Source organism: Devosia sp. 1635, from assembly GCF_013185955.1.
Classification (GTDB): Bacteria; Pseudomonadota; Alphaproteobacteria; order Rhizobiales; family Devosiaceae; genus Devosia.
The window spans coordinates 617,746-674,679 of record NZ_JABAOM010000001.1 but is presented as its reverse complement, the minus strand read 5'-3'; the positions used below and the strand labels follow the sequence as shown (position 1 = coordinate 674,679).

Below are 56,934 nucleotides of genomic sequence, written 5' to 3'. Positions count from 1 at the left end.
CCGCCGGTTCAACCCCTCGAAGGAACAACAGCTTGGCCATCCATCGCTTCACGCCGACCACTTATTACAATGTTATCGGCACTTTTCCGCCGGCTCTGCGCATTGCCAATGGGGACACGGTGATCACCCGAACGCTGGACGCAGCCGGCGATGACGAGCACGGTGTCAACCGCTCGGGTGGACCCAATCCCATGAATGGGCCGATATTTGTGGAAGGCGCCGAGCCCGGCGACGCGTTGCGGGTGCAGATCATGGCGATGGAGCCCACGCGTGACACGGGCTGGACCCGGCAAGTGCTGGCCGCCAATGTGGTTGACCCCGAATTTGTTCGCGTCCTACCCCCCCGCAACCGAACGGAATGGCGCATCGATCGCGCACAAGGGACCGTGCAGTTGCAAGACCCGGTGCCCGGTCTTGAGCACCTGGTGCTGCCGCTTGCGCCGATGATCGGGTGCTTTGGCGTCGCCCCCACACTTGGGCAGGCAATTTCCACCGCAACCAGCGCCGAGCACGGCGGCAATATGGATTACCGGCGCTTTGGCCCGGGCACCACGGTGTGGTTTCCCGTAGCGGCGCCGGGCGCGCTGTTCTTTCTCGGCGATGGCCACGCCATTCAGGGGGATGGCGAGATCGTCGGCACGGGGGTGGAGACCAGCTTTGAGGTCACCATTACCCTAAGTGTGGAAAAGCGACGGCCGCAGGTCTGGCCAAGGGCGGAAACGGCCGAGGAGATCATCACCATCGGCAATGCGCGCCCGCTCGACCAAGCCCTTCAGCACGCCACCACCGAAATGGCGCAGTGGCTCGGTCAGGATTTTGGTCTCGATCTCGTGACGTCGAGCCATTTGCTGGGTCAAGTCGTTCGATACGACGTCGCCAATGTGTTCGATCCGGCCTACACCGTTGCCTGCCGCCTACCCAAGCGGTTCCTGCCGAGGCGACATGGCGTCTGACGGTTCCGGATAAAGGTAGCCAGGGCCGCTGCAGAAGAGCGGCACTGGCGGGTAGGGAGGGATTCGAACCCCCGGAACGCTTTCACGTTCGCCGGTTTTCAAGACCGGAGCAATCAACCGCTCTGCCACCTACCCGACGCGCCAGCGTTTAGCCGCTGGCGGTTTGGCTGTCCATCCCCCTATGGCAGCAGGATCACCGAGCCGGTGGTTTGCCGATCCTCGAGCGCGCGATGTGCCTCGGCTGCTTGCGCGAGGGGGAAAGTGCGTCCGATATTGACCTTGATCGCCCCCGACCTGATTGCCCCGAACAGGGCCTCGGCGCCCTCGAGCAGATCGGGGCGCTGGGGGAAATAATGCGCGCTGATCGGCCGGGTTACGAACAGCGAGCCCTTGCGTGACAGCACGGTTAGGTCCGGAATGGACACCACGCCCGAGGCATTGCCGAAGCTGACCATCAACCCCCTCGGGCGAAGGCAATCAAGCGACTTGTCGAACGTGGCCTTGCCGACGCCGTCATAAACCACATCGACGCCGCGTCCCTCGGTTAGCTCCCGCACGCGGGCGGCAAAATCCTCGGTCTTGTAATTAATGACCGCTTCGCAGCCGTGCTGCAGGGCGAGGGCGACTTTTTCCTCACTCCCCGCCGTGCCGATGACGCGCACCCCCAGGGACTTGGCCCACTGCGTGGCGATCTGACCCGTGCCGCCTGCGGCAGCGTGCCATAGAATGGTTTCTCCCGATTGGACCGGCCAAGTCTTGAACAGGAGATAAAAGGCAGTAAGCCCCTTGAGCATCACCGCGGCCGCGGTTTGGTCGTCCACGCCATCTGGAATGCGCACGATACGGTCCGCAGCCAACAAGCGCTGCTCGGCATAGGCGCCGACCTGCCCCTGGTAAGCCACCCGGTCACCAACGGCGAGGCCCTGCACGCCTGGGCCAACTTCGGTAACAACGCCGGCGCCTTCATTGCCCGCAACAAACGGGGTCTGCAGCGGATAAAGGCCGGAGCGCTGGTAGGTGTCAATGAAGTTGAGGCCGATCGCGGTTTGGCGGACGGCGACCTGCCCCTCACCTGGGCTGCTCACCGGCCAGTACCTCCACTCCATGACCTCTGGGCCACCGGTATTTCGAACGACGATCGCCTTGCTCATGCTCAGCTCCGAGGCTTGCGGGGCGCAGATTTGGGGCGCGACTGCGCGCGGCTCACGGGCGTTGACTTGCCCGGGGAGCGAGTCGTCGCCGCAGCGGCGCCAGAGTTGCCGCTGATAGCGCCGCTAGGTCCGGTGAATGGAGCCACGGGAGCGGGACTCTTGGCCTTGCGGCTCTTGGCGATGATATTGATCGCCTCAACCAGTACCGAGAAGCCCATGGCCGAATAGATATAGCCCTTGGGAATATGGAAGCCGAACCCGTCGGCGACCAAGGACATGCCGATCAACAGCAGGAAGGCCAGCGCCAGCATCTTGGTGGTGGGGTGATCGGCAACAAACTTGGCAACCGGGCCGGATGCAACAAACATCACGCCCACAGCCACGATCACGGCCGCAATCATCACCTCGACATGGTCCGCCATGCCAACCGCCGTGACGATGGAATCGATGGAAAAAACCACGTCGATTACGATGATCTGCCCAATAATCGCAGCGAAGGCTGCGGTAGCCTTCTGCGCGAGATCGGCCTCATGAGGCTCCTCGATGGCAGCATGCATTTCGTGGGTGGCCTTGTAGACGAGGAACAGGCCACCGGCGATGAGGATCAGGTCCTTCCAGGAAAGCTCAAGTCCGAAAGCGCTGAACGCAGGCTGAGTGAGGCTGATGATCCAGCTGATCACCAGCAGCAGCAAGATGCGGAAGATGAGAGCCAGTGCAAGACCGATCTTGCGCGCCCGGTCCGCCTGCTCCTTGGGCAGGCGTGAAACCAGCACGGAGATGAAGACGATGTTGTCGATCCCCAAGACGATTTCCATCGCCGTCAGGGTACCAAATGCGATCCATACATTAGGATCGGCGAGCAGCTCCAGCATTCAAGACTCCATCTCGGCTGTCAGGCCACCATATCTAGGCTGCTCCGCTCTGCTAGAGAAGTGCAAGTCTGTGTTTTCCCGCTCCTGCTGGTTAGGCAGCAGTTTGCCGGAGCGCTGGCTTCACCGGGCCGGAAAGTGCTAGTTCAGCCTAACGTCGAACCGAGGTTTCTTATGTCCGACCTGCCAAATCCGAGCGCGTCAACGAGTGCCGATGCCGATGCCATCGTCGTTGGTGGCGGGCTTGTTGGCTTAGCGGCGGCTATCGCCGTTGCAAAAACGGGTCTGCAGGTTATTCACCTTGCGCCTCCTGGCCCTGTCGATAATCGCACCTCCGCCTTGATGATGCCGAGCGTCGAATTTCTGCGCTCAGCGGGTTTGATCGACCAACCCGAAGTCTTGGGGCATCGGCTGAGCGAGATTCGGATCATCGATGCAACAGGCCGATTGATCCGGGCACCCGAGACCTTGTTCGAAGCGCGCGAGTCTGGATTGGAGGCCTTTGGCTGGAACTTCGCCAATCAACGCTTGCTGGCCCAGTTCCGGGAGCGGGCCGCGCAATTGCCCAATCTCGAAACGCGCCCGATCGGGGTCGCCGAATTCGCCTATGGGCCTGAGGCACCGGAATTAACCCTGACCGACGGATCGCGCCTGCGGGCGCCGCTGATCGTTGGAGCGGACGGCAAGAAATCGCTGATCCGGTCCGCGGCCGGCTTCCGGGCCCGCGAGAACGGCTTTACGCAGGCGGCGCTGGTCTGCGACCTGGAACTGGCGCGGCCGATTGGCGGCATGTCGATCGAGTTTCATTACCCGCAAGGTCCGTTCACTCTGGTGCCAGCAGGCGACAACCGGGCGAACCTGGTGTGGATCGATGATCGTGAAGTGCTGCGCGAGGCGCAGGCCGGCGGTGCTGAGCGTCTGCTGCCGATCTTCCAGGCGAAGTCGCAGCGTCTGTTTGGGGCCATTAGCCTCGCCACCCCCGCGCATGCGTTTCCGCTGAGCACGCTCAGTGTCGAGCGTGCAGGGGAGCGCGGCGTCGTGCTAGTGGGTGAAGCGGCCCATGCGTTCCCCCCGATCGGAGCGCAGGGGCTCAATCTCGGCTTGCGCGATGTGGCCGATCTGGCGGCGGTGCTGCAAGGCGTTAGCACCAGCAAACAGGGTTGGGCCGAGGCGGTCAGCGAGGCTTATTCGGGGCGGCGGGCCGCAGATCTGGCGCGCACCGGCGGCATGGTCGATGCGCTGTTCCGTTCGTTGCTCGCGGACATGCTGCCAGTCCAGGCCGTGCGCTCTGCCGGGCTATGGGCCCTCAAGCTGCTCCCCGGCTTGCGCCGGCAGGCCTTTTCGCTGGGCATGGGCATCCGCTAAGGCCCAGAGACACAAAAGGCGCGGTTTCCCGCGCCTTTTGCTGCATGTGAATGATGGGCGCTTTACTGCGCCGGAGCGGGCGCCGCTTCAGCTGCGGGGGCAGCACCATCGGCAGGGGCGGCAGCGCCACTGTCGAGCTGCTGGCGCAACTGCTCGGCGCGATCCTGCAGAACCTGCTCCAGGGCGTTTTCGCCGCTGGTTTCCTGGCGGAACTGGTCAAAGGTCAGCGAAGCGTCGCCATCATAGGCGGCGGTGAAGCCGGCGAGGTTGATCTCGATCACCAGATCTTCGTTCTGGCGGTTCTTGGCGGTCAGCTTGAGCGTGCTGCCCTTCTTCAGGGAATTGACATAGGCCTCGTTGATCACGAGCTGGGTCGCGCAAGAGGTGGGGTCACACAGCATGAACGGCACGCGTACCGGCTTGGAGCCGTCGATCTGCCAGGTCAGGCCGAAAGGGAGCAGCACGCCGAGCGGCACGGCTGCGACGGCCAGCAGGCGGCTTTCCTGACCGGGATCATCACGCAGCAGGAAGGAACCCAGGAATTGCCCGTTTGCCAAGACGACCTGACGCATAATGCAGGCCTTCTGGTTGTTGGGCAGCGGATCGCAAACCTTGAGCCAGTTCTGCGTGGGACCGCCCGCTGCTGGAGCGGTTGCAGCTTCGGCGGGAGCTGCCGCATCCGGCGTAGCTGGAGCTTCGGCTGCCGGAGCAGCTGGAGCGGGAGTCTCCTGCGCAAAGGTGGAGAGAGGCGAGAGCAGAAGCGCTGCCGCGGTAATTCCGGCTACGAGAGGTTTCCTGAAGATCATAAACGTTCCTTGGCTTTCTGGCGGAGCCGGTGACGAGGGTGCCACCCAATTCTTGGTAGCCCTTCAAGTGCTGAAATCGGGCAATAACATGACGTTCTTGCCAAAGGATTATGCGGCGCCCCCTACCCTTCGACGGCAGCGAGCTTGGCGAGGCGAGACAGGATGGCCGCAGCACCCTTGAGGCGAGCCTCGGGAGTGGGCCAGTTGCGGGCGAAAACGAGCTTTTGGTCGGGCTTGACGCGAACCTGACTGGCAGGATCGGCAACCATTCGCACCAAAGCGGTTGGATTGGGGAATTCGTTGTTGCGCAAGGTCAACACCGCGCCCTTGGGACCGGCATCAACCTTTTCCACATTGGCCTGTCGGCACAGAGCCTTTACCAGAATGACCTTGAGCAGCGCTTCGACTTCCTCGGGCAAAGGACCAAACCGGTCAATGAGTTCGGCGCCGGCGGCGTCAATCTCACGGATGTCGGTCAGGTCACCCAGGCGCCGATAGAGCTGCATGCGCAGCTGCAGGTCAGGGACATAGTTTTCCGGGATCATCACCGGCATGCCCAGCGAGATCTGTGGGCTCCACTCGTTGGTGTCCTCGTAATCGGCGTCGCCGTTCTTGAGATTGGCGACAGCTTCCTCAAGCATAGCCTGGTAAAGCTCGAAGCCGACTTCGCGTATATGGCCGGATTGCTCGTCGCCGAGGAGATTGCCGGCGCCACGGATGTCGAGATCGTGACTGGCGAGCTGGAAGCCGGCGCCCAAGCTTTCGAGCGACTGGAGCACGCCCAGACGCCGCTCGGCAGTGTCAGTCAGCTTTCGATCGGACGGCACAGTGAAGAGTGCATAAGCGCGCGCCTTGGCCCGGCCGATACGGCCGCGGATCTGGTAGAGTTGGGCGAGGCCGAAATTGTCGGCGCGGTGCACGACCAGCGTATTGGCATTAGGGATATCGAGTCCCGATTCGACGATCGTCGTGGCGACCAGCACGTCGAACTTGCCATCGTAGAAGGTGTTCATGATGTCGTCGAGTTCACCCGGCGCCATCTGGCCATTGGCCACGACGAAGCTGACTTCGGGCACCTGTTGGCGAAGGAAATCAGCAATTTCCGCCTGATCCTTGATGCGCGGCACGACATAGAAGCTCTGGCCGCCGCGGTATTTCTCGCGGAGCAGTGCTTCGCGGATCGACAGGGGATCGAAGGGCGAAATGAAGGTGCGGATCGCGAGGCGATCCACCGGTGGGGTTGCGAGAAGTGACAGGTCGCGCACGCCCGTCAGCGCAAGCTGCAGCGTGCGCGGGATGGGCGTTGCGGTGAGCGTCAGGACGTGGACATTGGCTTTGAGCTCCTTGAGGCGCTCCTTGTGGCCGACGCCAAAGTGCTGCTCTTCATCGATGATGAGGAGGCCCAAATCCTTGAACTTGATGGTCTTGGACAAGAGGGCATGGGTGCCGATGACGATATCGACCTGCCCATCGGCGAGCCCTTCCTTGGTCGCCTTGAGCTCGGCGGCCGATACCATGCGCGAGGCGTGGCGCACCTTCACCGGCAGGCCGGCAAAGCGCTGCGAGAACGTCTTGAAGTGCTGGCGAGCGAGCAAGGTCGTGGGCACAACCACGGCGACCTGCTTGCCCGAGAGGGACACCGCGAAAGCGGCGCGCAGCGCCACTTCTGTCTTGCCAAAGCCCACATCGCCGCAGACCAGGCGGTCCATGACCCGACCGGAGGTAAGATCATCGAAGACTGCCTCAATGGCGGCCATCTGGTCTTCGGTTTCCTCATAGGGGAAGCGCGCCGCGAACTCGTCATAAGCGCCCGGGTTGATCTCGACCACATCGGCATGGGTGAGCTGGCGCTCGGCCGCAATCTTGATGAGCTGTTCCGCCATTTCGCGGATGCGCTTCTTGAGGCGACCCTTCTTGGCCTGCCAGGCCACGCCGCCCAGCTTGTCGAGCGCGGTGTTCGCATCGTCGGCGCCATAGCGCGACAGCAGCTCAATATTCTCGACCGGCAGGTAGAGCTTGGTGTCGCCGGCATATTCCAGCTCCACGCATTCGTGCGGCGCGCCGCCGGCTTCAATGACCTTGAGGCCGAGGAACCGCCCGATGCCGTGATCCACATGCACGACAAGGTCGCCGGCCGCGAGGCTCGCCGCCTCGGTTAGCGCGTCGCTTGCCTTCTTTTTGCGCTGAGGCCGCAGGATGCGCTCGCCCAGAATGTCCTGCTCGGACAGAACGAGCAGGTCCTTGGTTTCGAACCCGGTTTCGAGCGGCAGCACCACAAGCGAGGTCGTGGCGGCGCTAGTGGTTTCGGCGTCGCGCCAGTTCTCGGCGAGGCGAGGGTTCGTCAGTCCATGGTCCTTGAGCACCTGGGACATGCGGTCGCGCGTGCCCGCGCTCCAGCAGGCAATGACCGTGCGACGACCCTGCCGGCGTTCGGCTTGGAGGCGATCCACCACGGCCTGGAAGAGGTTGGTGTCGGTGGCCTGCCGCTCGGCGGCAAAGCTGGGTGCGATATGGCCGCCTGCATCGTCGGCGCCCTTGGTGTTAGGCGACAGAAAGGGCGAGAGCTGGATAACCGAGGCGCCGGCGAGCTCATAGGGATGCTGGTCAACGGCATAAAGCAGCTCGGGCTTGACCGGCTTGTAGGGCGCCCCTGCCCCGGCTACCGGCTTTTGCGTGCGAGCGGATTCACGCGCCTCGTAGTAATCGCGGATCTGGGTGACGCGCTCGCCATAGGCTTCGGCCGCCTGGTCATCAAACACAAAGGGCGCGTCCCCCGTAAAGGCGGAGAGCATTTCCAGGTGCTCGTAGAAAAACGGCAGCCAGTGTTCGGTGCCCGAATAACGCGCGCCGCCGCTGACGCTGGCATAAAGCGTGTCGTCGACCGTGTTGCCGCCAAAGGCGGCGGTGTAATTCTGGCGGAAGCGACGGATTGTGTCTTCGTTCAGCACCAGTTCGCTCATCGGCGTCAGATCAACGCGCTTGAGCGTGCCGGTCGTGCGCTGGGTGTCGGCATCGAAGGTACGGATAGATTCGAGCTGGCTGCCGAAGAAGTCGAAACGCAAGGGTGCTTCGGCACTGGCGGGAAACAAGTCCACGAGGCCGCCGCGGACGGCGTACTCGCCCGACTCCCGCACCGTGGGGACGCGCAGATAGCCGTTGTTGGCGGCCCACGCGATCAGCTTTTCGCTATCGACGATGCGGCCAGTCACGGCCGAAAACGACATGCCGGCAACCACGTCCCGGGGCGGCAGGCGCTGGATCAGGGCGTTCACGGCGGTAAGCACCACCACGCCACGCTCATTGCGGGCCGTGAGTGCAGCCAGCGTGTTCATGCGGGCGGCGATGGTCACATTGTTGGGCGAGACGCGGTCGTAAGGCAGGCAGTCCCAGGCGGGGAGTGTCAGCACGGTGTGACCGGGCAACATGGGCCCCAGAATGTCGGCGATGCGCTGCATGCGGCGGCCATCGCGGGCCACGAAAACCAGGCTCGTGCCGTCCTCAGGCGCAGCCTTGAGGCGCTGCTCGACCAGCTTGGCCAGCACCATGGGCTGCATGCCATCGGGCACATTGGAGATGATACGGCTGGGACGAACCACGGGTTTTTGTTCGTTCATTTGGCCATGCGGCTCCTGTGATCGGCGATAACCCGGCCTAAAAAGTCGAGGTCCACACCTGCCGGCGGGGCTTCCTGGTCGAGCACCCATTTGAGCAAAGGGGGATCTTCCTCATCGAGGAGCGCTTCGAAGCGGTCGAGATCCTCGGCGCTCAGCGTATCGACATGCCGATCGGCAAAGGGGCCGAGCACAAGATCCATCTCGCGGGTGCCGCGATGCCAGGCGCGGTAGCGGATCTTCTTGCGGCGCATGGAAATGTCCTCACCGGCAGTCATTTGAGCGCCATGATCCTGGTTGCGGTTGATTGAGCGGGCTTCTTATCGTCAATAGGGTGGCTTGTCAGCAGGACTCGTTTCTCGCGCTGTTTCAGGAATTCGCCGTTGTCCCGTCCAAGTTCGCTTGATCCACTGTTTCGCTCGCTCCACGCGATCAAGGGCGTCGGCGACAAGCTGGCGGCTTTGTTGTCGCGCTTTTTCGGGGCGCCGGAAGGGCAGGAAGCGATCGCGCTCGATATCCTGATGCATATGCCTTCGGGCGTCGTGGACCGCTCCCGACAGGTAGGTATTGCCGAGGCTTATCTCAACCAGATCGTCACCCTGCGCCTTCACATCGACCGGCACCAGCCCCCGCCGCGAGGCAAGCCGCATGTGCCGCATCGGGTATTTGCCCATGACCAGACCGGGGATGTGCAACTGGTGTTCTTTCGCGCCCAAGGCGGCTGGGTGGAAAAGGCGCTGCCCGTGGGTGAGGAGCGCTTCGTTTCCGGGCAGATCGGGTTTTTCAACGGCGAAAAGCAGATCACCCATCCCGACTATATCGTGGAAGCCGACAAGTTCGACACGCTGCCGCTGGTCGAACCGGTGTACCCCCTCACCAATGGGCTGAGCTCCAAGGCGCTGGCCAAGCTGGTGCGGCAAGTGGTGGAAACGGTGCCGGCGCTGCCCGAGTGGATCGATGATGCCACGATAGCCGAGCGGCGCTGGCCCAGCTTTGGCGAGGCAATGCGCGCGGTGCATCTGCCCGCCAACCCGGCTGAAGCGGAGTTGTGGTCCCCTGCCCGCATGCGGCTGGCTTATGACGAGTATCTCGCGGGCCAGCTGACGCTGCAACTGATCCGCTCGAGCATGGTCGCCGCGCATGGGGTGGCACGCCAGTTCACCGGCGAGATCACCGAGAAGGTCACCGCCGCCCTGCCCTTTTCGCTGACCGAAGGCCAGCAACAGGCAGTAGAGGATATTCGCGCGGACCTAGCCAAGCCTGAGCGCATGTCCCGGCTGCTCCAGGGTGATGTGGGCGCGGGCAAGACGGTGGTGGCGCTGATGGCCATGGCGGCGGCGGCCGAAAGCGGCGCCCAGTCGGCGATGATGGCACCGACCGAGCTTCTGGCGAACCAGCATTTCCGCACCCTCAAGCCGCTCTGCGAGGCGGCGGGGCTGGGATGTGAGCTGCTGACGGGCAAGATGCCGGCTGGAGAGCGGCGGGCCATCCTCGCCCGGATCGCGAGCGGCGAGACGACTATTGTCGTCGGCACGCATGCCCTGTTCCAGTCGGGGGTGGTGTTCCACGATCTGGGACTGACCGTCGTGGACGAGCAGCATCGCTTTGGCGTGCACCAGCGGCTCGCCCTGTCCGACAAGGGTCGGCATACCGATCTGCTGGTGATGACGGCGACGCCGATTCCGCGCACGCTGGTGCTGACCCATTTCGGCGACATGGCGGTGAGCGTGCTGCGGCAAAAGCCCAAGGGGCGACAGCCCATCGATACGGCCGTGCTCTCGATCAAGGATTACGGGCGGGTGGTGGCACGGCTCCAGGCGCGACTGGCCGAAGGGGCACAGGCCTTCTGGGTTTGCCCGCTGGTGGAGGAAAGCGAACATCTCGAGGTCGTGGCGGCCGAAGACCGGTTTGCCGAATTGCGCAAGGTGTTCGGCGATCAGGTGGCGCTGGTGCATGGCCGCATGAGCGCGGCAGCAAAAGACGAGGTGATGAGCCGCTTTGCCGCCAATGAGCTCAAGCTCCTAATCGCGACGACAGTGATCGAGGTGGGCGTGGATGTGCCCAATGCCAGCATCATGATCATCGAGCATGCCGAGCGGTTTGGGTTGGCGCAATTGCACCAGCTGCGCGGGCGCGTGGGGCGGGGCTCGCAACGCTCGGCTTGCCTCTTGCTCTACAAGGAGCCACTGAGCGACACGGCACGCGCGCGGCTCGATACGATCAAGAGCACGGAAGACGGCTTCGAGATCGCCGAGCGGGACCTGGAATTGCGGGGGCAAGGCGATGTGCTGGGCACGCGGCAATCAGGCATGCCGGGTTATCGCCTGGCGGTGCCCGATGTGCACCGCCACCTGCTGGATTTTGCCCATGAGGATGCCAAGGCGGCGCTGGCAGTCAATCCTGGACTTGTCGGGGAGCGCGGCGAGGCATTGCGCACCCTGCTCTACCTGTTCCGCAAGGATCAGGCGATCCAGCTGATCCGGGCGGGCTAGTCTTACTCCACCGTTACCGACTTGGCGAGGTTGCGGGGCTGGTCCACATCGGTGCCCATGAAGACGGCGGTGTGATAGGCCAGCAGTTGCACGGGAATGCAGGCGAGGATCGGCGCAACAAAGCCGTCGACATGCGGAATCTCGATGATATCGGCCACGCCGTGACCGACAGTCTTGGCGCCCTCCGCATCGGTGATCAGAATGATCTTGCCGCCGCGGGCCGCTACTTCCTGCATGTTGCTCAAGGTCTTGTCGACCAGCTCGTCCGATGGGGCGACGACGATCACCGGCATGTCCTCATCAACCAGGGCAATGGGGCCGTGCTTGAGCTCGCCTGCCGCATAACCTTCGGCATGGATGTAGCTGATTTCCTTGAGCTTGAGCGCGCCTTCCATAGCGATAGGGAACATGGGACCGCGCCCGAGATAAAGCACGTCCTTGGCCTTGGAGAGACGCTTGGCAATGTCGCTGATCTGCCCTTCGGCAGCCAGGGCCTGCGAGACGGCGGCAGGCAAGCTGATCAGGGCGCGCACGAGCTCGGCTTCACGCTCGGCGCTGAGCACGCCACGGGCACGGCCGGCGGCGATGGCAAGGCTCGCTAGCGCGGTCAGTTGCGCGGTCAGCGCCTTGGTGGAAGCCACGCCGATTTCGGGGCCGCAGAGGATGGGGAACACCACGCCCGATTCCCGCGCGATGGTGGATTCGAGCGTGTTGACCAGCGAGGCGACATGCTGGCCCTCACGTGCGCAATAGCGCAAGGCCGCTAGGGTGTCCGCGGTCTCCCCCGACTGCGAGATGAAGAGGGAGAGCCCGCCCTGCTCGAGCGGTGGTTCGCGATAGCGGAACTCGGACGCCACATCGATGTCGACCGGCAGGCGGGCAAAGCGCTCGAACCAGTATTTGGCGACGGCTCCCGCGAGATAAGCCGTGCCGCAGGCGCTGATGGTGAGGCGGGTCAGGTCAGCGAAGCTGAACGGCAGGGTTTCGCGCAAGGCGACCGCTTCGGCGCCCATATCCACATAGTGGCTGAGCGTATGGGAGATGGTTTCAGGCTGCTCGTAGATCTCCTTGGCCATGAAGTGGCGGTGATTGCCCTTGTCGACCAGCAGCGCCGAAGTTTGGGAAATCTGCTGCTCGCGCTGCACGATGGCGTCGCGTCCGTCCCGAATGGTGACACCCTCGGGGGTGATCACCGCCCAATCGCCGTCTTCGAGATAGGTCAGGCGCGAGGTGAAGGGCGCCAGCGCCATGGCATCGGAGCCCAGATACATTTCGGTCGTGCCAAAGCCGATGGCAAGCGGCGCCCCATGCCGCGCGGCGATCAGCAGGCCATCGCGATCCTTGAACAGGAAGGCCAGGGCGAAGGCACCGCGCAGTTGCTTGAGCGTGCGGGCTACGGCCAGTTCGGGATCGGCCCCGTTGTCCAGCTCGCGGCTGGTCCACAGCGCCACCGATTCGGTATCGGTCTGGGTCTTGGGCAGGTAGCCGTCCTTGGCGAGATCGGCCAGCAATTCGCGAAAGTTCTCGATAATGCCGTTATGGACTACCGCGACGCGGTCGGTGGCATGGGGATGGGCATTTTGCTCGGTGGGTGCGCCATGGGTGGCCCAGCGAGTGTGGCCGATGCCAATGCGCCCGCCAAGGGGCTCAAAGGCGAGCTTTTGCGCGAGATTGCCGAGCTTGCCTTCCGCCCGCCGCCTGGTGATCGCACCGGCTTCCAGGGTGGCGACGCCGGCGCTGTCATAGCCGCGGTATTCGAGGCGTTTCAGCGCATCCACGAGCCGGGTGGCGACGGGTTCGCTGCCGACAATGCCGACAATGCCGCACATGCTATTTTCCCTTTGCCGCTTTTTTGGCGAGCGCCTGCTCGCGCAGCCGCGGCGCATAGCCGGGCTTGTTTTCCTGACGGGCGCGACCAAAGGCCAGCGCATCGGCCGGGACGTCCTCGGTGATGACGCTGCCCGAGGCAGTGTAGGCGCCATTGCCGATGGTGACGGGAGCCACCAGGGACGCGTTGGAGCCGATAAAGGCATTGTCGCCGATCACCGTCTTGTCCTTGTTCACCCCGTCATAATTGCAGGTGATGGTGCCGGCGCCGATATTGGTGTTCGTACCGATCTCGGCATCCCCGAGATAGCTGAGGTGTCCGGCCTTGGTGCCCGGGCCAATCCGGGATTTCTTGACCTCGACGAAGTTGCCGAGATGAACCTTTTCCCCGATCTCGGCGCCGCCGCGAATGCGAGCAAACGGGCCAATGCTGGCGCCCTCGGCAATCACGGCATCCTCGATGTCACAGAACGCGCGGATTTCCACATTGCTGGCGATCCTGACCCCAGGGCCGAAGACCACGTTGGGGAAGATCGTCACGTCCTGGGCGATCTCGGTATCGTAGGAAAACCAGACGCTGTCGGGATCGCGCAGCGTCACGCCGGCGCGCATGAAATCGTCGCGGCGTACCTGCTGGAACAAGGCTTCGGCATGCGCCAGTTGCCGACGATCATTGACGCCCATCACATCGTTCTCGGGCGCAACGCCGAAGCCGACGCGTTTGCCGGCCTTGTTGGCCAGTTCAACAAGATCGGTCAGGTAGAACTCACCCTGGGCATTGTTGGTCTCGACCTTGTCGATGAGGTCGCGGAACACTTCAGCCCGGAAAGCCAGGATGCAGGCATTGCAGAGGCCGATGCGGCGCTCTTCTTCCGTCGCATCCTTGTGCTCGCGGATCGCGACCAGCTGATCGCCCTCAGTGATGAAACGGCCGTAGCCAGTGGGGTCGGCGGGCTCAAAGCCCAAAACGGCCACGTCGAGCCCGGCATCAAGGCGATCTAGCACGAGGCGGAAGTTTTCTCCGCGCAACAGCGGGTGGTCGCCATACACCACGGCAACATAGCCTTCGGCGCTGTTGAACAATTCGCGCGCCATTGAGGCGGCGTGTGCGGTACCCCGGGGCACGTCTTGCTGGAAATGAGTGACTTCAGGATCGATTTGCGACACCGCATCGCGGATCGACTGGTGTCGCGGCCCGGTGACAAGCGCCATCCGCTGGGATCCGGCCGCACGGGCGGCGCGCACCACATGGCCGACTACGGGCAATCCCCCCACGGGGTGTAGAACCTTCGGGATTGCCGAGCGCATTCGGGTCCCCTCGCCCGCCGCAAGAATGATCGAAAGCAGTTCAGTCATGATCGTCTTCTCCGGACCGCGTTGTTGGGAACACGCGTTGGCAGGAAATTATGGCAGGCAAGCGTTGGCGAAGCGATAACAGCGCCGCAGTGCTAAGCTCCATTAACCGCGCGATTCGGCGGGCGGCAAGAGGGCTAAAGTGGCTAACCCTTCCGGGCATTTTCGGCAATCGGACGTAACACGCTGGGCGATCATAGCCCTGGTGTGCAGCGCCCTGGCCGTATTGGCCGCGAATGTGTCGGCCCTGTTGCCCACCAGCGTGCTCAACGGCCTGCATAAATCGCGGCTTGGTGGCGCCAGTCTCGAGCAGTTGCAGGACCAGGTTGCTGAGCTCAATTCCGAGACCGTGCGGCTGCGCCGCGACAATGGAACGCTGTTGAACCGCTTTGCCCTGCAAGAGCAAGCGGGCCGCCAAACAGTTCAGCGCGTTGGGGCACTTGAGGTCAGCGTGCCCAATCTCCTCGAAGCTCTGCCGGCAGAATTGGGCATCGATCGCGAGGCGGTCACTGCCTCGGTAGGGGAGGATGGAAGCGTTGTTGAGGAAGCCCAAGGCGGCTCCGTGCGCATCCGGCGAACCCCGCTCCCGGCGCTGCCGAGTTCATCGCCCAACCAACCCTTGCCGGAGCCGCTCGGCGTCCAGCAAGCCGCCACGGGCGAGGGGTCGGCGTTCGGCGTGGCTGTAGGGGATGCCATCGCGCCTGCCGAAGCAAACGCCGCCTGGCGCGAACTGCAAGACCAGGTGGGACCGCTGTTGCTCGGCCTTGTTCCGCTGCTGGGCCAGCAAGCGGCGAGCGAACAGGCGCGCATCATTGCGGGTCCGATGGGCGAAGAAGGCGAGGCAGCGGCGCTGTGCGCTCGTCTGCAACAGGTATCCATTGCCTGTTCGCCGGCACCATATCGCGGTACAGGTTTGTGATTGCGGTTGACAGCGGGCAGCCACTGACTATGTTCCGCCGCAACGCCGCAAGGCGTCCCCTTTGGTTTGTGCCGGTAGCTCAGTGGTAGAGCATTCGACTTTTAATCGAATGGTCGAGGGTTCGACCCCCTCCCGGCATACCATCTTTCTTATCCACGTCACTTATAGGCTGAGTTAAGCTCGGTGTGCATAGCCGAAGGGCTAGGCGCAATGTGTTTGGCGCGCGTGGACGTGCTCATTGAACGGAGGCGTGCGTGGCGACGATGTATCTGGTGCAGGCGTTCAAGCAGGTCGGCAAAAAGCTCGTGGCCGAGCCGGTGCAGCAGGTCAAGAGCGAGGACAAGGCCTTGTTGACAGCCGAACGGCTGGCCCCTTCACGCGCTGGGGTCATTGCGTTTTCCCAGGAAGTCGACATCGAAACCGACACCTATGACGAGCCCCGCGTGCTGGTTCGGCTCGGCACCCTGCCCCCGGGGTTGCTTGAAGGCTAAGTGTTTTGGCAGCCTTGATTTGCGGCGCAGGAAACTTGAACGCTCGTTTCCCGTTGTGTCGACAACAAGCAGAAAGGCATGTGCATGAACAGGCGTGTGATCGGGGCGATCATTGTTGTTGTGGTTATCATTGCGGTGGCAACATTGGTGTTTACCGGTGTGAACCGGGCTCCCAGCGGCGGCGCGGGAAATACTGAACTCGAAAATGTCGAAGCCGGCGAATCCGAAGGCCCCTCCAATCCGGGCGGCCAGTAGCGGCAGCCTACCAGAGCCGCGCTTTACCTCGCGGTGAGATTCGGCTGCTAGAGCTGGGCGGGTATTGATCGGCACTTCGATCAGCATCCCTCCATCAGCCGGACTTCTCCGTGTCGCAGGAAAATATCGAACTGATCAAAGTCTGGGTGGCGACGGCGCTTGTTTTCGCCGTCGGCACCTTGGTCATGCTGTATGTCATCCTGCTGCTGAGGCGCTACGGCGGCGACCTGCCACTCATCGGCAACCTGCCCCTCGCGTCTCCTCCTGGAATGGTGCCGCTGCTGGCGGATCCGCGGTTGTTCGTGATCCTGGTCGCGGCCCATGTCAGTGCCAGCGGCGTGGCCCTGTTGCTGGCGAGCCAGACGATCGATCTGGCCCTTTTGATCGCGGCGAAGGCCATGACGGTGCTGATCGTGGCCCTGCTTGGTTGCTGGGCCGGGCAGACGGCCTATGAGCAACTCACGGACGGCGCGGCGATATCCACAGCTGGGCTACTGCCAATGGCGATTGCGCTAGCTGCATTCGCCGCGCTGTCGACAATTCTCAGCATGGCGTCGCTGCGAGCGCTGGGCAATCTGCGGTTTCTGGTGGCAATTGCTGCTATCCTCGCTGCCCCGATGATCCTGAACGCCGTATAGGCTCAGGCGGCCAGCGTCACCACCAGCGCACCGCGGGGCGTGGCTACCACTGTATGCTCATATTGCACGCAGGGGGCCGACGGTTTGCTGACCAGCGTCCATTCGTCGTCTTCGAATTTCTGCTCCGCCCAGCGGCCACCGAGCGACAGGAAAGGCTCGATGGTGAACACCAACCCATTGGTGATGCGGCGGCGTTCGGAGCGGTCTGGCCAGGTGGCGATCTCACCGGGTTCGTCGTGCAGGCTGTCGCCCACGCCGTGGCTGGCGAGATTGCGGATCAGGGTGTAGCCGCCTTTCTTCGCGAACTTGCCGATGGCATTACCGATCTCGTTGAACCCTGCGCCCGGCTTGACAGTGCGGATGCCGGCCCACATGGCCTTCTTGCCGTCGCGGCAGAGGGCATCGAGCCGGGCGTCCCCCTTGCCCAGCACGAAGGACGCGCCGGTATCGGCAAAGACGCCGTTCTTTTCGGCCGAGACGTCGATATTGACGAGGTCGCCCTCGCGCAGCACGCGGTTGCCCGGGATGCCGTGGGCGATTTCCTCGTTGACGGAAATGCAGGTGGCGCCGGGGAACTCATAGGTGATCTCGGGTGCCGAGCGCGCGCCGTGCTCGGTGAGAACGGCGCGGCCGATATCGTCGAGCTCAGCCGTGGTCATGCCCGGCCGCATCGCCGAACTCATAGCGTCGCGGGTGATGGCGCAGATCCGCCCGATCTCCTTGAGGGCTTGCAGCTGCTCTTCGGTGCTGACGGTCATGCCGGTCCGCCCTTGTTGGCGTGGAAATAGGCGAGCAGGCCTCGGGTTGAGCTGTCATGGTCCTCGGCGCCGCTGGTGCCCTCTACCTTGGACAGCAGGGCCTTGGCGAGTTGCTTGCCAAGCTCGACGCCCCACTGGTCATAGGAGTTGACGTTCCAGATCACACCTTGGGTGAAGACCTTGTGCTCGTAAAGAGCGACGAGCGAGCCCAACATTTCGGGGGTGAGCTGGGGATAAAACAAGGTGTTGGACGGCCGGTTGCCCGGGAAAATCTTGTGCGGAGCCAAAGATTTGATCGCTTTTTTGTCGAGGCCCTGTGCCTTGAGTTCAGCCACAACCTCTTCTTCGGTCTTGCCCAGCATCAGCGCTTCGGACTGCGCCAGCACATTGGCCACGAGCTTGGCGTGGTGGGGCGGCATGGACTCGTGTGGGCGGGCAGCAACGAGGAAGTCGGCGGGCACGACATCGGTGCCTTGGTGGATCAGCTGGTAAAAGGCGTGCTGGCCATTGGTGCCCGGCTCACCCCAAACGATGGGGCCGGTGGACCACGCCACGGGCTTGCCGCTCAGGGTCACCGATTTGCCGTTGGATTCCATGTCCTGCTGCTGCAGATAGGCGGCAAAGCGTGACAGGCGCTGGTCGTAAGGCAAGACGGCGTGAGTGGAGAAGCCCCAGACATTGCGGTACCAGACGCCCAGCAAGCCCATGATAACAGGCAGGTTTTTCTCGAGTGGGGCGGAGAGGAAGTGCTGGTCCATGGCGTCGGCACCGCTCAGGAACGCGGAGAAATGGTCGTAACCGACGGCAAGGGCGATCGGTAGGCCGATGGCCGACCAGACGGAATAACGACCGCCGACCCAGTCCCAGAAACCAAAGATGCGATCCTCTTGGATGCCGAAGGCGGCGCAGGCGGGGATGTTGGTGGAAACGGCGGCGAAGTGGCTGGGGACGGCTTCCTCGCCCAGCGATTCGGCCAGCCATTTGCGGGCGGAGCCTGCATTGGTCATGGTCTCGTCGGTGGTAAAGGTCTTGGAGGCAACGATAAAAAGCGTTGTCCCCGGGTTGAGGCGCTTGAGCGTGTCGTGAATATGGGCGCCATCGACATTGGAGACGTAGTGCGCGCGCAAGTCGGGACGGGTATAGGGCTCGAGCGCGAGGGTCACCATGGCGGGGCCGAGGTCGGAGCCGCCGATACCGATATTGACGACATCGGTGAATTGCTCGCCGGTATGGCTGCGGATCTCGCCGGAGCGGATGGCGTCGGTGTAGGTCTTGATGGCCGCAAGCACTGCGCGCACGTCCGGCATGACGTCCTTGCCATCGACAGGAACAGGCCTATCCCCTTGATATCGCAGGGCCATGTGCATGACCGCGCGGTTCTCAGTGAGGTTGATATGCTCGCCCTCGCACATCTGGGTGCGGCGCTCTTCGAGGCCGGCGGCGCGGGCGAGGTCGAAGAGCGCGGCCATGGCTTCTTCGTCGATGCGGTTCTTGCTGTAGTCGAGCAGCAGGTCGCCCGCACGGGCGGAAAAGCGCTCAAAGCGGTTGGGATCCTCGGCGAATTGCAGCCGCATGGGCTGGGTTTCAAGCCGCTTGCGATGCTTGCCGAGATCGGTGAAGCTGGCCTTGCGCCCTGATTTCGCCATGAAGATGAACCCTTTCTGAACGTCAAATAACCGGCAGATCGCCCGCAGCCCAAGCAGCGCGAGTTTCGGCGGCAAAATCGGCGAACCGACCCGCCTCGATTGCCACGCGAGCACCACTGACCAGTTCTTGATAGTAGGCCAGATTGATCTGCGAAAGGATCATGGCCCCCAAAATTTCCTCCGTCCGCACCAGATGGTGAAGATAGGCTCTGCTCCAGCGGCGGCAATTGCGGTTGGGAGACTGCTCGTCGATGGGACGAGGGTCATCCTTGTGGCGCGCGTTCTTGAGGTTGATGACGCCAAAGCGCGTGTAGACATGGCCGTGGCGGCCGGCGCGGGTGGGGTGGACGCAATCGAACATGTCGATGCCCCGGCCGATGGCACCCAGAATGTCGTCGGGCTTGCCGACGCCCATGAGGTAGCGCGGGCGGTCCGTGGGCAGTTCGGGGGTGATTTCGTCGAGGACGCGGAACATCACTTCCTGCGGCTCGCCCACGGCAAGGCCGCCCACGGCGTAGCCATCAAAGCCGATGCTGCGCAGCCCCGCGGCGGAGCGGGCGCGCAGTTCGGTGGAGTCGCCGCCCTGAACGATGCCGAAGAGGGCGCGATTGGCCTGGTTGTTGAAGGCGGTCTTGGAGCGGTCGGCCCAGCGCAGGGACAGCTCCATGGCGCGTTCCATCTCCTTGTACTCGGCGGGCAGCGCAATGCACTCGTCGAGCTGCATGATGATGTCGCTATCGAGCAGCGTCTGGATCTCGATCGAGCGCTCGGGGGTGAGCTGGTGGGCGGAGCCATCGATATGGGATTTGAAGGTGACGCCCTGTTCAGTCAGCTTGCGCAGCTGGGCCAGCGACATGACCTGGAAGCCACCGCTATCGGTAAGGATGGGGCGCTGCCAATCCATGAAGTCGTGCAAACCACCCAGCGCGGCCACGCGCTCGGCGCCGGGGCGCAGCATCAGGTGATAGGTGTTGCCCAGCAAAATATCGGCGCCGGTTTCCCGAACCTGATCGGGATACATGGCTTTGACGGTGCCGACGGTGCCCACGGGCATGAAGGCGGGTGTCTGGATGTCGCCGCGCGGGGTATCGATGCGGCCCCGGCGGGCGGCGCCGTCGGTGGCAGCAAGGGTGAAGGTGACCTGTTTCATGGCGCTGGGTTGTAGTGGGTTGAACTGCGAGTGGGAAGAGCCCGTCGTCGTGCCACGCCCTCGTGGTTCGAGGGTCGCTGCGCTCCCGCCTCACCATGAGGGCTACGGAAGCTGAAGACCACGGGGTTCGAAATTCCCGATTGACCTTAGGGTGAGGCGCTAACTCTAGTCGAGCCTGCAGCAGGAGGGGCGTGGAACTCGGGCGAGCACTATTGCGCACGAAACAGCAGCGATGAGTCGCCGTAGGAATAAAAGCGATAGCCGGTGTCGATGGCGTGGCGATAGGCGGCCTGCATGGTGTCGAGCCCGCTAAAGGCGCTGACCAGCATGAAGAGGGTCGATTTGGGCAAGTGGAAGTTGGTCATCAACAGATCGACGCAGCGGAACTGAAAGCCCGGGGTGATGAAGATGTCGGTATCGCCCACAAAGGGGGCGAGCGTGCCGGTGGGGCGGGCGGCAGATTCGAGGAGGCGCAGGCTCGTTGTGCCCACGGCAACCACGCGGCCGCCGGCGCGCTTGGCGGCAAGGATGCGCTCGACGGTTCGGGCATCGATCTCGCCCCATTCGGCATGCATCACATGGTCTTCGGTGTCTTCCGCCTTCATGGGCAGGAAGGTGCCGGCGCCGACATGAAGGGTCACGCGCTCGATGGTGACGCCCTTGGCCTCTAGCCGGTCGAGCAGGTCCTGGGTGAAATGGAGCCCTGCGGTGGGGGCGGCCACAGCGCCATCCTCGGCGGCATAAACGGTCTGGTAGTCGGTCTTGTCGCGCTCCTCGAGCGCGCGCTTGGCCCCGATATAGGGGGGCAGCGGCATGGCGCCATGGGACTTGATCGCTTCATCGAGCTGAGCGCCACTGAGGGCGAAGCGGAGGATGATTTCGCCGCCATCGCCCTTGCCCGCAACGGTGGCGCGGAGCGGCTCGGTTTGGCCATTGCCCAGCTCGAGCTGGTCACCGAGGGCAAGGCGCTTGGCGGGGCGGGCAAAGGCGCGCCAGGTGCTGGCATCGTCGCGCTTGTGGAGGTTGAAGGAGACGCTGGCGCGGTTCTCGCCCCGGATGCGGGTGCCGCGCAGTTCGGCCGGCAGGACGCGAGTGTCGTTGACGACGAGGACATCGCCGGGGTGGAGGAGGTTAAGCAGATCGGGGATGTGGCGGTCGGAAAGGCCGTGCTGCGGGTCCACGACCAGCAGGCGCGCGGAGTCGCGGGGTTCGGCTGGGTGGAGGGCGATGGAGCTTTCGGGGAGCTCGAATTCAAAATCGGAAACGCGCATGCGGGGGGGATTAGCATGGGGGTGGGCGTTTGTGGAGGGCGCGGTTTGTCCGGGCCCGACACGAACTCGGTTCGGGGAACGGCCGCCCCCCACCCTCCCCTCAGGGGGGAGGGAGGGCGGAGCACTTAGGTCGTGGCGGTTGTGCAGCTATCGGCATCGGAAGGATCAGTGAAAGTGCACATCGACCCCCTCCCCGGCCCTCCCCTCAAGGGGGAGGGAGGGCTGAGCTCGGCGGGTGGTGGTTGGGGTGATCGACTGGACAGTAACCGATCATGGGGCGGAGCGTCCCCTCCCCCTTGAGGGGAGGGCTAGGGTGGGGGTCGTGGGTGGGCGGGTGTGGAGTGGAGTGGAGTGGAGTGGAGTGGAGTGGAGAAACGTCCTGTTTATCGGTGGGGCAAACCAGGACACCGAGCTTGCGGCACGGCCTGAACCCCCACCCTTGATCCCTCCCCTCAAGGGGGAGGGAGACGATGGCACTTGGGTCGGTGGTTGTGCAGGCGTTAGGCGGAGCGGTTCAATAAGTGCAACAGCACGGCGACCCCCTCCCCGGCCCCCCCCTCAAGGGGGAGGGAGGGCACGAGCACCGAGGGTGGTACTTGGGGCTGGAAGCGAGGCTGCAGACACAAAACGGGCGCCCTGGTGGGGCGCCCGTGGAAGTTGGTCAAGAAAAATGCTTAGGCGGCGATGTCGGCGGCGACTTTGACGGAGTTCATCTTGTCGGGGTTCTGGACGGGTTCGCCGCGCTTGATCTGGTCGACGTTTTCCATGCCGGAAATGACCTGGCCCCAAACGGTGTATTGCTTGTTGAGGAAGGACGCGTCGTCAAAGCAGATGAAGAACTGCGAATTGGCGCTGTCGGGGCTCTGGGCGCGGGCCATGGAAACCGTGCCGCGGACGTGGGGCTCGTTGTTGAATTCCTGCTTGAGGTCCGGGTACTTGGAGCCGCCGGTGCCAGTGCCGCGCGGGCAGCCGGTCTGGGCCATGAAGCCGTCGATCACGCGATGGAAGACGATGCCGTCGTAAAAGCCTTCACGCACGAGCTTCTTGATGTGGGCGACGTGGTTGGGGGCGAGGTCCGGGCGCATCTGGATAACGACTTCGCCCTTGGTGGTGTCAATGACGAGGGTGTTTTCGGGATCGGCGTAATCGGCCATGGTTTTCGCTTTCGTTGATTGATGGGGCGGGATGTAAGGGCATTGGGCGGCGGGTGCAACCGCCTGACGGTTCACGCGGCGCTGCCGTGGTGATGGGTCTCAGGATGGATCCCGGCTCGAGGCCGGGATGACATCGCGTGCGTGGAGGCCCCGAAGGGTCAAGCCCGGTTCGAGTTACTTATATTCGATCTTGGCTTCGACGATCTTGTCGGGGTTCTCGACCTGGCCATTGGCCGACTTCGGGCCTTTTTCGAGGGCGTCCACGGCTTCCATGCCGGAAACGACCTTGCCGAAGACGGTGTATTGCCCGTCAAGGAACGAGGCGTCGCCGGTGGTGATGAAGAACTGGGAATTGAAGGAATTGGGATTCTGCGAGCGGGCAGCACCCACGACGCCGCGGCCAAAGCTTTCGTTGTTGAACTCGGCTTCGACGTCGGGCAGGTCCGAGCCGCCCATGCCGGTGCCGGTTGGATCGCCGGTCTGGGCCATGAAGCCCTCGATCACGCGGTGAAAGACGAGGCCGTTGTAAAAGCCTTCATTGGTCAGGGTGACCACGCGCTCGACATGCTTGGGCGCAATCTCGGGCAGCAGTTCGATATCGACCACGCCATCTTCGAGCGTCAGCAGCAGGTGCGGCGTGCCGGTGGGTGCCTGCGCGAAGGCCGGAGCGGAGCCGAAGGCGAGAGTGGCAAGCGCCAGGGCGCTGAACAGGCGGCGAGTCGGGCGAAAAGCATTGGTCATCTGGATTGCAGAGCCTTGAGCACAATGGGAGGAACAAAGGCGGCGATATCGCCACCCATTTCGGCAATTTGCCGCACCAATGTGGCCGAGATGTGCCGCACGGGCGGGCTGGAGGGCAGGAAGACGGTCTGCAGATCGGGCGCCATCTGGGCGTTCATGCCCACCATCTGCATCTCGTAATTGTAATCGGTGGTGTCGCGCAGGCCGCGGATGATGAGCTTGGCGCCGTGTTCGCGGGCGGCATTGACCATGAGGCCGGAGAAATCAACGACACGAAACTCGGTATCGGTGCGCTTGCCGATGGGCGCGAGCACCTGGTTGAGCAAGGCCAGTCGGTCGGCATGGGCAAAGAGCGGCGACTTCTTGCCCGGATTGATGCCAACGGCGACAACCAGGGTATCGACGAGCTTGCAGGCGCGCTCGATCACATCGAGATGGCCATTGGTCACCGGGTCAAACGATCCGGGATAAAACCCTACCAGCCTGCTCATGTGCCCCTCCGCGCAGTTTTGGGGTTTGTGTCACGGGCGGGGGCGGAGTGCAAGAATGACGAGGCCGGCAAAGGCGAGCAGAAGCAGCACGCAGGCGCCGGCAATAAACGCAGCGGCGTTGCCCCAAAGGGTGGCGATGAAGCTGCCGACAAATGGCCCGGACAGCATGATGGCGGTGGTAACGGCCTCACCCGCGGCCGACACGCGGGCGATGCGGTCGGGCGGAGTTTCAGTCTGGATGATCGTGCGATAGGGCACGAGCATGAAAGCCGTGGAGCCGCCCATAACCGCCATCAGCGCGAGGTAAGCCAGGAGCGGCAGGCCCAGTTCGAGCGCGGCGCCAAGGCCGAGCGCACCGACCGCCAGCCCAGCTATGAGCGCACCGCTGATCATGCTGGCGAGCGGATTCTCTGGAGGCATCCGACCGGACAGCACGGCCCCCAACAACCCGCCGAGGCCGGAACAAGCCAGCGAGAAACCCAGGGCGGATGGTCCATAGCCGAGATCATCGAGCAGCAGGGCAATAAAGGTGTCGTAGAGAAAGAAGGCGAAGAACGCGATGGCGGAGAACACCAAGGCGGTCAGCAAGAGGCGGCTGCGGCCGAACTCGCTGACTCCGGCGAGGAGCGCCACCGAGAAGCGTTCCGGGGTGGCGGTGGGCTGGCGCGAGGCGAGTTGCAGCGGGAGCACGAGAAGCGCGGCTAGAAGGGAGAAGCCGGCATTGACGGCAAAGACGCCCTGGGGCGAGAGCGCAGTCAGCAAGAGCCCGCCCAAGGCCGGGCCGAGGATCTTGGAGCCCTGGTTGATGGCGTGATGGAGGGCATTGGCATGCGACAGGAGGTCGGCCGGGGTGGAGGCCTGAACAGCGGATTGGCGGGCGGGATTGAAGGCGGAGTCAATGCAGCCGCGGGCGAAGACCAAAAGGAGCACAACTGCCGTGTTCGGGGCGATCAGGAGGGCCGAGGTGGCGAGGGCGCGAGCGAGATTGCTCCAGAACAAGACGCGCCGGAGCGGCAGGCGATCCACATAGATGGCCAGCACCGGGCCGGCGGTGAGATAGGGGAGCGCCAGGCAAAGCGCAAAAAGGGCGAGTGCGAGTGGGCCTTGCTGCCAGGTAAAAACGAGGAGCGCCACCACTGCGGCGTAATCGAGCCAGTCGGCGAAGTCGGCAGGCAGGCTCGCGAGCGCCAGCCAGCGGGGGGCAGGCAGCGCCAGGAGTGTTCGATACCCCGGCGCTGCCCGCATGTTTGGTTATTCGCCCGAGGGGGCGATGGCGTCGCTGCCGTCGACTTCGCCGGGGTCGTCGCCTTCGGGCTCGCTGATGCGTTCGACCGAGACGACCTTTTCACCCGCGCCGGTCGAGAAGATGCGCACGCCCTTGGAGGCGCGGCTCGAGAAGCGGATGCCGTCGACCGGGACGCGGATCAGTTGACCGCGATCGGACACGAGCATGAGCTGATCGCTTTCCTCCACTGGGAAGGACGCAACGAGATGGCCGATCTCGTCGAGCTTGCTTTGGTCGGTAGCGCGGATGCCCTTGCCGCCGCGGTTGGACAGGCGGAAATCGTAGGAAGACGAGATCTTGCCGAAGCCCTTTTCGTTGACGGTGAGGACGAACTGCTGGGCGGCGTCCATTTCGGCGTAGCGCTCGACGGACAGTGCGGTGACGCCCACATCCTCTTCGCTGTCCTCGGTGCCGGTGAGCTCGACCTCGGCCTCTTCACCGGTCGCGGCACGGCGATTGGCGCCGTATTGCTTGATGAAGGTGTTGCGCTCGGCCGGATTGGCGTCGAAGTGCCGCAGGATCGACATGGAGATGACGGTATCCCCCTCGCCCAGCTGCACGCCGCGCACGCCGGTGGAATCGCGGCCCTTGAACACGCGCACATCATTGATGCCGAAGCGGATGGCCCGGCCCAGTGCGGTAGTGAGCATGATGTCGTCGGTGGCGCTGGCCGTTTCGACGGAAACGATGCGATCGCCCTCGTCGAGCTTCATGGCGATCTTGCCGTTGCGGTTGACCGAGGTGAAATCGGCCAGCGAGTTGCGGCGCACCGTGCCGCGCGAGGTCGCGAACATGATGTCGAGATCGGACCAGGTGGCCTCGTCCTCGGGCAGCGGCAGGATGGAGGTGACGCGTTCGCCCTGCTCGAGCGGCAGGATGTTGATCAGTGCCTTGCCGCGGGCATTGGCGGCTGCGAGCGGCAGGCGCCAGACCTTGAGCTTATAGGCGATGCCGCGCGAGGTGAAGAACAGCACCGGAGTGTGGGTGCTGGCGACAAAGAGGCGCGAGACGAAATCCTCGTCGCGGGTCTGCATACCCGAGCGGCCCTTGCCACCGCGGCGCTGGGCCCGGTAGGTCGAAAGCGGCACGCGCTTGATGTAGCCGCCATGGGAAACGGTGACGACCATGTCTTCGCGCGCGATCAGGTCCTCGTCGTCGAAATCGGCGAGGCTGTCGGCGATTTCGGTGCGGCGGGGGGTGCCAAACTGGTCGCGGATGGCAACCAGTTCGTCGCGGATGATGTCGATCACGCGCTCGCGCGAGCGCAGGATATCGAGGTAATCGCTGATCTCGGCGCCAAGGCCGTTGAGTTCTTCGCCGATTTCGTCGCGGCCAAGGGCGGTGAGGCGGGCGAGGCGCAGCTCGAGGATGGCGCGGGCCTGTTCCTCGGAGAGGTTGAAGGTGCCGTCCTCGTTGATGCGGTGGCGCGGATCATCGATCAGCGCGATGAGCGGCGCCACATCGGCGGCCGGCCAGCGGCGGGTCATCAGCTGTTCGCGCGCGGTCGCGGGATCGGGCGCCGTGCGGATCAGGGCGATGACTTCGTCGATATTGGCGACGGCGACGGCCAGACCAACCAGGATATGGGCGCGGTCACGGGCCTTGTTGAGGAGGAACCGGGCGCGGCGTGTCACGACTTCATGGCGGAAGGCGATAAAGGCCTCAAGGATTTCCTTGAGGGTCATCAGCTGCGGCTTGCCACCATTGAGGGCGACGAAGTTGCAGCCGAACGAGGATTGCAGCTGGGTGTAGCGGTAGAGCTGGTTGAGCACGACGTCGGGCAGCGCGTCGCGCTTGATCTCGACCACGACGCGCATGCCTTCGCGGCTGGATTCGTCGCGCATGTCGGAGATGCCTTCGATGCGCTTGTCGCGCACGAGTTCGGCGATCTTTTCCACCAGCGTCGCCTTGTTCACCTGATAGGGCAACTCGGTGATGATGATGGCTTCGCGTTCCTTGCGCACTTCCTCGATGGCAACGCGCCCGCGCACCAGAACCGAGCCGCGGCCCGTTTCATAGGCGGCGCGAATGCCGGCACGGCCAAGGATGATGCCGCCGGTCGGGAAATCGGGGCCGGGCAGCACTTCGAGCAGGTCGTCGACCGTGGCTTCGCCATTGTCGAGCAGGATCAGCGCGGCATTGATGGTTTCGGCCAGGTTGTGCGTCGGGATATTGGTGGCCATGCCCACCGCAATACCGCCGCCGCCATTGACCAGCATATTGGGGAAGCGGGCGGGCAGCACGGAAGGCTCGCGCTCGGAGCCGTCATAGTTGTCGCGGAAATCGACGGTGTCCTTGTCGAGATCGTCGAGCATGCTGTTGGTGATGCGCTGCATGCGCACTTCGGTGTATCGCATGGCGGCGGGCATATCGCCGTCGACCGAGCCGAAATTTCCCTGCCCTTCCACCAGCAGCTGGCCCATGGAGAAATCCTGGGCCATGCGCACCAGCGCCATGTAAACCGACTGATCGCCGTGCGGGTGGTATTTACCGATAACGTCGCCGACCACGCGGGCCGACTTGCGATAGGGCTTGTTCCACTCGTAGCCATTCTCGCTCATCGAGAACAGGATGCGCCGGTGCACGGGCTTGAGGCCGTCGCGCACGTCGGGCAAGGCCCGACTCACGATCACGCTCATGGCGTAATCGAGATAGGATTTGCGCATCTCGTCGGTAATGGAGATGAGGGCGATATCGTCGGAGGGCGGGGGCGCGCCGGTTCCGGTGTCGGGCGTATCGGTCACGGTATCGATTCGGGTTGATTCAGCTGAGTAGTAAATAGGTGATTTCGCGCGAAATTACCAATCGCTGCGGTGGGACCCCTTGTCGCCGGGCCTTGATAAGGTGGGGGGCGGTATAAGGCAGGTGCCTTCTTACAAGTCTGCTGCGCGCTCATTAAGTCTGGGAGAAGGGCCAAGTGCCGGGCGGCACCTGCCTCACGCCCGAACAAGGAGCACGATGATGAGCCGTTTTGCCGACAAAACAGTGCTGGTAACCGGGGCCGGTGGCCAGCTGGGCCGGCTGGTGGTGGAGGAATTGCTGGCCAAGGGGGCGCGGCGGATCATTGCGGGCTCGCGCGAGCCGGGCAAGCTGGCAGAATTCGAGGGACGCGAGGTCGAATTGCGGCAAATCGACTTCGATGACCCCGATCTGGCCGCCAAGCTGGACGGCGTCGAGCGCATGCTGATGATCAGTACGGTCGCGGCCAACCGGGCCGAGCAGCAGCGCGCAGCCGTGCAAGCGGCCCGCAGCGCTGGCGTGCAGCACATCATCTATACCTCAGCCCCCAATCCCCGGCCGAACGCCAGCGCCGGGGGCATTGCCGATCATTACTGGACCGAGCAGGCGGTGGCGGCATCGGGGCTCGAGTTCACTGTGCTGCGCAATCACATTTATGCCGAGGCGGTGCTGATGGGCGCCGGGGGTGCGCTGCAATCGGGGCAGATGTTCGATGCCACGGCGGGCAAGGGCCGCGCTTATGTGAGCCGGGCCGACTGCGCCCGCACCGCGGCGGGCGCGTTGCTCGAGGCGCAAGGGCAGAACATTTTCGATGTGACCGGCCCTGCCCCGGTGACCCAGGAAGAAGTTGCGCGTCTGCTCAGCGAGCTGTCCGGCAAGAGCATTGCCCGGATCGGGGTGACGCCCGAGCAGTTGCTCGAAGGCATGCTGGCAGCGGGCCTGCCGCCCTTCATGGCCAATCTGCTGGTGGCGTTTGACCGCGATGCTGCCGAGGGTCACCACGCCATTGTTGCCGACACGGTGGAGCGGTTTACCGGCCGCGCGCCGCAAAACCTGCACGCGGTGCTGGCCCTGCATCGCGAGAGCCTGGCAAGTTAAGCCAGCGCTTTTCCAAGCACACACCAACAACATTGCGCCCAGCACTACAGTGGCTGCTGGACGCAACTGCCGCAAAGCCGTAGAAATCGCGCCAATTCGTCGCCTTATACGTGGAGACCGGGTGTCTTGGCCTTTTCTGCTTTGCTCCAGCGCACCCTGGCCCGGGTGACGCATGACCGCTCCATCGGCTTTGGGCTTGAACATATCGGTTTGACCACACTGCGCTATCCGCTGGCGGTGGCGCTTGCCGTGCTGGCGATTACGGCCCTGGCGTTCAGCCAAATTCCGCGCGCCAATGTGGATGGGGACCTGCTGCGGGTGTTTGCCGATTCGGGCGAGCATTACGACGCCTATCAGCGGCTGTCGGAGAATTTCGGCACCTTTGAAAACGACATCTATGTGCTGGTGACCTCGCCTCGCCTGACCGATCCGGAAGTGCTCGAGCGGGTGCGCGAGTTGGCCTTCGACATGGAGCTGAGCGAATACGCAGTGGGCACGATGTCGCCCTTTACGCTGCGCAAGCCTGATGGCGGCGGTGGCTCGGTGCCGGCGGTGCCTGAAGGGATGACTGAACCGGCGGAGGTTGCGGCGGCGCTGAGCGAGCTGCAGCAGAACGACCCGATGATGCGCAACCTGATCACACCCGATTTGTCGGGCGTGGTGCTGATCATGTTCCCCAACCGCGATGCGGTGCAGGAAAACGGGGAAAAGGCGATGATCGCCTCCCTGCGCGAAACCATCGCCCTTTACCAGGACGCAGACATCCAGGTGGAGCTGACCGGCCCCCCGGTCTGGACCACCGAAATGCTGAACGCGGCGGTTAGCGACCAGCTCAAGTTCACCGTCTGGGGCTTTGGGCTGGGATCGCTGATCGCGCTCCTCGCGTTGCGCTCGCTGCCGGGAGCCATTCTCGTCACCGCCACGCCGTTTGTGGCAGTGATGTGGACGATGGGAATCATCCTGCTGTTTTTCGGCTCGTTCTCGTTCCTCACCATCCTGGTGACGACGCTGGTGCTGGTGATCTCGTTCGCCGAATCCATGTTCTTCGTTTTCAACTGGCTAGCCTTTTGGCGCGACGACGGGATGGAGCCCAACAAGGCGGTGGATGCCACGGTCAAGCTGGTGGGGCCGGCCGCGGCGTTGACCATGCTGACGACACTGGTGAGCTTTGCGTCGTTGTCGCTGACCCCAGGCCAGGGCGTGCGCGAGTTTTCCATCGCGGGGGCGATCGGCTCGTTCCTGCTGTTTGTGTGCCTGATGACCTTCATGCCGCTGATGCTCAAGCTCTCGCTGCGGCTCGGTTTCAAGGCACCCAAGCGATCGAGCCTCGTGCTGACGGCTCCCCTGCCCCTGAGCTGGTTTCTGGCGCGGCGCTATGGGCGACTCGTTTCAATCGTCGCCATCGCGGTCACGCTCGTCCTGTTCGTCCCCTACTTCCTGATCAAGCCGCATTTTGCCTTCGAGGATTTCACCGCGCGCGAATCCAGCGCGATCACGGCGGCGCAGCAGATCGACCAGGGCGTGGGCGGGGTGGCGCCGCTTTATGTGCGGGTGCCGCTGCAGCAGAACGATCCCAATGTTGCGCCCGAGGATTTCGAGACCATCCGGCGCGTGCACGAGATCATGGAAGCCCACCTAGGGGAGAACAAGGTCATCTCCGCCGCCAGCCTGACCAATTACACCGAAGCGGGCTTTACACGCGAAGAGGTGTTTGAGGCGGTGGGTCCGTTCATGAAGCGGCGCTTCATCAATGACGACGGCTCCCAGGCGCTGGTGACCGGGTTTATGCCGACGATCCTTGATTCGGATTCCCTCAAGGACCTCGTCACCGATGTGACGGCGGAACTGAGGGCGGCGGGGATCGAGGGCGCTGAAATCGGCGGGTTCCGGGTGATGACGACCTTTGCCACCGACCAGATCGTGAGCGGGCTGCAGCTCGACCTGACGCTGTCGGTGCTGGTCAATCTGGGGCTGATCGGCTTTGCCTTCCAGAGCTTCCGGGTGGCGCTGGCTTCGGCCATTCCCAACCTCTTTCCCGTACTGGGAACGGAGGCCTGGCTGTATTTCTCGGGCGCCGGGCTGCAACTGACCACGGTGATTGCGCTGACCATCGCCTTTGGCATCGCGGTGGACGACACCGTGCATTTCCTGTCGCATTATCTGCATGCGCGACGAGAGGAAGGCATGGAGCACCTGGCGGCGGTCAAGCACACGCTGGACCGGATCGGCGGCGCGATCGTCGCGACGACGATCATCCTCTGCGCCGGGGTGGTGATCGTGACCTTTTCGGAGCTGCCGCAGGTAGCGCTGTTCGGCAAGCTGTTCGTATCGACGCTGGCCTTTGCCGTGATCGGGGATCTGTTCATCCTGCCGGCCTTGCTGGCCGCGGGCGGCAAGTTCTTTCACCCGCTGGGCAAGATCAAGGTGCGCATGGCCGATCATGAATCGACGCCCGATGATCCGAGCGGAGAAGCGGCTTCGCGCGGCGCGGCGCCGTCCTCGATCGTTTCGTAGCTGGCTCGCTGGCGTGGGATCTGGGTTGTTCACATTGTCGCGAATTTTGCCGCGCGGCAGCAGGGTTTTGCTAAGCTCGGGCGCTGTGGCCGGGGGGCAGTTTTCCATTCGGAGGGTTAGGATGAACTATTTCGGGCCTGTGGCGCGTGCCCTGGCATTCGCGGGTCTTGCCTTGTCTGGCGTTGTTGGTGCGGCGCCGGCCTTTGCTGCGCCGGCCGATGTGGCCCTGCTCCAATCCTATATCGGGGATTGGCGCGGCCGCGGCACGCTGACCGGGGATCGCTCGGAAACCGTGGTGTGCCGGCTCAAGGTCAGCACGGGCAATAGCGACAAGGTCAATTATAGCGGGCGCTGCACGCTGGCCGGCAAGGTGCTCTCGATCAATGGCACGCTCGCCTATGTGGACGCGCAGCGGCGGTTCGAGGCGGCGATGACCTCCAACGCCGCTTTTTCGGGCATTGCCGTGGGGCAAAAGCGCGGCAAGGGACTGCTGTTCAACCTGCGCGAACGCGACCAGGACGAAGAAGGCAAGGAATACGATATCTCGGCCGATATTGCGCTCGACCAGGACGAGATCACGGTGGGCTTCAACGTGGTTTATGTTGAAACTGGCGAAAGCATCCGCGCCAATGTGCCGTTCAGCAAATAGTCTTTGAGCCCAAAGGATGACTGCAAGGGGCGGCCGGGTGGTCGCCCTTTTCGTATGTGCTCCGGCGTCATTGGGCGGTGTAGCCACCATCCAGCGCGTAAACCCCGCCAGTGGCAAAGGCGCTGCGCGGGGACAGCAGGAAGAGGATGAACTCGGCGACTTCCTCGGGCTCGGCCAGCCGCCCCATCGGGTGGCTTTGGCGGAACAGGGTCAGCGCATCTTCGCCGGCGGCGAGCACTTTGGGCGTGGCCACATAGCCGGGTGCGAGGGCGTTGACGCGAATGCCGGTGTTGGCGAGCTCCAGAGCAGCGCTGCGAGTAAGACCCACGACGCCGTGCTTGGCTGCAGTATAGGCAGCCATGCCGGGAATGCCGACCACGCCATTAGCCGAGGACATGTTGACAATGGCCCCAGTGCCAGCCGCCGCAAGCGCCGGGACCTGGTATTTGAGGCAATGGAACATGCCGGTGAGATCGGTGGCGATGACTTCGGCCCAAACCGCCGGATCGTAATCGGCAATGGGGGTTGGCGCGGGTCCGGTGATGCCGACACAGTTGACGCAAAGCTCGAGGCGGCCGAACGCCGCTACGGCCTGCGCCACCATGCGCTCGACGGCAGCGGGGTCCCGCACGTCGCAGGGCGCGGCAACGATGCCCGGCAGTTCGCGCTGCAGGCGCTGCGCCTGTTCGAGCGTGTGCACGCCACCAAACACCCGCGCTCCCGCCCGGTGCAGGGCGCGAGCCGTCGCTTCCCCGATGCCCGAGCCGGCCCCGGTGACCAGGGCGGTTTTATCCGCAAATTCACTCATCTCCGTGCCTCCTGGTTGATTGCTGCTGGCGGTTTAAGGGCCGCGCGGGACAAGTCTTGTCAGGAGGGCGCGAATTGGCGCCGCCAGCGTGCGCGCGCGGCCAAGTGGTGGCAGATTGGTGACCGGCTGAGAGGAGGATGCGGATGACGGTGCCAAACGAATACCGGCGGGCTTCGGCTGAGTTCGATGCGTTGCTGGCGGCAATTGCCGAGCAAGCGGGTCTGACGACGCGGCATCAGGCCTATACTATGCTGCAGGGGGTGTTGCTGGCGTTCCGGCGACGGTTGACGCTCGAGGAAGGGATCGTGTTCGTGCAGATCCTGCCGCCAATGCTGCGGGCCTTGTTTGTGATGGACTGGGACCCGCAAGCGGAACCGGTGGCGGTGCTGGACCGCGCGGCATGGCGCCGGGAGGTACGGGAGTTGCGGCCCAACCACAATATCTCGCCCCCGAGCGCCATCGAGGATGTGGCGACGGTGCTGTGGCGCAGCATGGATCAATCGAGCTTTGCCGAGTGCCTCGACAAGTTGCCCCCATTCGCCCGGGAGTTCTGGGCGCCGGCCGGCAGCCGAGACCTCAGTTCTGCATCTGGATCTGCTGGCCCTTGATCAGCGGATAGGCGGCAAGCGCGGAGCCGTCGAGGTCCTCCTTGCGCATGTCGACCCCGGTGACCTGGCTGTTCTCGTAGGTCGTGTAGTAATAGATGCCCTTGTCGGTGTTGCAGCACGACGAGTAGATGGTGATCTCGTATTTGCCGTTGCCGACGTCCACGCAGCCGCGCTGCTGGGCCACCGACTCCAAGATCTTGAAGAACTGGCTGATCGATTCCGACTCGGAGTCCCCGGAAATCGCGTTCAGCTTGGTGAAGGCGGCCTTGACGAAGCGGGAGGACGAGGACAGATCGCCGGGCAATCCGATCGCGCCCATGCCGCGGCTGTAGACGTCGAAGCTGAGCTGGTCCGAGAAATGCGGCTCGGGCGGATTGCGCGACAGGTGCATGAAGTTGTTGAGGTTGAAGGACTGGATGTCAAAGGTCGGGTTATTGGTGAGCACGCCGATAGGGTTGTCGTAGACCTTCAAGCCGTCGCGCACCGACTCCACAGTGATGGACTTGTTGCGGTCCGAGATGATCCAGTGCAGCGGCGAGAGCGGGAAGGCCTCGCTGAACGAAATGTCCACGAGGTTGAACGCGCGCAGCTCGGCCTTGACCTGGTCCACCGTTTCGAACTTGCCCAGGATCCAGGGGATGAACTCGAAGGGCGTGATATTGGTCTGGCCGGGGGCTTCGGGCTTGTAATCGGCATTACCGGGGAAATTGAGCCCCGCCATGCTGAGCCCCTTCTCGTTGGTCGCGTCGTAGTACAGCGGATAGCCATCCGAGATGGTCGCCATGCCGATGATGGCGTGGTGCGTGTCGAGCCTGGGCATTCTGCGGAACTCGAAGGGGAAGTTGCGCGGCGTAACTGTGACGGTCTCGTTATAGGAGAACTCCAGATCGAGATTGCGGCCGAAATAATGGTCTTTGGTGGTGTAGTTGGCGCCGGTGCACATCTGCCGATCTCCCGTTCTGCCGACCGCGACGGGCCTGCAGGGCCTGTAAATAGATCAATGGCTTACTGGTGTTTCTCAAACTCGGCCTGGAATGCCGTGCGGGCATTGTGCAGGCCATCGACGAATTGCTGCCAGGAAGCGTCGGTCGCGGCGCCCAGCCGGTCGAGTTGTTCGCGACTTTCCTGCAGCCGGGCTTCCAGCGCTGCCTTGCGCGCGTCGAGCCCGGTCTTGGCGCCTGCAGCCGCATTGGCGACCGAGTGGTCGAGGTCCTCGATTTCCTGCCTGAAGGCGGCTTCCTGCGCCTCGGCCCGCGCGATGAATACGGCGCGGCGAAGTTCGTGATCAGCCTTGGCGGCGTCATAATAGGCGGCCAGATCGGTCTCGAAGTCGTCCCAATGGGTGGCGAGCGCGCTGCCCAGCCGCTCGGTTTCCTCGCGGGTCCTGGCGTCCGTGGTGGCCAGCGCCTCCTCGAGGGAGCGCTGATACTCCTCCCGCACGGCGCGCAGCTTGTCGAGTTCCGCTTCGGCCTTGGTGCGCGCGTCGCCCGCGAGTTGTTCGGTGTTTTGCTCCAGAACGGTGATGGCGGCATCCATCTCCTGCAAATGGGCTTGCGCCCAGCGGATGGCGCGGCGCGCTCCACCAGGCTCCTCAGGCGCGGCTTGCGTGGTGGCGGGGGTGGCATTGTCCTGCCCCACCACCAGCGGGGACAGGGTTAGCGAGCCCGCAAGGACGGTCACGAGCAGAGCTGCAGATGCCTTGGACGTCAACATGGTGGTTCCTTCCGGTCAGGGCTCTTGCGTGCAAACGGAGATCGGCAGCTCGGTGCCACCGCGCCAAAGTCTGGGCGACTCTTGGATGGTGCGGGCATGCACGCCTCATTTCACCGTGAAACTAGCCCGTCGCGGGTGCCGCAAATTGAGCAAAGTCAATAAAGGGGCTTTTTCCCGGGGCCGGGGCCGCCGCTGTCGCTTCATGCCTTTGAAGCCGGAAAGGCTTTACGGCAAAAAAAAAGGGCCGCCGAAGCGACCCACTTTCCTGGTTTTTATGGAGGCGTCGGGCCTCAGAACGGGATGTCGTCGTCCATGCCGCCGGACTCAAAGGCCGGGGCGCTCGGGGATGGACGGCGGCCGCCGCCACCGCCCCCATTGTCGGACTGGCGGGCGCCGCGGAAGCCGCCGGGCTCGCCGCCCCCTGCCCCTTCACCCTCGCCGCGGCCGTCGAGCAGCGTAAGGTTAGAGTTGAAGCCCTGCAGCACAATCTCGGTGGAGTATTTGTCCTGGCCGCTTTGGTCCTGCCATTTGCGGGTTTGAAGCTGGCCTTCGATGTAAACCTTGGAGCCCTTTTTGAGGTAACTTTCGGCTACACGCGCCAGACCTTCCGAAAAGATCACCACCCGGTGCCATTCGGTCTTTTCGCGCCGCTCGCCGGTGTTCTTGTCTTTCCAGTTTTCCGAGGTGGCGATGGACAGATTGACCACCTTGCCGCCGCTGGGAAGATTGCGCACTTCGGGGTCGTTGCCCAGATTGCCTACCAGAATGACCTTGTTGACGCTGCCTGCCATGACATGCTCCGTTTCGCTTTGCTTGGCCTGCGGCCCGCTTGGGTTCTACTTAACGCCCAAAACCGCGGCCGCTCAGCCTTTTTTGGCGTTTTGAACCGGTTTGTGCCGGCTGCGCCTGACCGCTGGACCCCAGTAGATGGGGATTGCCCTTTAACTTCGTTCATCTTATGTTCTCAGTGCGGGGCGAGTCAAGGATGGCGGAAGGGGCCGCCCGAGAGGTACGCGATGGGGATGCTACTGACACGCTGTGTCAGCAGACCTGCGGGATGGAGTGGCTCCAAAGTGGTGAGCGCTTGACCCCGGGGCTTTGTTGGGCGCGTTGACAGCGGGTGCAAGGCCGCCATGCCGGCCCTTTGCCTTGCCTGCCCGGTGGCGCGCCCCTATTTGTGAGTTCCCGCCGACCGTCCGGCCGTTATATGCCGACACCTGTCTGGCGCAGCCTTTATGAACATGGATCGTGATGCCCAATCCCAGCCTTAATCGTGAAATCGTGGTGCGCGGCGCGCGCGAACACAATCTCAAGGGCATCGATGTCCGGCTGCCGCGCGACAGCCTGATCGTGATGACGGGCCTGTCCGGCTCTGGCAAATCGTCGCTGGCCTTTGACACCATCTATGCCGAAGGGCAGCGGCGCTATGTAGAGTCGCTGTCCGCTTATGCGCGGCAGTTTCTCGAAATGATGCAAAAGCCCGATGTGGAGCATATCGAGGGGCTGTCCCCCGCAATTTCCATCGAACAGAAAACCACCTCGCGCAATCCGCGCTCGACGGTGGGCACGGTCACGGAAATCTACGATTACCTGCGCCTGCTGTTTGCTCGCGTAGGCATTCCTTATTCGCCCGCCACGGGGCTGCCGATCGAGTCCCAGACCGTGTCGCAAATGGTGGACCGGGTGCTGGAGCTGCCCGAGGGCACGCGGCTTTATCTGCTGGCGCCGATTGCGCGTGGGCGCAAGGGCGAGTTCAAGAAGGAACTGGCGGAGCTGGGGCGCAAGGGCTTCCAGCGCGTCAAGATCGACGGCGAATATTTCGAGCTCGAGGATGCCCCTACCCTCGACAAGAAGTTCAAGCACGATATCGAGGCGGTGATCGACCGGGTGGTCGTGGGCCCCGACCTCAGCGGGCGCTTGGCGGAAAGCTTTGAAACGGCGCTCAAGCTCGCCGACGGCATCGCGTTGGTGGAACTGGCCGACGAAACCGACGAGAACGGCAAGCCGCGCCAGATCACCTTTTCGGAAAAGTTTGCCTGCCCGGTTTCCGGTTTCACCATTGCCGAGATCGAGCCGCGGCTGTTTTCGTTCAACAACCCGTTCGGCGCCTGCCCGGTTTGCGACGGGCTGGGGACCGAGCAGAAGATCGATCCGGGCCAGGTCGTGCCCGATTCAAGCCTCAGCCTGCGCGACGGGGCGGTGCTGCCCTGGGCCAAGACCTCGGCGCCCTATTACCTGCAAACGCTGAGCGCGGTGGTCAAGCATTTCGGCGCCTCGACCGGGACCGCCTGGGCCGACCTGCCCGACGAGGTGCGGCAGGCGGTGCTCTATGGCACCGGACGTACGGCAATCGAGTTCGTTTATGACGACGGCTTGCGGCAATACAAGACCACCAAGCCCTTTGAAGGGGTGATCGGCAACCTCGAGCGACGCTACAAGGAAACCGAAAGCGCGGGGATGCGCGAGGAGATCGAAAAATACATGTCGCAGGCGCCATGCGTGGCCTGCAACGGGTATCGGCTCAAGCCCGAAACGCTGGCGGTCAAGATTGCGGGGCTCCATATCGGGCAGGTCACCGAAATGTCGATCCGCGCCTCGGACGAGTGGTTTGCCGGGCTGATGGCGCAGCTGACGCCGAGCCAGAAGCAGATCGGCGAGCGCATTCTCAAGGAAATCCGGGACCGGCTGACCTTCCTGATCGATGTGGGGCTCGATTACCTCAGCATGTCGCGCAATTCGGGGACGCTGTCGGGCGGGGAATCGCAGCGCATTCGCCTCGCGAGCCAGATCGGCTCGGGGCTGACGGGCGTGCTGTATGTGCTCGACGAGCCCTCGATCGGGCTGCACCAGCGCGACAATGCGCGCCTGCTCGATACGCTGCGGCGGCTGCGCGACCTCGGCAATACCGTGATCGTGGTGGAGCATGACGAGGATGCAATCCTGACGGCCGACTATGTGGTCGATATCGGGCCGGGTGCCGGGGTGCATGGCGGCCATATCGTGGCCGAAGGCACGCCCGACCAGATCCTGGCGCATGAGGACAGCCTCACCGGCAAATATCTGTCGGGCCGCATGGGCATTGCCATTCCGGCCGAGCGCCGCGAGGGCAAGACCGGCAAGTATCTGTCGGTGCGCGGCGCCACGGGCAACAACCTCAAGGATGTGGATGTGGATGTGCCGCTCGGCATGTTCGTGGCCATTACCGGGGTGTCGGGCGGCGGCAAGTCGACCCTGATGATCGACACCATGTATACCGCTATCGCGCGGCGCCTCAACGGGGCACGGGTGATGCCGGCGCCGCACAAATCCCTAACCGGGCTCGAGCATCTCGACAAGGTCATCGACATCGACCAGTCCCCCATCGGGCGCACGCCGCGCTCCAATCCGGCGACCTATACCGGCGCGTTCACGCCGTTACGCGAATGGTTTGCCGGCCTGCCGGAAGCCAAGACGCGCGGCTATGGGCCGGGGCGGTTCTCGTTCAACGTCAAGGGCGGGCGCTGCGAGAAGTGCGAGGGCGACGGGGTGCTCAAGATCGAGATGCACTTCCTGCCCGATGTTTATGTCACTTGCGATGTGTGCAAGGGCAAGCGCTACAACCGCGAAACGCTTGAGGTGCAGTTCAAGGGCAAGTCCATTTCGGATGTGCTCGACATGACCATCGACGAGGCGGTGGAGTTCTTTTCCGCGGTGCCGACAATCCGCGACAAGTTCACGACGCTGCAGCGGGTGGGGCTGGGCTATGTGAAGGTCGGGCAACCGGCAACGACGCTGTCAGGGGGCGAGGCGCAGCGCGTCAAGCTCTCCAAGGAGCTGTCCAAGCGGGCAACCGGGCGAACGCTGTATATGCTGGACGAGCCGACGACGGGGCTGCATTTCCATGATGTCGCCAAGCTGCTCGATGTGCTGCATGAGCTGGTGGATACCGGCAATACGGTGGTGGTCATCGAGCACAATCTCGAAGTTATCAAGACGGCCGACTGGGTGATCGACTTAGGCCCCGAAGGGGGCGATGGCGGCGGCGAGATCGTGGCGCAAGGCACGCCCGAAGAGGTGGCGGCGAGCCCGCCTTCGCATACCGGTACATTCCTCAAGCAGGTGATGGAGCGGCGGCCGGCCACGGCGCGGCGGGCGGCGGAGTAGCCAGCTATGCGGGGGGCGCATGTCGCGCCTGCCCGATGAGCAGTGGAAGGTGGCAGCGAAGCTCGGCATGCTTGGGTTTGTCGCGATTTGGAACAGGAGCACGGGCCATGTTCGTGCGTGCCGTCTGGTGCATCAAGCGCCCCGTCGAGATCAAGCAGGACCGCCGGGAAATCAACCTCCCCTGCCGGCGAGAGCCTGATCCGCTGGGGCTTTGCGGGCCGGAGTTCAACAAAATGACGCGCGGGCTGTTCGACCGCTGAACACGCCAAGCGCAGAAATAAGCACCGGCCGTGGGATCTCCATCCCGCGGCCTTATTTCTGACCGGAGCTTTAACCGGAAATGAACGGCGGTGGTTAAAGCCGCGCTTGGCGTGCATGGCTCGTTTGACCAATCACCCACTGCAAGTGTCGTGCGCAATGGCCTAGATATATCGGCGTAGACGCAAGGAGAAATCGAATGGACATCCGCAAGACTTTCAAGAAGTGGGCCGCTTACCAGCAGACCGTCCGTGAGCTTACCGCTCTCGACAATCGTCAGCTGAACGATCTGGGTATTTCGCGTACCGATATCACCCGTGTTGCCCGCGATCATGCCAGCACGCTTTAAGCATTACTGCCCAAGCCTCAGGTTTGACATAGACCGAACACCCGCTTCTCTGTGAGATGCGGGTGTATTGCTGTTCAGGCGAGCCTGCTCGCTTGACAATCAGCTGCAAAGATTCGCCCAGCAATAGGGCAAAGCAGGATTGCCGTTCACCGCGATGAACGCCTTCTGAACAAGTGCTCAAGCGCATTTGAGCAGACGGCAGCCCGGCTGCGAGACGCGGCAGTTGCGCTGACGCAGCGGCCTTGTTATGGGCGCTCATGTCCTCATCAGAACCTATCCATATCATTGGCGGCGGTCTGGCCGGCTCCGAAGCTGCCTGGCAGGCGGCACAGGCCGGCGCGCGCGTCATCGTCCACGAAATGCGCCCGGTGCGCCCCACCGATGCCCACCAGACCGAGAGCCTGGCGGAGCTCGTGTGTTCCAACAGCTTCCGCTCGGACGACCATGAGCAGAATGCCGTGGGGCTGTTGCATGAAGAGATGCGGCGCTGCGGCTCGCTGATCATGCAGGCGGCCGACCAGCACAAGCTGCCGGCCGGCGGTGCGCTGGCGGTGGACCGGCACGGCTTTTCGGCCGAGGTGACCAAGGCGATCGAGAGCCACCCCAATATTTCCATCGAGCGCGAGGAAGTCGCCGGCTTGCCGCCAGCGGACTGGCGCAATGTGATCGTGGCGACCGGCCCCCTCACCTCCCCGGCGCTGGCGGAAGCGGTGCTGGAGTTGACGGGTGAGGATGCGCTGGCGTTTTTCGACGCCATTGCGCCCATCGTGCACTACGACAGCATCAACCAGGACATTGTCTGGGCGCAGTCGCGCTATGACAAGGCGGGCCCGGGCGGCACCGGGGCGGACTACCTTAACTGCCCGATGGACCAGGAGCAGTATAACCGGTTCGTCGATGCGCTGATCGAAGCGCCGCTGCATGAGTTCAAGGACTGGGAGAAGGTGCCCTATTTCGATGGCTGCCTGCCCATCGAAGTGATGGCCGAGCGGGGGCGCGAAACGCTGCGGCATGGGCCGATGAAGCCGGTCGGTTTGACCAATCCGCGCAACCCCACGGTCAAGCCCTATGCGATCGTGCAGCTGCGGCAGGACAATGCGCTGGGCACGCTGTGGAACATGGTCGGGTTCCAGACCAAGATGCGCTATGGCATCCAGGCCGAGATCTTCCGCATGATCCCGGGGCTCGAGAACGCGCAGTTCGCGCGTCTCGGCGGCCTGCACCGCAACACTTTCCTTAATTCCCCCAAGGTGCTGGGCGCCGATCTCAAGCTCAAGGCTGATCCGCGGCTGCGCTTTGCCGGCCAGGTGACGGGCGTTGAAGGCTATGTGGAAAGCGCCGCGATCGGGCTGGTGGCCGGCCGCATGGCGGCGGCCGAAGCGCGTGGCGACACCCTGCCCCCGCCCCCGATCACCACGGCACTGGGCGCGCTGCTCGGCCATATCACGGGCGGGCACCTTGAAGCCGAGGGCTATAGCGGGGCGCGCAGCTTCCAGCCGATGAACGTCAATTTCGGGCTGTTCCCGGAAGTGACGGTGACCAAGCCCGAGGGCGCGGGGCGCTGGCGCGGCAATGACAAGGTGATCGCCAAGCGGCGCATGATCACGGCGCGGGCGCTGGACGATCTCAAGAGCTGGGCATGACGGGCGGCGCGCTCGAAGCTTATCTGCATGAGCATATCCCGCTGTCGCGGGGAATGGGCGTGCAGGTGGTCTCGAGCAGCGCCGAAGCCGTGACTTTGGGCGCGCCACTCGCGCCCAATATCAATCACCGCGATACGGTGTTTGGCGGCAGCGCTTCGGCGCTGGCGACGCTTGCGGCCTGGTCGCTGGTGCATGTGAGGGTGACTGCGCAGGGGTTGCCGAGCCGGCTGGTGATCCAGCGTAACAGCATGGAATATTTGCGCCCCATTGCCGGAGAGTTCACGGCAACGGCAACGCTGGATGGCGACTGGGCGGCGTTTACCCGCATGCTGGCGCGCAAGGGAGTGGCGCGGATCGCGGTGCGCTCACAGCTGGATTATGCCGGTGAGATGGTCGGGGCTTCCGCGGCGAGTTTGTGGCGTTTGGCGGGGAGCGGGAGTAGCCGCGCGTCGTGCTTAGGCACCGCCATCTCGGGATGGGCCGCGGCTCAAGGCCGGGGTGACAGCTAGTGGGTGGGGCGGCCTCGGAAGTCCGCCCGGCCGCAGGGGCGCTTAGCGGTTGCGGAATGTCCACCAGGAGAGGCGGGCGATTTTCTGCCAGTCGGGCAAGTCAGGGAGAATGGCGAAGAGGCCCTCCCCCGAGCTGTTGATGCGCTCGAGCTGGGCGCGCAGCGTGGTGAGCGGGGCGAAGGCGGGGCGCAGATTGCCGGGCAACGCGGCGATGGCGGCCTCGGCCTTGGCGAGGTGGTCGGCGGCGAGTTCGGCGATCTGGCCAAGGGCGGCGGCGAGGCCTTCGCTTTCGGTGCCGGTGAAGATCTCGCTTTCGCGCACACCGTTGGCGGCAAATATGGTCCAGGGCAGCATGATGCGCCCTTGCCGGGCGAGGACGCCAAAGGCGCGGCGGTGGCCGATCAGGGCGTGGGCGACGCCGAGATGGCCGGCGGCATCGCCAGGCTCGACCAGTTGGCCGTTGTTGAGGATCATCGCCGCGAGCTGATAGAGCGTGGAAGCGGTTTCGCCGGCATAACCCTCGAAGCTTTCGAGGTCCGGCATCGGATCGTCGTAGAGATCGAAGCGCCGCGCGCCGAGGAGGCGCTGCAGGGTGCCGGCGGGGATGGCGTAGCGCTCCACGGTTTGGAGCAGCGCATCGGCAACGGGGTTTTGCCGGAGCTCGCCATGACCCTCGCCGCCCAGGGCGTCGTTCCACCATTGCAGACGAATTTCGCCGGGCGCGGGATTGGAGACGCGCTCACGAATGGCGGCGACTTCGGCGCTGAAGGCATAAAGCGCGGTGACGGGGTCGCGGTGCTCGCCCAGCACCAGGGTCGAGAGATAGCGGTCGCGATCGAGTTCGCGCAGGCTCGTGGCGGCATGCCTGAAGCTTTGATTGCTGCCAGTCGCCTGGGCCTGTGCCATCACCGGACCCGGTCGACGGCCAGCAGCGCGGCGCCAACGGCGCGTTGCTCGGCGAGGAGCACATTATAGGTGCGCACCGCGCCCCCGGTGGCGATGGCCTCCACGATGATGCCACGCTCGCGCAGGGCTTCGCGGATGCCGCGGGGCAGCCCGAAAATGTCAAAGCCCAACCCGATCAGCAGAACATCGATGGCGTCGGCCGCGGCAAAAACCGGAGCGAGGCTTTCGAGCGTGATGTCACCGGGCTCGGTGACGTCCCAGGCGTGCATGCCCGTGGGCAGGCAGAGGAGCGAGCCGCGATGGGACAGGTCGGCAAAGCGGAAGCCGCCCTTGCCATAGGCATCAATGCCGACCTGCTGCGGGTAAAAGCCGCTGCCGCGCCCTTCCTCCGACATGGCCTCAGACAGCCGGCTCGTCGACGGGCTTCTTTTCGGCCAGATCGGTGCGCTCAGCCCGGGACTTGAGGCCGAAATTGATCAGGATTGGGCCGGCAACGATGATCGAAGAATACATGCCCACCAGCGAACCGAAGGTCATGGCGATGGTGAAGGAGCGGATCACTTCGCCGCCAAACAGCACCAGTGGAATGAGCGCCAGGAACACGGTGAACTGGGTGAGCGAGGTGCGCACGATGGTCTGGTTGATCGACAGATCAATCAGTTCAGGCATGGGCATGCTCTTGTACTTGCGCATGTTCTCGCGGACCCGGTCCGAGATCACCACGGTTTCGTTGAGCGACAGACCCACCAGGGTCAACACCGCCGCGATGGAGGTCAGATTGAACTCCAATCCGGTAATGGAGAACAGACCGATGGTCATGATGATGTCGTGCGTGGTGGTCGTGACCGCGGCCATGGCGAACTGCCATTCGAAGCGGAACCAGAGATAGAACAGGATGGCCACGAGCGCGATGATCACGGCGATCGTGCCCTTCCAGGCCAATTCGCTCGAGACGGTGCCGCTCACCGCTTCGGTGCGGCGCACTTCGTAGTTCTCGGTGGCGAGGGCGTCGACGACCTTCTGAACGGCGACCTGATCGGCATCCTGGCCGCCTTCCTGGGCCTGGACGCGCACCAGCACGTCCTCGGGCGTGCCAAAGCCCTGCACCTGCACTTCGCCGAGGCCCAGGCCCTCAAGCAGCTCGCGCACCTGCCCAACATCGGCGGGGCCGCCGACATGCTGGATTTCGATCGCGGTGCCGCCCACGAAGTCGATGCCGAGATTGAAGCCCTTGAAATAGGCCGAGCCCAGCGACAGCACCGAAGCGACCAGCGAGAAGGCGATCACATAGCGCGAGATCTTCATGAACGGGATCTTGGTGCCGTCCGGAATGAAGCGGAAGTGCTGGATCTTGAGGGTCTTGGGGCGACGCCAGTTGTACCACAGCCGCACGAAGTACAGCGTGACCGTGTAGGAGGTAAAGAGCGAGGTCACGATGCCGAGCGCGAGGGTAACCGCAAAGCCCTGCACGGGACCCGAGCCGAGGAAATAGAGCACCACGGCGGCAACGAGCTGGGTCAGGTGCGAGTCAACGATGGTGCCCCAGGCGCGCTCGAAGCCGGCATTGATGGCCTGCAGCGGGGTTTTACCCGCTTTCATTTCTTCGCGCATGCGCTCGTAGATAAGCACGTTGGCGTCCACGGCCATGCCGATGGTCAGCACGATGCCGGCGATGCCGGGCAGCGTCAGCGTGGCGCCGAGCATGGACAGGGCACCAAAGATCAGGACGATGTTGAGGATCAGCGAGATGTTGGCGAATACCCCGAACAGCCCATAGGCGATCACCATGAAAGTGATGACGAGGACGGCGGCGACAATACCGGCGGTCAGGCCCGAGCGGATGGAGTCGGCGCCAAGGCTGGCGTCAACGGTGCGCTCTTCGACCACATCGAGCGAGGCGGGCAAGGCGCCGGCGCGCAGCAGCACGGCAAGATCGCTGGCGCTCTGGGTGGTGAAGCTGCCCGAAATCTGGCCGGTGCCGCCGGTGATCGGCTGCTGGATCACGGGCGCGGTGATGACCTGCTCATCGAGCACGATGGCAAAGCGCTGGCCGACATTGGCCGAAGTGATCTGGCCAAAGGTCAGGGCGCCATTGGTATCGAAGCGGAAGGAAACGACCGGAATGCCGCGCTGCTGGTCGTAGCTGGGCTGGGCATCAACGAGCGACTCGCCGCCAAGGGCCACGTCTTCAAAGATCAGCTCGGCGCCGCCATCCTGGCTGGGCAGGATCATGGTGCCGGCGGGCAGGCCCTGGGCTTCCGCCTGGGCAGCAGTCAGGCCGGGATAGACCATGTGGAAGGTCAGGCGCGCGGTCTGGGATATGAGGTTCTTGAGGCGCTCGCTATCGCCGAAGCCGGGAACCTGGACAAGAACGCGATTGGTGCCCTGGCGCTGGATGGAGGGCTCGGTGGTGCCAAGCTCGTCGATGCGGTTGCGAATGACTTCGATGGACTGGGACACGAGCGAAGAGGTGCGCTCGGCGATGCCTTCGCGGGTTAGCGAAACGGTGAGCTTGCCGTCGGGGCTTTCGCCAAAGGCGAGTTCGTTGACGCCGCCGGCCGCGAACATGGAATTGCTGACGGTGTTCTGCAGGCCCTGGAGGGCGTTGCGCGCCGCTTCGAGCTGGCTGGGGTCGGTCAGCTCGATGACGAGGCTGTTGTTGGCGGCATCGGTGGTGATGAGATTGCCGATGCCGTTCTGATTGGCCAGGACGTTGCGCACATCACGGCGCAGGCTTTGCAGCCGTTCGGACACGATGCCTTGTTCGTTGACCTGGAGCAGCAGGTGCGAGCCGCCCTGCAGATCGAGCCCCAGCACCACGGTCTGCTTCGGCAGCCAGCCGGGCCAGTTCTCCCTCACATTGTCCGGCAAGAAGCTCGGCACGGCAAAGAGAATGCCCATCAGGGCAACAATGACGATGATAGCGGTACGAACGGGCGAGAACTGCATCAGGTGTCCTAGAGACGAAAAAACCGGGGCAGAGCCCCGGCATGATCCTGCTTAGACGACAGGCTTGTTGTCGTTGACGGGCTCGGCTTTGGTGCGAACATCGGCAACCATGCCGCGCACCAGCTTGACCTTGACGCCCTGGGCGATCTCGACTTCGAGGTCTTCGCCGTCAACGGCCTTGGTGACCTTGCCGATGATGCCGCCAGTGGTCACAACGGTATCGCCACGACGGATCGCCGAGAGCATTTCGCGCTGCGCCTTGAGGCGCTTCTGCTGGGGGCGGAAGATCAGCAGCCAGAAAATCACCACGAGCAGCAGAATGGGCATCATCTGGATGATGATGTCCTGAATTCCACCACCGGCGACGGGGGCGCCTGCCGCCTGGGCAAAAGCGGGCGTAACAAACATCGGCGAGCTCCTTTAGGTTTTCTTTTTTGGCTTTGCTGGAGAACGGGCGCCTAGCCGATTGGCATGTAGGGCGCGACTGGACGCAAATCTAGGCTGCAGCACTTGCGCCCGGATCAAAATCGCGCGGAGTATACCCGCGGCCCCCTTCCATTGCAAAGGCAATCCGGGAGTCACACATTGCCGCGGCAACAACAAAGGAAGCCCCGTTGACCAGCCAAGACTATCTCGCCGAGATCGCCCAGTCCCTCGCCCGGATCGCCCAAGCCTTACAGCCAAAGGATGCAGGCGTCGACCAGGCGGCGGTGTTGGCGAGCGCTTCGGCATTCCACTGGGACGGTGCTGCCGGGCAGTTGATGCCGGTGCCGCGGGTAAGCCGGGTGCCGCTGGCCATGCTCAAGGGAATCGATGCGGTGCAGGATATCCTGTTGCGCAATACCGAGCAGTTTGCGCGCGGGCATGGGGCCAATAATGCGCTGCTCTGGGGCGCGCGGGGCATGGGCAAGAGCTCGCTGGTCAAGGCCATTCACGCCGACATTGTCGAGCGAACCGATGGGGGCTTCCTGCGGGTGGTGCTGATCGAGATTGCGCGCGAGGATTTGGAATCGTTGCCGGTGCTGATGCGGCGGATCGCTAATGCCGAGGGGCGGTTCATCGTCTTTTGCGATGACCTCAGCTTTGACAGCGGGGAAACCTCCTACAAGTCGCTCAAGACCATTCTGGATGGCGGGCTTGAGGGGCGGCCGGACAATGTGCTGTTCTATGCCACCTCGAACCGGCGGCACCTGATGCCACGCGACATGATCGAGAACGAGCGCGCCACCGCGATCACGCCGGGAGAAGCGGTGGAAGAGAAGGTGTCGCTGTCGGATCGATTCGGACTGTGGCTGGGGTTCCACAATTGCGACCAGCCCACGTTCCTCCTCATGGTCAAAACCTATGCCGAGCATTACGGGCTCGACATCGACGAGGAAACGTTGCGGGCGCGGGCGATCGAATGGTCGGCGACGCGCGGGGCGCGGTCAGGCCGCGTGGCGATCCAGCTGGTGCGGACGCTGGCTGGAGAAATGGGCAAGGCGGTATAAACCGCCCTGCCCTTCAAGCAGTCTCCGAAGATGTCAGGCGATGCCTAGCTGGCGAGCAGCGGCATCGGATCGACCGGGGTTGCGCCCTTGCGCAGCTCGAAGTGGAGCTGGGGCTTGGACACCGAGCCCGACATGCCGGCGGCACCGATGGTGTCGCCGCGATTGACCACGGCACCCTTGGCAACGCTCATCGACTTGAGGTGCGCATAGGCCGAGACATAGCCATTGGGGTGGCGGATCAGGATCAGATTGCCATAACCCTCGACGCCCGAGCCGACATAAATGACGGTGCCATTTTCGGCGGCGGCGACAGCGCTGCCTTCGGAGGCCTCGATATTGATGCCCGTGCCCTTGGACGAGGCAAAATCGGTGAGGACGCGACCGGTGACGGGCCAGCGGAACTTGTCATTGCCCGACATGGCCGGCTCGGCGGCGGGCGCCGGAGCCGTGGCCGTCTTGGTGGGCGCTGCCGGTGCCGCCGCGGGCTGGCTCGGAGCGGCGGGTGCCGCAGCCGTTGGAGTCGGCGTCGTGGGCAGAGTGGCGATGGTGGTGGCGATGGTGGTGGCGGCAGGCGCGGCAGTCGGTGCAGCGCTGGCCAGCTGGGTCACCGGAGCGGCTGGCTTGGCCAGATCCGAGCGGCCCGGAATGATCACGGCCTGGCCCACAACGATCTTGTCGGGCGAGGACAGTCCATTGGCCTGCACCAGGGCCTGGGTGGTCACGTCATAGCGACGGGCGATGGTGTAGAGCGACTCGCCGCTGGCAATGGTGTGGGTGTAGGCGCCATTGGCACTGGCGGCGGGAGCCGTTGGGGCCGGAGTGGCAGCCATCTGAGGCCGCTGGGCTGCAAGGTTGGACGGCGGAGCGCCCATGGCAACGGCGGGAGGAAGGGGAGCGACGGGGGCAAGGCTGGTCTGGGCTTGCATGGCGGGTTGTGTTCCCATTGAAGACTGTGAACTCAGTACTGGAAGGTCTTGGGACTGCACGGACGGCATCGAGCCCGTCGGCGCAACCGGCGCCATTGCGGTCATCGGTTGTGGGTAGCCTGAGGGAGGCGAATTCCAGCCGCCGCCACCGCCGCTAACATTAGCGGGGGGCACGAACGAGCCTTCGGCAACCCGGGTGGACGCGCCCAAGCTCGATGGCATGGGCTGGTTGAGCGAAGCCGGCGAGGACTGGCCCACAGAACTGGTGACCGTCGAGTCACCAAAGCTGCGACTACCCAGGCTCGAACAGCCAGAAAGCGCAACCGCACCGACCACAAGGCCTCCGATCGCGACGGCATTCTTTAAGGCCCGGCGGGATACGCGTGTACTCATTATTCTCATCCGTACGCGGCTACTCAACACGAGTTTGAATCTAGGCCGGTAAGGTAAAGACGAGTTTAAAGCCGTCGCGATTTGCATAAAATCCGCACGGGTTTTGTGTTCGGTAAGGTTAAGGCGCGGAAAGGCCGCTCAGCCTTGGGCCAGCGTCAGCGTTCCGGCGATGCGCAACAATTCGGCGGTGTCGGTTTGCTGCAGGCCCAGTGGGGTTACGGTGACCGCATGGCCTTGGCGCAGCTGCTCGAAATCGGCGGCTGGATCCAAGGGCATGGGGGTTTCGGGAATGGCGACGAAGAACTTGCCGGGATTGTCGCTGGCGTAATAGCGGAAGGGCGAGCGCGAAAAGCGCTGATGGCGCACCACGGCGAGGCCGCTGACCGCATCGGGGGCGCAGGTGGGAAAGTTGACGTTGTAATAGATATCGCGCGGCGGGGACGCAGCGAGAATTGCCCGGGCGGCAGCGGCGCCATAGCGGCGGGCATTGGACCAATCGATGGCGTGGCCCTGCTCGTAATTGATGGCCTGGCTCATGGCGATGCCGACTGCCCCCTGCAGCGCGCCTTCGCGCGCCCCGCCGGCGGTGCCCGAACAATTGATGATGTCCCCCAGGTTCTGGCCGGCATTGACGCCGGAAAGAACGAGGTCGGCGGGGTGATCGCCCAGGAGGTGGGTCATGCCGGCCACGACACAATCGGCAGGCGAGCCACCGACCACGGCAAAGCGGCGGGGCCCGCGCTCGTCGATGCTGAGTTCGCGCCCGAGCGTGAAGCGGTGCCCTGCCCCGCTCTGGTTGCCGTCGGGCGCGACGATCCAGACATCGTCGCTCAGTTCGCGGGCGATGGCGGTCATCACTTCGATGCCCGGCGCATCCACACCGTCGTCATTGGTGATGAGGATGCGCAAGGCCATTATGAGCGTCCGATCGTGGTGAGGCCGCCCATATAGGGCTGGAGCACAGCGGGAATGGCAATGGTGCCATCTTCCTGCTGATAGTTTTCCATGACGGCAATAAGACAGCGGCCCACGGCCGTGCCCGACCCATTGAGGGTATGAACGAAGCGCGGCGCCTGCTTTTCGCCGGCGGGACGATAACGGGCATCCATGCGGCGGGCCTGGAAATCACCGCAGACCGAAACCGAGGAGATTTCGCGATAGGTGTTCTGGCCGGGCAACCAGACTTCAAGGTCATAGGTGCGCTTGGCGCCAAAGCCGATATCGCCGGTGCACAGGTTCATGACGCGGTAATGCAGGCCGAGGCGCTGCAACACGGTTTCGGCACAGCCCAGCATGCGCTCGTGCTCGTCGACCGAGGTTTCGGGCGTGGTGATCGAAACGAGTTCGACCTTGTTGAACTGGTGCTGGCGCAGCATGCCACGGGTGTCGCGACCCGCCGAGCCCGCTTCGGAGCGGAAGCACGGGGTGAGCGCGGTGAAGCGCAGGGGCAGTTCTTCCTCGCTGAGGATCGCTTCGCGCACGAGATTGGTGAGCGGCACTTCGGCGGTGGGGATGAGGGCCAGGCGGCTGTCGCCATGCGGGGTGAAGAACAGGTCTTCCTCGAATTTGGGCAGCTGGTTGGTGCCAAACAGCGCCTCGTCCTTGACCAGCAAGGGCGGCTGCACTTCGAGGTAGCCATGCTCGGTGGTGTGCAGATCGAGCATGAACTGACCGAGGGCGCGTTCCAGGCGGGCGAGCTGGCCCTTGAGGACAACAAAGCGGCTGCCCGAGAGCTTGGCGGCGGTTTCAAAGTCCATAGCGCCCATGGCTTCGCCGAGCTCAAAATGCTCCTTGGGGGCAAAGCTCAGGCTCGGCTTTGGCGCACGCACCTGCGCAGCGGTTTCGGCGGTGCCGTTGCGGCCGAAATATTCGACATTGCCGGTTTCGTCGGTCCCATCGGGCACATCCTCGAAGACGAGGTTGGGCAGCACCGACAGTGCGTTGCGAAGCTCAAGCTCAACGGCGCGCTCTTCGGCTTCGCCCTGAGGGATGAACTCCTTGAGGCCGGCGACCTCGGCCATCAGCGCGGCGGCCTTGGCTTCGTCCTTTTGTGCCTTGGCCTGGCCGATCTGCTTGGACAGGGTGTTGCGCTTTTCCTGCGCGTCATTGAGGCGGGTGATGATGTCGCGGCGGCGATCATCAATGGCCAAGAGATCGGCCGCGCGCACAGGCACGCCCTTGCGGCGCGACATGCCGGCATCAAAGGCTTCGGGATTGGCGCGGATCCATTTGATATCGAACATGGCTAGAGGGGTTGCACCCCACCTCTTCAAGGGTTTTCGGGACGCGGAGGCCAGCCGCCAGCAGATGCGGCAGGCAGGCCCCAAGCGGGTCGGTCAGTTGCCGGCGATCAGGACGACAGTCCGCTTGCCCGAGCCGCTTCGGCCGCAGCGCGGCGCCGCTCGATCATGCGCACTGACATGATCGAAAGCTCGTAGAGCAGGTACATGGGCACGGCAAGACCGATCTGGGAAATCGGATCTGGCGGGGTGATGAAGGCAGCAAAGATCAGGATGCCGACAATGGCGTAGCGGCGGCCCTTCTTGAGCATGTCGACATGGACCAGATCGATCTGAGCCAGGAGCGTCAACACCACGGGCAACTGGAAGCAAACGCCGAAAGCCAGGATCAGCGTCATGGCTAGCCCAAGATATTCCGACACGCTGGTGAGCATGCGGATCTCATCGGTCTGCATGCCGGCAAAGAAGTGCAGCGCCATGGGCAGCACAACGAAATACACCATGCAGGCGCCCAGAATGAAGAAGATGGGCGTGGCAATGAGATAAGGGATAAAGGCGCGGCGCTCATGCTTGTAGAGGCCGGGCGCCACGAACATGTAGATCTGGCTGGCGATAAACGGGAAGCCCAGGAAAATGGCACCGAACAGCGCGAGGTTCAGCTGGGTGAAGAAGAATTCCTGGGGCGCGGTATAGATCAGCTCCAGATCGCCGGGATCGGAATAGATCGAGCGATAGGGCCCAAGCAGAACGTCGAAGATGTTGCCGGCAAACACGAAGCACAGCATCATCAGGGCGACCACGGCGATCGCCGAATAGATCAGGCGCTTGCGCAGCTCGACCAGATGCTCGAGCAGCGGGGCTTCGCTGCCCGCCAGCTCGTCTTCAGGCTCGGGTGTCGTGCCTTCGATCTTGAGCTTCTCGTCGGCCATCAGCTGTTCTCAAGCGGCGTTGGAGCTGCCGGGCTATCGGCAGGCTCGCCGGGAAGCGCGGGCACTTGTTCGGTTTCGCTCGGTTTCTTGGAGCGCTTGCGCGGCTGGCGGGGCGTAGGGGCCGCCGGCGAATCGGCAGGCTCGGTGGGCAGAGCATCGGGCACTTCGCCCTCAGATGCCGACTTCTTGGTGCGCGGCTTGCGCGTCTTGGGCGTGGCCGGAGCATTGAGGGGCGCGAGTTCGGTGGTGGTGACCGGCGCGGTAGGGGCTGGGGTGGCTTGCACGGGCGCCTCAACAATCTGAGCGGGAGGGAGCGGAGCGGGCGCCGAAGCAGTCGCCTCGGCGGCGGGCGTTTGGATGCCAGCGGCAGCGCGTATCTCGTCGACCACGCTTTCGGCCGCCGGATCGGCAGGCTTGATGATCCCGCTGGGCTTTGGCCCGGTCGGGGTCATGGCGTTGAACTCACGCCGGATTTCTTCGCTGGTCTTTTTAAGCGGCGCGGTGATGGAGTTGCGCAAATTCCGCACCTCGTCGAGCCCCGTCGTCTTGTTGATCTCGCGCTGGAACTCGTTGCCCATGCGACGGATCTGGCCGACGATCTTGCCGACGCGCTGCATCACTACGGGCAGGTCCTTGGGGCCAATGACGATCAACGCCACGACCCCGATGACCAGCATCTCTGTCCAGCCCAAGCCGAGCATATAAGTATCCTTGCCTACGAACGCGTCGTCTAAACGGACCCGATACCGGGACCTTAGAGCTCGCGGGTCTTTTCGGCTTCGCGGGCTTCGATATCAGCGGTGGTGGTGACCCGGTTGACCGGCTTGTCATCGTCGTCGCGCATGCCTTTCTGGAAGGCTTTGATGCCGCTGGCGACTTCACCCATCATGCCGGAAATCTTGCCACGGCCAAACAACAGGATGACCACAACGGCCACAACGAGGATGCCCCAAATTCCTGGCGCGTGCATATCAATCTCCCTTGAACTACGTCCATCGCGATAGCCTGACAGATATAGCGAGAAATAGGTTTAATCGCGGGCAAACACAAGAACGTGTTGCTGATTGCACACCCCGCAACGCCGCAGGCGACTATTGCTCAGCAGAATCGAGGTCTTGCAGCGGATCTTCATCCTCGTGCAACGGGCCATCAAAGGGCAGGCGCAGCGAAGTTGGCGGGCGCGAAACCAGCAGCCCTGCCCCCTTGAGGTCTTCGATGCCAGGTAGATCGGCGAGGCTTTCCAGCCCGAAATGGTCGAGAAAGGCTGGTGTGGTGCCATAGGTCACGGGGCGACCGGGAACCCGGCGGCGGCCGCGCAGGCGAATCCAGCCGGTTTCGAGCAGGATGTCCATGGTGCCCTTGCCAACGGCGACGCCGCGGATTTTCTCGATCTCGGCGCGGGTGGCGGGCTGGTGATAGGCAATGATCGCAAGGGTTTCGAGCGCGGCGCGCGACAGGGTGCGGCTCTCCTCCTGCACGGCGCGGAGCAGGAAGGACAGATCGGGCGCGGTGCGAAAGGCGTAGGCGTCACCGCGGCGGACGAGATTGACGCCGCGGCCGGCATAATGGCGGGCAAGCTGATCGATTGCGGCCTCGACATTGGCGCCTTGGGGCAGATGCGCGCCCAGCTGGGCCGCCGTCAGCGGCTCGGCCGAGGCGAAGAGCAGCGCTTCAAGGATGCGCAGCGCCTGATCGGGAGCGAGGGGATCGTGGTTGGTCAAGCGCCCTCCCCGCTCCGGCGGCGGAGCATCAGCGGGCCAAAGGTTTCCTTTTGGCGCAGCTCGATCTCGCCCTGGCGCACCAGTTCCAAGCTCGAGGCAAAGCTCGAGGCGCGGGCGGTGACCCGCTCGGCGGGATCATCGATATAGGCGGAAAGGCAGGCGTCGAGGCTGACCCAATCGCCGGTTTCTCCCACAAGGATGCGCAGCCGGTCGCGCGCATCCTGGAGCGACCAGACGACGCGGATGCGGGGCGAATAAGCCGGCGGATGGACGCGCTCGCGCTGGGTGGCATAGGCCTTGAGCAGATCAAGCAAGCTCGTGTCCCAGCGGGTGTGGCGGGCGATCTCGACGGGCTCTGGATCGCCGCGGGGATGCACCGCAATGCCGAGGCGCGGCCGATCGCGCAGGCGAGTGGCGGCCTGGCGCATGGCTTCGAGGCGACGCAGCCGCCATTGCAGCCGGGCAGCCATTTCGGCGCCACTGGGCGCCTCGTCGGCGGGCGCGGCGGGCAACATCAAGCGGCTCTTGAGATAGGCGAGCCAAGCGGCCATCACGAGGTAATCGGCGGCGAGTTCGATGCGCTGTTCGCGCTGCTCTTCCACAAAGGCGAGATATTGGTCGGCCAGTTGCAGCACGGAAATGGCCGCAAGGTCGACCTTCTGGCGGCGGGCCAGATCCAGCAGCAGATCGAGGGGACCCTCGTAGCCGTCCAGATCGACATGCAGCACCGGCCCGTGGTCGGGCTTGGGGTCGAGCCAATCGGTGGCGATGCTGCTGGTCATAAAAGGTTCTGCGGGTGGCTGGGCGCGCAAGCTGGCGCCTCAGCCGATCAAGGTCAAGCGGAGCCGGCCCGCAGCAAGGCGATACGCACGACTAAAGCGTGAAGCAATCGCCGCCGGCCGATTTCAGGCTGGAGCAGAGCTGGTTGGCGTCGGCGGTGGAGTTGGCCGGGACGCGAACGCGATAGAAGATGCCCCGTTCGCCCAGATCGACGCGCTGCACTTCCAGATTGGCCCCCTTGAACAGCGGGCCGTACTGGTTGGCGATCTGCAAGGCGCTTTGGCGGGCGGCTTCCTCGGTGCGCTGCGACGAGAGCTGCACATAAGCCGGCGCGTTGCTGAGGGGCGTTGCAGCGCTGGCCTCGATCACGGTTTGCGCAGCCGGGGGCTGAGCGGCAGCCTGCGGCGCCGGTGCGGGGTCAACCAGCGCATTGACCGGCGAAGTTGCGGCCGGTGGCGGCGCGAGGTTGGTGCCGCCCGCCGCAGCAGCTGGCGCTGCAGCGGTTGGCCGGGCGGTGAAAGCGGGACGATTGAGCGGCACTGGCGCAGTCTTGCCCGGGATGGGCGCACCGCTGACGTCAACAGCGGGAACCGTGGAGCCAGGCACAACGGGGGTGACCGGTGGCCCCGCGGGGACTTGCGCCTCGGGAGGGGCGGCAGGCGTTGCCGGAGCAGCGCCGCCCGGAGGAGGAGCGAGGCCGGGCGCGGGATCGGCGCCAAGGCTGCCCAGCAGGCTCGGCTCGGCGGGATTGGCGCCCGGAACTTCCGGGACATTGGGGCGGTCCACCGGCAGCATGGCGCTGCCTGCGACACTGTTGTCACCGCTGACAATGGTGCCGTCCGGACGAACCGTAACGGTACGGACCTTGCGATTGACCACGCCTTCAGGCTCGGGCGCAGCTGCCGGGGGCGGCACCTGGGTGACTTCGTTGACATCGGCCTGGTCGCGCGACACCAGCTGTTCTTCGGCGCCGGGCACGACGCCATCGATCTCGTTGAAGATCACCGACTGCTGGGGGGCTGCGGATTCATCGACCGGAGGGGGCTCTTCCTTGACGGGGGTGGCGTCAGCGGTGAGCAGCGGCGCAGGACCGCTGTCGCCGTTATTGCCGAGCACCCAGTAAAGGCCGCCACCGGCCAGCAGGAGCAGAACCAGCGCGACGCCGGGACCAACAAGGGCGCGGCTCCAGCCAAAGGAGCGCGGGGCCCTGTCCGCGCGGTCGGGCTTGACGCGGCGCACGCGCGGCGGCTTGGGCGCACGTTCGGGCTTGGGTGCCCGCTCGGCCTTGACGCGGCGGCCACGGGGCGCGGGTTCAACCGGTTCGGGATCATCCACCCAACCCACTTCCGCACCCGTGGCGGCGGCAGCGGCGAGGATGGCCTCGTCGGCGCCAGAGACGACGCGCTTGCCCGTGGGCTGAGGCGGCAAAGTGGGGGTCGCAAGGCTGCGCTGCGGTGTCGCGGGCGCGGGCCGAGGGGGCGGAGTTTCCATATCCACGCGGGCAGCGCGCCCGATCAGATCTTCGATGTCCCTGATAGGATCACCCGAGGAGCCGGACTGGGGCGTACCCCGCACCGGCGCTGCGGCAGCGGATGGCAGTTCGCGCTCAGGTGGTGGCGGGCTCACGGGTGCCGGCGCGGGCTCCGGAGTGCGCGACATATTCACCGGCGGCGCGGCCCATTGCGAAGCGGATGGCGGCGGGGCCGAAGGCGTTGGCCGCGTCGCACCCATGGAGGGCTCGATGCGGGCGCCCGATTGTGGCTGGCCCGGCTCGCGGCCGGTCTCGGGCTCGACGCGGGACTGGGTGCCCGGCATCACCACGTCGGGCGCTTGCCCGGGCGAAGGTTCGTCGCGGGTTTCCCCAAACAGTTCGGCGGCGATCAGATCGCCAATGGAATCGTGCTCGGGCGTCGGCACGGGATCAGCAGCGGGAGAAGTGGAGGCAGCGACCGGCGCCGACGCTGCTGGCTGAGCCGGTGCCGTGGGGGTGCCAAAGCCGAAGTCAAAATCAAAGGGGTCGTGGCGCGGGGCCGGCTCGGCTGCGGCGGGCTGCGCGGGAGCAGTCGGCTCCACCGGCTCAGGGGGCGTGGGTGCTGCGGCCTGCGGCCGAGGCTCAAGGCGGAACTGATCGGGCGCGGGCTCGGTGCGCGGTTCTGGGGCCGGGGTGAAGCGGCCGAAATCATAGCGCGACGGCGATGCCGGAGCGGCTGGCGCCGCCGGCACAGGCTGGCTCGGCTCAGGCGCATGGGCGCCCGGTACGCGCACGCCAGCAGCGGACGCAGCCGGTGCGGGCGCAGGCGGAGCGGGTGGAGGGCTGGGCTGGGTCGGCGTGGCATCTTCGGC

Annotated in this window: 50 protein-coding genes and 2 tRNA genes (1 of these 52 only partly in view); 18 read left to right on the top strand and 34 right to left on the bottom strand. The window is 64.1% G+C overall.

Translation table 11 applies throughout. The annotated features are described in order from the left end of the window. Positions 1-32: 32 nt before the first annotated feature. Positions 33-953 carry an acetamidase/formamidase family protein gene (locus tag HRU92_RS03340; protein WP_172122997.1) on the top strand — a complete coding sequence of 307 codons (921 nt, stop codon included), beginning with the start codon at positions 33-35 and terminating at the stop codon, positions 951-953. 45 nt (positions 954-998) lie between these two features. Here HRU92_RS03340 and HRU92_RS03335 read toward each other — a convergent pair. The 3 genes from HRU92_RS03335 to HRU92_RS03325 form a co-directional block, all read right to left on the bottom strand. Then, positions 999-1,088 (bottom strand) — tRNA-Ser (locus HRU92_RS03335). 44 nt (positions 1,089-1,132) lie between these two features. Beyond that, on the bottom strand, positions 1,133-2,104 hold the full coding sequence (locus HRU92_RS03330) for a quinone oxidoreductase (RefSeq protein ID WP_173087574.1): 972 nt from the start codon (positions 2,102-2,104) through the stop codon (positions 1,133-1,135). 2 nt (positions 2,105-2,106) lie between these two features. After that, positions 2,107-2,976: a TerC family protein gene (locus HRU92_RS03325; RefSeq protein WP_172122995.1), complete on the bottom strand. Its 870-nt coding sequence runs from the start codon at positions 2,974-2,976 to the stop codon at positions 2,107-2,109. 171 nt (positions 2,977-3,147) lie between these two features. Here HRU92_RS03325 and HRU92_RS03320 point away from each other — a divergent pair, with 171 nt between their 5' ends. After that, positions 3,148-4,338 (top strand): FAD-dependent monooxygenase, encoded by a 1,191-nt coding sequence (locus HRU92_RS03320; protein WP_173087572.1) that lies wholly within the window; start codon positions 3,148-3,150, stop codon positions 4,336-4,338. A 62-nt stretch (positions 4,339-4,400) separates the two neighbouring features. Here HRU92_RS03320 and HRU92_RS03315 read toward each other — a convergent pair whose 3' ends face one another. From HRU92_RS03315 to HRU92_RS03305, 3 genes are all read right to left on the bottom strand, one after another. Beyond that, positions 4,401-5,144, bottom strand: coding sequence for an invasion associated locus B family protein (locus HRU92_RS03315; RefSeq protein ID WP_172122993.1), 744 nt, complete (start codon positions 5,142-5,144; stop codon positions 4,401-4,403). 122 nt (positions 5,145-5,266) lie between these two features. Next, positions 5,267-8,758, bottom strand: a complete 3,492-nt coding sequence (gene mfd, locus HRU92_RS03310) for a transcription-repair coupling factor (protein ID WP_172122992.1) — start codon at positions 8,756-8,758, stop codon at positions 5,267-5,269. Continuing rightward, the gene (locus HRU92_RS03305) at positions 8,755-9,033 is read right to left on the bottom strand and encodes a succinate dehydrogenase assembly factor 2 (protein ID WP_172122991.1); all 279 of its coding nucleotides are present in this window, start codon (positions 9,031-9,033) and stop codon (positions 8,755-8,757) included. Before HRU92_RS03305 ends, mfd begins: the two co-directional genes overlap by 4 nt. A 105-nt stretch (positions 9,034-9,138) precedes the next feature. Here HRU92_RS03305 and recG point away from each other — a divergent pair, with 105 nt between their 5' ends. Continuing rightward, a complete protein-coding gene (recG, locus tag HRU92_RS03300; protein ID WP_173087570.1) occupies positions 9,139-11,247 on the top strand; it encodes an ATP-dependent DNA helicase RecG in 2,109 nt (702 codons plus the stop codon). 2 nt (positions 11,248-11,249) lie between these two features. Here recG and glmS read toward each other — a convergent pair whose 3' ends face one another. Both glmS and glmU read right to left on the bottom strand, forming a co-directional pair. Further along, on the bottom strand, positions 11,250-13,076 hold the full coding sequence (gene glmS / locus HRU92_RS03295) for a glutamine--fructose-6-phosphate transaminase (isomerizing) (RefSeq protein ID WP_172122989.1): 1,827 nt from the start codon (positions 13,074-13,076) through the stop codon (positions 11,250-11,252). 1 nt (position 13,077) lies between these two features. Beyond that, the gene (glmU, locus tag HRU92_RS03290) at positions 13,078-14,430 is read right to left on the bottom strand and encodes a bifunctional UDP-N-acetylglucosamine diphosphorylase/glucosamine-1-phosphate N-acetyltransferase GlmU (RefSeq protein ID WP_172122988.1); all 1,353 of its coding nucleotides are present in this window, start codon (positions 14,428-14,430) and stop codon (positions 13,078-13,080) included. A 139-nt stretch (positions 14,431-14,569) separates the two neighbouring features. On the opposite strand from glmU, the gene HRU92_RS03285 reads away from it, so the two are divergent. The 5 genes from HRU92_RS03285 (at position 14,570) to HRU92_RS03265 (ending at position 16,730) form a co-directional block, all read left to right on the top strand. Further along, on the top strand, positions 14,570-15,346 hold the full coding sequence (locus HRU92_RS03285; RefSeq protein WP_172122987.1) for a hypothetical protein: 777 nt from the start codon (positions 14,570-14,572) through the stop codon (positions 15,344-15,346). Between the two features lie 68 nt (positions 15,347-15,414). Beyond that, positions 15,415-15,489, top strand: a tRNA-Lys gene (locus HRU92_RS03280). A 120-nt stretch (positions 15,490-15,609) separates the two neighbouring features. Next, a complete protein-coding gene (locus HRU92_RS03275; protein ID WP_172124907.1) occupies positions 15,610-15,837 on the top strand; it encodes a hypothetical protein in 228 nt (75 codons plus the stop codon). An 84-nt stretch (positions 15,838-15,921) separates the two neighbouring features. Then, positions 15,922-16,092 carry a hypothetical protein gene (locus HRU92_RS03270; protein ID WP_172122986.1) on the top strand — a complete coding sequence of 57 codons (171 nt, stop codon included), beginning with the start codon at positions 15,922-15,924 and terminating at the stop codon, positions 16,090-16,092. A 110-nt stretch (positions 16,093-16,202) separates the two neighbouring features. After that, the gene (locus HRU92_RS03265; protein ID WP_172122985.1) at positions 16,203-16,730 is read left to right on the top strand and encodes a hypothetical protein; all 528 of its coding nucleotides are present in this window, start codon (positions 16,203-16,205) and stop codon (positions 16,728-16,730) included. A gap of 2 nt (positions 16,731-16,732) precedes the next feature. Here HRU92_RS03265 and map read toward each other — a convergent pair whose 3' ends face one another. From map to gyrA, 9 genes are all read right to left on the bottom strand, one after another. After that, a complete protein-coding gene (gene map, locus HRU92_RS03260) occupies positions 16,733-17,488 on the bottom strand; it encodes a type I methionyl aminopeptidase (RefSeq protein WP_172122984.1) in 756 nt (251 codons plus the stop codon). Then, positions 17,485-19,134: a glucose-6-phosphate isomerase gene (pgi, locus tag HRU92_RS03255; RefSeq protein WP_173087568.1), complete on the bottom strand. Its 1,650-nt coding sequence runs from the start codon at positions 19,132-19,134 to the stop codon at positions 17,485-17,487. Before pgi ends, map begins: the two co-directional genes overlap by 4 nt. Before the next feature lie 22 nt (positions 19,135-19,156). Further along, on the bottom strand, positions 19,157-20,284 hold the full coding sequence (gene tgt / locus HRU92_RS03250) for a tRNA guanosine(34) transglycosylase Tgt (protein WP_172122982.1): 1,128 nt from the start codon (positions 20,282-20,284) through the stop codon (positions 19,157-19,159). 209 nt (positions 20,285-20,493) lie between these two features. Further along, complete coding sequence (queA, locus tag HRU92_RS03245; protein ID WP_172122981.1) at positions 20,494-21,555, bottom strand: tRNA preQ1(34) S-adenosylmethionine ribosyltransferase-isomerase QueA; 1,062 nt, start codon at positions 21,553-21,555, stop codon at positions 20,494-20,496. Between the two features lie 674 nt (positions 21,556-22,229). After that, positions 22,230-22,709 carry a peptidylprolyl isomerase gene (locus HRU92_RS03240; RefSeq protein WP_172122980.1) on the bottom strand — a complete coding sequence of 160 codons (480 nt, stop codon included), beginning with the start codon at positions 22,707-22,709 and terminating at the stop codon, positions 22,230-22,232. 174 nt (positions 22,710-22,883) lie between these two features. Beyond that, positions 22,884-23,450 carry a peptidylprolyl isomerase gene (locus HRU92_RS03235; protein ID WP_172122979.1) on the bottom strand — a complete coding sequence of 189 codons (567 nt, stop codon included), beginning with the start codon at positions 23,448-23,450 and terminating at the stop codon, positions 22,884-22,886. Then, entirely contained in the window at positions 23,447-23,941 is a 495-nt protein-coding gene (gene coaD / locus HRU92_RS03230) for a pantetheine-phosphate adenylyltransferase (protein ID WP_127752640.1), read from the bottom strand. The genes HRU92_RS03235 and coaD overlap by 4 nt, the downstream gene beginning before the upstream one ends. Positions 23,942-23,971: 30 nt before the next feature. Beyond that, the gene (locus tag HRU92_RS03225) at positions 23,972-25,186 is read right to left on the bottom strand and encodes an MFS transporter (protein WP_172122978.1); all 1,215 of its coding nucleotides are present in this window, start codon (positions 25,184-25,186) and stop codon (positions 23,972-23,974) included. Between the two features lie 6 nt (positions 25,187-25,192). After that, positions 25,193-27,970: a DNA gyrase subunit A gene (gyrA, locus tag HRU92_RS03220; RefSeq protein WP_349236685.1), complete on the bottom strand. Its 2,778-nt coding sequence runs from the start codon at positions 27,968-27,970 to the stop codon at positions 25,193-25,195. A gap of 217 nt (positions 27,971-28,187) precedes the next feature. Here gyrA and HRU92_RS03215 point away from each other — a divergent pair, with 217 nt between their 5' ends. From HRU92_RS03215 to HRU92_RS03205, 3 genes are all read left to right on the top strand, one after another. Next, positions 28,188-29,063, top strand: coding sequence for an SDR family oxidoreductase (locus HRU92_RS03215; protein WP_172124903.1), 876 nt, complete (start codon positions 28,188-28,190; stop codon positions 29,061-29,063). 126 nt (positions 29,064-29,189) lie between these two features. Continuing rightward, a complete protein-coding gene (locus HRU92_RS03210; protein ID WP_173087566.1) occupies positions 29,190-31,577 on the top strand; it encodes an efflux RND transporter permease subunit in 2,388 nt (795 codons plus the stop codon). 121 nt (positions 31,578-31,698) lie between these two features. Next, positions 31,699-32,226 (top strand): hypothetical protein, encoded by a 528-nt coding sequence (locus HRU92_RS03205; RefSeq protein ID WP_127752636.1) that lies wholly within the window; start codon positions 31,699-31,701, stop codon positions 32,224-32,226. A 67-nt stretch (positions 32,227-32,293) separates the two neighbouring features. Here the strand turns inward: HRU92_RS03205 and HRU92_RS03200 are convergent, their stop codons facing one another. Beyond that, entirely contained in the window at positions 32,294-33,034 is a 741-nt protein-coding gene (locus HRU92_RS03200; protein ID WP_172122976.1) for an SDR family NAD(P)-dependent oxidoreductase, read from the bottom strand. 143 nt (positions 33,035-33,177) lie between these two features. Here HRU92_RS03200 and HRU92_RS03195 point away from each other — a divergent pair, with 143 nt between their 5' ends. Continuing rightward, positions 33,178-33,642, top strand: coding sequence for a DUF2267 domain-containing protein (locus HRU92_RS03195; protein ID WP_172122975.1), 465 nt, complete (start codon positions 33,178-33,180; stop codon positions 33,640-33,642). On the opposite strand, the gene bsh is transcribed toward HRU92_RS03195, so the two are convergent. From bsh to ssb, 3 genes are all read right to left on the bottom strand, one after another. Beyond that, positions 33,611-34,585, bottom strand: a complete 975-nt coding sequence (gene bsh / locus HRU92_RS03190; protein WP_172122974.1) for a choloylglycine hydrolase — start codon at positions 34,583-34,585, stop codon at positions 33,611-33,613. The two genes, HRU92_RS03195 and bsh, sit on opposite strands and share 32 nt — an antisense overlap. Before the next feature lie 62 nt (positions 34,586-34,647). After that, complete coding sequence (locus tag HRU92_RS03185; protein ID WP_172122973.1) at positions 34,648-35,355, bottom strand: hypothetical protein; 708 nt, start codon at positions 35,353-35,355, stop codon at positions 34,648-34,650. Positions 35,356-35,645: 290 nt separating this feature from the next. Further along, the gene (gene ssb, locus HRU92_RS03180) at positions 35,646-36,146 is read right to left on the bottom strand and encodes a single-stranded DNA-binding protein (protein WP_172122972.1); all 501 of its coding nucleotides are present in this window, start codon (positions 36,144-36,146) and stop codon (positions 35,646-35,648) included. Between the two features lie 460 nt (positions 36,147-36,606). On the opposite strand from ssb, the gene uvrA reads away from it, so the two are divergent. From uvrA to HRU92_RS03155, 5 genes are all read left to right on the top strand, one after another. Then, positions 36,607-39,498, top strand: a complete 2,892-nt coding sequence (gene uvrA / locus HRU92_RS03175; protein WP_173087564.1) for an excinuclease ABC subunit UvrA — start codon at positions 36,607-36,609, stop codon at positions 39,496-39,498. A 107-nt stretch (positions 39,499-39,605) separates the two neighbouring features. Beyond that, entirely contained in the window at positions 39,606-39,758 is a 153-nt protein-coding gene (locus tag HRU92_RS03170; RefSeq protein ID WP_164854773.1) for a hypothetical protein, read from the top strand. 197 nt (positions 39,759-39,955) lie between these two features. Then, a complete protein-coding gene (locus tag HRU92_RS03165) occupies positions 39,956-40,105 on the top strand; it encodes a DUF1127 domain-containing protein (RefSeq protein WP_127752621.1) in 150 nt (49 codons plus the stop codon). A gap of 257 nt (positions 40,106-40,362) precedes the next feature. Next, positions 40,363-41,748: a methylenetetrahydrofolate--tRNA-(uracil(54)-C(5))-methyltransferase (FADH(2)-oxidizing) TrmFO gene (gene trmFO, locus HRU92_RS03160; protein ID WP_172122970.1), complete on the top strand. Its 1,386-nt coding sequence runs from the start codon at positions 40,363-40,365 to the stop codon at positions 41,746-41,748. Continuing rightward, on the top strand, positions 41,745-42,257 hold the full coding sequence (locus tag HRU92_RS03155) for a YiiD C-terminal domain-containing protein (RefSeq protein ID WP_210259484.1): 513 nt from the start codon (positions 41,745-41,747) through the stop codon (positions 42,255-42,257). The genes trmFO and HRU92_RS03155 overlap by 4 nt, the downstream gene beginning before the upstream one ends. Positions 42,258-42,299: 42 nt before the next feature. On the opposite strand, the gene HRU92_RS03150 is transcribed toward HRU92_RS03155, so the two are convergent. Genes HRU92_RS03150 through yajC form a run of 4 tightly spaced genes read right to left on the bottom strand, consistent with a single transcriptional unit; the run spans position 42,300 to position 46,520 of the window. Continuing rightward, positions 42,300-43,163, bottom strand: coding sequence for a phytoene/squalene synthase family protein (locus tag HRU92_RS03150; protein WP_172122968.1), 864 nt, complete (start codon positions 43,161-43,163; stop codon positions 42,300-42,302). Further along, entirely contained in the window at positions 43,163-43,558 is a 396-nt protein-coding gene (locus tag HRU92_RS03145) for an MTH938/NDUFAF3 family protein (RefSeq protein WP_172122967.1), read from the bottom strand. Before HRU92_RS03145 ends, HRU92_RS03150 begins: the two co-directional genes overlap by 1 nt. A 4-nt stretch (positions 43,559-43,562) precedes the next feature. Beyond that, positions 43,563-46,112, bottom strand: coding sequence for a protein translocase subunit SecD (gene secD / locus HRU92_RS03140; RefSeq protein WP_172122966.1), 2,550 nt, complete (start codon positions 46,110-46,112; stop codon positions 43,563-43,565). A 51-nt stretch (positions 46,113-46,163) separates the two neighbouring features. Further along, complete coding sequence (gene yajC / locus HRU92_RS03135; protein WP_127752615.1) at positions 46,164-46,520, bottom strand: preprotein translocase subunit YajC; 357 nt, start codon at positions 46,518-46,520, stop codon at positions 46,164-46,166. Between the two features lie 206 nt (positions 46,521-46,726). Between yajC and HRU92_RS03130 the strand changes: the two genes are divergently transcribed. Further along, positions 46,727-47,602: an ATP-binding protein gene (locus HRU92_RS03130; RefSeq protein ID WP_172122965.1), complete on the top strand. Its 876-nt coding sequence runs from the start codon at positions 46,727-46,729 to the stop codon at positions 47,600-47,602. Between the two features lie 44 nt (positions 47,603-47,646). On the opposite strand, the gene HRU92_RS03125 is transcribed toward HRU92_RS03130, so the two are convergent. The 9 genes from HRU92_RS03125 to HRU92_RS03085 all read right to left on the bottom strand — a co-directional run. Beyond that, positions 47,647-48,432 (bottom strand): M23 family metallopeptidase, encoded by a 786-nt coding sequence (locus tag HRU92_RS03125; protein WP_173087562.1) that lies wholly within the window; start codon positions 48,430-48,432, stop codon positions 47,647-47,649. Positions 48,433-49,059: 627 nt separating this feature from the next. Beyond that, a complete protein-coding gene (gene surE, locus HRU92_RS03120) occupies positions 49,060-49,836 on the bottom strand; it encodes a 5'/3'-nucleotidase SurE (RefSeq protein WP_172122963.1) in 777 nt (258 codons plus the stop codon). Next, positions 49,836-51,164, bottom strand: a complete 1,329-nt coding sequence (gene serS / locus HRU92_RS03115; RefSeq protein WP_173087560.1) for a serine--tRNA ligase — start codon at positions 51,162-51,164, stop codon at positions 49,836-49,838. Before serS ends, surE begins: the two co-directional genes overlap by 1 nt. Positions 51,165-51,271: 107 nt before the next feature. Next, a complete protein-coding gene (gene tatC / locus HRU92_RS03110) occupies positions 51,272-52,090 on the bottom strand; it encodes a twin-arginine translocase subunit TatC (RefSeq protein ID WP_172122961.1) in 819 nt (272 codons plus the stop codon). Then, the gene (gene tatB / locus HRU92_RS03105) at positions 52,090-52,791 is read right to left on the bottom strand and encodes a Sec-independent protein translocase protein TatB (protein WP_172122960.1); all 702 of its coding nucleotides are present in this window, start codon (positions 52,789-52,791) and stop codon (positions 52,090-52,092) included. The genes tatC and tatB overlap by 1 nt, the downstream gene beginning before the upstream one ends. Positions 52,792-52,844: 53 nt before the next feature. After that, a complete protein-coding gene (gene tatA / locus HRU92_RS03100) occupies positions 52,845-53,060 on the bottom strand; it encodes a twin-arginine translocase TatA/TatE family subunit (RefSeq protein WP_127752608.1) in 216 nt (71 codons plus the stop codon). A 121-nt stretch (positions 53,061-53,181) separates the two neighbouring features. Continuing rightward, positions 53,182-53,811 carry an SMC-Scp complex subunit ScpB gene (gene scpB, locus HRU92_RS03095; RefSeq protein ID WP_173087558.1) on the bottom strand — a complete coding sequence of 210 codons (630 nt, stop codon included), beginning with the start codon at positions 53,809-53,811 and terminating at the stop codon, positions 53,182-53,184. Continuing rightward, a complete protein-coding gene (locus tag HRU92_RS03090) occupies positions 53,808-54,593 on the bottom strand; it encodes a ScpA family protein (protein ID WP_173087556.1) in 786 nt (261 codons plus the stop codon). The genes scpB and HRU92_RS03090 overlap by 4 nt, the downstream gene beginning before the upstream one ends. Positions 54,594-54,684: 91 nt before the next feature. Further along, positions 54,685-56,934, bottom strand: partial view of an SPOR domain-containing protein gene (locus HRU92_RS03085; RefSeq protein WP_172122957.1) — the 3' portion only. 57 nt of this gene lie beyond the right edge of the window; the window shows 2,250 of its 2,307 coding nt (coding positions 58-2,307); its start codon lies beyond the right edge, outside the window; its stop codon occupies positions 54,685-54,687.

Bases quoted from the DNA above. Each gene is read 5' to 3' on its own strand.
- HRU92_RS03330 (WP_173087574.1), bottom strand. From the start codon at position 2,104: ATGAGCAAGGCGATCGTCGTTCGAAATACCGGTGGCCCAGAGGTCATG.
- HRU92_RS03325 (WP_172122995.1), bottom strand. From the start codon at position 2,976: ATGCTGGAGCTGCTCGCCGATCCTAATGTATGGATCGCATTTGGTACC.
- HRU92_RS03320 (WP_173087572.1), top strand. From the start codon at position 3,148: ATGTCCGACCTGCCAAATCCGAGCGCGTCAACGAGTGCCGATGCCGAT.
- HRU92_RS03315 (WP_172122993.1), bottom strand. From the start codon at position 5,144: ATGATCTTCAGGAAACCTCTCGTAGCCGGAATTACCGCGGCAGCGCTT.
- mfd (WP_172122992.1), bottom strand. From the start codon at position 8,758: ATGAACGAACAAAAACCCGTGGTTCGTCCCAGCCGTATCATCTCCAAT.
- HRU92_RS03305 (WP_172122991.1), bottom strand. From the start codon at position 9,033: ATGACTGCCGGTGAGGACATTTCCATGCGCCGCAAGAAGATCCGCTAC.
- glmS (WP_172122989.1), bottom strand. From the start codon at position 13,076: ATGTGCGGCATTGTCGGCATTGTCGGCAGCGAACCCGTCGCCACCCGG.
- glmU (WP_172122988.1), bottom strand. From the start codon at position 14,430: ATGACTGAACTGCTTTCGATCATTCTTGCGGCGGGCGAGGGGACCCGA.
- HRU92_RS03275 (WP_172124907.1), top strand. From the start codon at position 15,610: ATGTATCTGGTGCAGGCGTTCAAGCAGGTCGGCAAAAAGCTCGTGGCC.
- HRU92_RS03270 (WP_172122986.1), top strand. From the start codon at position 15,922: ATGAACAGGCGTGTGATCGGGGCGATCATTGTTGTTGTGGTTATCATT.
- map (WP_172122984.1), bottom strand. From the start codon at position 17,488: ATGACCGTCAGCACCGAAGAGCAGCTGCAAGCCCTCAAGGAGATCGGG.
- pgi (WP_173087568.1), bottom strand. From the start codon at position 19,134: ATGGCGAAATCAGGGCGCAAGGCCAGCTTCACCGATCTCGGCAAGCAT.
- tgt (WP_172122982.1), bottom strand. From the start codon at position 20,284: ATGAAACAGGTCACCTTCACCCTTGCTGCCACCGACGGCGCCGCCCGC.
- queA (WP_172122981.1), bottom strand. From the start codon at position 21,555: ATGCGCGTTTCCGATTTTGAATTCGAGCTCCCCGAAAGCTCCATCGCC.
- HRU92_RS03240 (WP_172122980.1), bottom strand. From the start codon at position 22,709: ATGGCCGATTACGCCGATCCCGAAAACACCCTCGTCATTGACACCACC.
- HRU92_RS03235 (WP_172122979.1), bottom strand. From the start codon at position 23,450: ATGACCAATGCTTTTCGCCCGACTCGCCGCCTGTTCAGCGCCCTGGCG.
- coaD (WP_127752640.1), bottom strand. From the start codon at position 23,941: ATGAGCAGGCTGGTAGGGTTTTATCCCGGATCGTTTGACCCGGTGACC.
- HRU92_RS03225 (WP_172122978.1), bottom strand. From the start codon at position 25,186: ATGCGGGCAGCGCCGGGGTATCGAACACTCCTGGCGCTGCCTGCCCCC.
- HRU92_RS03215 (WP_172124903.1), top strand. From the start codon at position 28,188: ATGAGCCGTTTTGCCGACAAAACAGTGCTGGTAACCGGGGCCGGTGGC.
- HRU92_RS03205 (WP_127752636.1), top strand. From the start codon at position 31,699: ATGAACTATTTCGGGCCTGTGGCGCGTGCCCTGGCATTCGCGGGTCTT.
- HRU92_RS03200 (WP_172122976.1), bottom strand. From the start codon at position 33,034: ATGAGTGAATTTGCGGATAAAACCGCCCTGGTCACCGGGGCCGGCTCG.
- HRU92_RS03195 (WP_172122975.1), top strand. From the start codon at position 33,178: ATGACGGTGCCAAACGAATACCGGCGGGCTTCGGCTGAGTTCGATGCG.
- bsh (WP_172122974.1), bottom strand. From the start codon at position 34,585: ATGTGCACCGGCGCCAACTACACCACCAAAGACCATTATTTCGGCCGC.
- HRU92_RS03185 (WP_172122973.1), bottom strand. From the start codon at position 35,355: ATGTTGACGTCCAAGGCATCTGCAGCTCTGCTCGTGACCGTCCTTGCG.
- ssb (WP_172122972.1), bottom strand. From the start codon at position 36,146: ATGGCAGGCAGCGTCAACAAGGTCATTCTGGTAGGCAATCTGGGCAAC.
- uvrA (WP_173087564.1), top strand. From the start codon at position 36,607: ATGCCCAATCCCAGCCTTAATCGTGAAATCGTGGTGCGCGGCGCGCGC.
- HRU92_RS03170 (WP_164854773.1), top strand. From the start codon at position 39,606: ATGTTCGTGCGTGCCGTCTGGTGCATCAAGCGCCCCGTCGAGATCAAG.
- HRU92_RS03165 (WP_127752621.1), top strand. From the start codon at position 39,956: ATGGACATCCGCAAGACTTTCAAGAAGTGGGCCGCTTACCAGCAGACC.
- trmFO (WP_172122970.1), top strand. From the start codon at position 40,363: ATGTCCTCATCAGAACCTATCCATATCATTGGCGGCGGTCTGGCCGGC.
- HRU92_RS03155 (WP_210259484.1), top strand. From the start codon at position 41,745: ATGACGGGCGGCGCGCTCGAAGCTTATCTGCATGAGCATATCCCGCTG.
- HRU92_RS03150 (WP_172122968.1), bottom strand. From the start codon at position 43,163: ATGGCACAGGCCCAGGCGACTGGCAGCAATCAAAGCTTCAGGCATGCC.
- HRU92_RS03145 (WP_172122967.1), bottom strand. From the start codon at position 43,558: ATGTCGGAGGAAGGGCGCGGCAGCGGCTTTTACCCGCAGCAGGTCGGC.
- secD (WP_172122966.1), bottom strand. From the start codon at position 46,112: ATGCAGTTCTCGCCCGTTCGTACCGCTATCATCGTCATTGTTGCCCTG.
- yajC (WP_127752615.1), bottom strand. From the start codon at position 46,520: ATGTTTGTTACGCCCGCTTTTGCCCAGGCGGCAGGCGCCCCCGTCGCC.
- HRU92_RS03125 (WP_173087562.1), bottom strand. From the start codon at position 48,432: ATGGCTGCCACTCCGGCCCCAACGGCTCCCGCCGCCAGTGCCAATGGC.
- surE (WP_172122963.1), bottom strand. From the start codon at position 49,836: ATGGCCTTGCGCATCCTCATCACCAATGACGACGGTGTGGATGCGCCG.
- serS (WP_173087560.1), bottom strand. From the start codon at position 51,164: ATGTTCGATATCAAATGGATCCGCGCCAATCCCGAAGCCTTTGATGCC.
- tatC (WP_172122961.1), bottom strand. From the start codon at position 52,090: ATGGCCGACGAGAAGCTCAAGATCGAAGGCACGACACCCGAGCCTGAA.
- tatB (WP_172122960.1), bottom strand. From the start codon at position 52,791: ATGCTCGGCTTGGGCTGGACAGAGATGCTGGTCATCGGGGTCGTGGCG.
- tatA (WP_127752608.1), bottom strand. From the start codon at position 53,060: ATGCACGCGCCAGGAATTTGGGGCATCCTCGTTGTGGCCGTTGTGGTC.
- HRU92_RS03090 (WP_173087556.1), bottom strand. From the start codon at position 54,593: ATGACCAGCAGCATCGCCACCGATTGGCTCGACCCCAAGCCCGACCAC.